Source organism: Photorhabdus sp. RM322S (genome assembly GCF_042879395.1).
In the GTDB taxonomy this organism is placed as follows: domain Bacteria; phylum Pseudomonadota; class Gammaproteobacteria; order Enterobacterales; family Enterobacteriaceae; genus Photorhabdus; species Photorhabdus khanii.
On record NZ_JBHFKW010000004.1, the window covers coordinates 115343 to 173013 of the forward strand.

Here is a 57671-nt window from a genome sequence, read left to right on the forward strand (position 1 = left end):
GAGCATGACTATGAAATTTAGTCAATTTTATATGCCCTATAAACTGAATCGCCCTTTGACTCAGCAAGAGAAAGATTATCAACTTTATCAGGGGAAACCAACCCGGTTAACGGGTAAAACAGGCGAATATATGATTGAGTACGATACGGTGATCCGTATGAATTCGACTTATATGGAGACTGTGGATAAATATTACCGAAATAAAGGATTTGTGAGTTCACTATTTGCGACGTCATTTTTTTGTTGCTTAGGAATGGACTTATTTTTTATGGTTGATACGATTCTCCGGTGTTTCAATGGAGATTATAAGAGTTTACTTGGTTTTTTTATTTTTCAACCGGGTGGCATGGTTATCTTATATTTCAGTGGTAAACTTATTCTAAAAGAGTGGTTTGCTACGACACACTACCCAATTCGTTTTAACCGTAAAACCCAGATGATCCATGTTTACCGTTTTAATGGCACGGTATTATCGGTTCCCTGGAAGGATGTGTTTTTTACCCTGACCGAGAGCAGGGGCAGGATGAAGGAATGGTGTATTGACGGTCATATTCTAGCAGACGATCAAACGGTATTGGATACGTTTAGTCTGGGGTTTTCTGAAGTATTTCGGGAGCTGATGCCGGGTTACTGGGAATTTATCCGTTGCTATATGGAGGAAGACGGTTTACAGGAACAGGCTGATATTATCTTATTGTGTCCACCTATTGAGCAGAAGAAAGAAGGTTATATTTTTGGATTACAGTATCTAATGCGGATGAATTCTCGCTTGGACTGGTTTGTTGAACTGATAAATTTTCCATTTGATCTAATTACAAGTATTGCCCGTTATATTGCGATGCAGACCAGCAAAATACCGAAATGGCCTCAGGAAGTGGAAGATGCCTGTCAGGTTGATCCTAATGACCTAATTAACGTTAGTGCCGCTAATAATCCCGTGCATTTATGGCGCCATATTCTGGCAAACCAGACGCTGGAGGAATATCAGGCGATAAATGATCGTCTGTCATTAGCACATGCGCGTTTGAAAGAGAAAATCGCAATGGCTCACTCTACGGATAAATAAAGGCAAGTATATGAACGAAATTATTGTTCCCAACTTTATTTCCTGTGTGGCTATTCGTCCTGATAAAATTCCGGCTGAGGCATAAGTTAAAACAATGACTTTTAATAACAGTTTAAAGCCATATATGAAAGGGTACTTAGAACAGTTGAATAACGAGATTCAATAAACAACCTGAAAACCAAATGTCACTAATGTATACAGAAAAACAACGAAAAGGGAGAAAGGCTATTTCTCAACTTCTTATAGAAATCCACCCTCAGGAAATCAAAGTACTGAATCAATCAGTCACCTTATGGTACGAAACTCCAGCGGTTGGTAATGAATACAATGATAACTAATAGGGAAAAAATCCCCAAGAAGACTGAGCACACCACGATTGAAACACTCGGTAGATTGAAGTGTACTGGCAACAAAAACGGCCCCTGTAAAAAGGAGCCGTTTTATCATTCAAATATCAGTTAATTACTGCGCGTTGCTGTTGTTATAACGACGGCGTGGGGCAGATGAACCATTCTCATCGCTACGACCACGGAAATTGCTACGGTTTTGGCCTTCACCGCGACTTTCACCACCGCGACCTTCTCCACTACGGCGTTCACCGCTGAAACGACGGCCACCACCGTTGAAATTCTCACGATCACGGCGAGGAGCATTACCATTACTATTACCGTTACGTGGGCCACCACGGCGTTCACGACGTTCAAATGGTTGCGCATCACCCATTAACTGCATATTCATTGGCTTATTCAGAATACGAGTACGGGTAAAATGAGACAATATTTCGCCTGGCATACCTTTTGGCAGCTCAATTGTTGAATGAGTTGCAAACAGTTTGATGTTACCAATATAACGGCTGCTAATATCGCCTTCGTTAGCAATCGCACCAACGATATGACGAACTTCAACACCATCGTCACGACCCACTTCAATACGGTACAGCTCCATGTCACCAACATCACGGCGCTCACGGCGAGGACGATCACCACGTTGTTCACCCCGCTCACCACGATCATCGGAACCATTGCGACGACGATCATCACGCTCGTTGAACTCACGACGAGGACGGCGAACCGGATCGGGTGGCAGAATCAACGGACGCTCACCTTGTGCCATTTTCAACAACGCCGCTGCCAGAGTTTCTATATCCAAATCTTCCGCAGGTTGCAATTTGGACAACAGAGCACGGTACTGCTCCAAATCGCTGCTTTCCAGTTGTTGTTGCACATTGGCTGCGAATTTTTCCAGACGGCGCTGACTCAGCAACTCGGCATTCGGCAGTTCAACTTCAGGGATAGTCAACTTCATTGTACGTTCAACGTTACGTAACAGGCGGCGCTCACGGTTTTCTACAAACAGTAATGCACGTCCCGCACGTCCCGCACGACCTGTACGACCAATACGGTGAACATAAGATTCCGCATCCATTGGAATATCATAGTTAACAACCAAACTGATACGTTCAACATCCAGACCACGCGCTGCAACATCCGTTGCGATCAGAATATCCAAACGACCATCTTTCAGACGTTCCAGTGTCTGCTCACGCAGTGCCTGGTTCATATCACCGTTCAGGGCCGCACTATTGTAACCACTACGCTCCAGTGCTTCTGCCACTTCCAGTGTTGCATTTTTGGTGCGCACGAAAATAATCGCAGCATCAAAATCTTCAGCTTCCAGGAAACGCACCAGCGCTTCATTTTTACGCATACCGTAAACAGACCAGTAACTCTGGCTGATGTCAGGACGGGTAGTTACACTCGCCTGGATACGTACTTCCTGGGGATCATTCATGAAACGACGAGTGATGCGGCGGATAGCTTCCGGCATCGTTGCAGAGAACAGCGCAGTTTGGTGCTCTGCTGGGATCTGGCTCATAATGTTTTCAACATCTTCGATGAAGCCCATGCGCAGCATTTCGTCTGCTTCATCCAAAACCAAACCGCTCAGGTTAGAAAGATCCAAAGTACCACGCTTCAGGTGATCCAGAAGACGCCCAGGTGTACCTACAACAATTTGTGGACCTTGGCGCAAAGCACGTAACTGAACGTCATAACGTTGCCCACCGTACAGTGCAACAACATTCACGTTACGCATATGTTTAGAAAAATCCGCGCACGCTTCGGCTACCTGTACCGCCAGTTCACGGGTCGGTGCCAACACAAGGATCTGCGGAGCTTTCAGCTCAGCATTGATGTTATGCAATAAAGGCAGGCTGAATGCCGCCGTTTTACCACTGCCGGTCTGTGCCATACCCAGCACATCACGACCATTTAATAAATGGGGGATACATTGTTGCTGGATTGGAGATGGCTTTTCATAGCCAAGATCTTCCAGTGCAGAAAGAATAGGTGCTGATAAACCCAGATCAGCAAAGGAGATTTCAGTTTCAGTGGTCATGTAATGGTGCCTCATTAGTTATGGCGGCCAGTCTACATAACGCATTGAAAAAAATTTCGGTCATTTTCATTTAAAATGTGAACTGGCTCAAAGTATATAATTAAACGAACAAACAAGCCCTCATCGGTCAAGATGATGGACTTTGCAAATCGATCTCGAAATGTTCGTCAGCTATTGCTGGTCCGATTCTGATAGGTCGTCTTGTTCCTGGCCTAACAGCGCCAATTCCAACAATGCATAGCGGTGCTCAACAAAGTTATGTGCATTGTTAGCCACCGTCAGCTTGAATAACGCAGATGCGCTATCCTTGTCCCCCAGACTTAGGTAATGTTTACCTAAATAGAAGTCAGTTTCACTGAGATGCTCAGCGAGCGAAGTGTTATCCGTTGCATTCTCTTTCAGGCGATCCATCAATGTATATTCACTGATTTTGCCTAAATAGAATTCAACTATATTCCAGCCCCATTGCCCCCGGTTCGCTCTTTCGTAATGTTGCGACAAGTTTACCATCGCTCCTTTAGGATAAAATTCTTTTTCCACCAGGTATAACCACAACGAACGGAAGGGATCATTTGGATCGTCTTGATAAAACGCCTGCAGATCATCCTGCGCTAACTTATACCGGCCACCGTAATACAACGCGATGCCGCGGTTCAGACGCGCGTAATTGTAAGTTGGATCAAGCTCTAATACAGAATCAAACGCTTCATAGGCGGCATCAAAATTGCCAGCCTGCGTAAAGTAAATTCCCAGATAATTAAAAATCTCTGGAATATTAGGCCGAATAGACAAGGCAATAGAAAAATCATTCCGTGCCAAGGCTCTCAGCCCGAGACTATCATACAGCACACCCCTCTCATATAAAAGCTGTGCGTACTCATCTTCTGTCAATGATCGACTCGCAAGAATCTGTTCCATACGGGCCAGAATAACTTCCTGCTGCAATGAAGGTTGTAATGGAATAGCAAAGACTTCGTTTTTACGCCAATCCTTGCTGCTGCATCCTGCCAAGATAAGTATTGCTACAGCATAACACCAGCGCAGAAAAAAATTCATTTCCTACTCCCAAAGTCAGACATTGATTAAGAATGCCCTATCACCTATTGCATTTATTGGGCCTCCTGCCCTGAGTCTGTTAAACGGCGCTTTTTTACAAGACACCGTTTATGACATCAAATTTATTCTACTGATTGTGGTGCTGGTGGTGCTTCCTCAACAGCTGTGCCGGCTGTCGCTTCTTTGATGCTCAGGCGAACACGACCCTGGCGATCAATTTCTAGTACTTTAACTGGTACTTCCTGACCAACCTGCAAATAGTCAGCCACTTTCTCAACGCGCTTATCAGCAATCTGCGAAATATGTACCAGACCTTCTTTACCACCACCGATAGCAACAAATGCGCCGAAATCAACGATACGGGTTACCTTACCGGCGTAAATACGGCCAACTTCGATCTCGGCGGTAATTTCTTCAATACGCCTGATTGCATGTTTTGCTTTTTCGCCATCAGTTGCAGCAATTTTCACTGTGCCATCATCTTCGATCTCAATGGTAGTGCCGGTCTCTTCAGTCAGTGCACGGATAACCGAACCACCTTTACCGATAACATCTTTGATCTTGTCCGGGTTGATCTTGATAGTATGAATGCGTGGTGCAAATTGAGAAATATCATCACGTGGAGTGGTAATTGCCTGCTCCATCACGCTCAGAATATGCAAACGCGCACCTTTTGCCTGATTCAACGCAACTTGCATAATTTCACGGGTGATACCTTCAATTTTGATATCCATTTGCAGCGCACTGATACCTTCACAGCTACCCGCTACTTTAAAGTCCATGTCACCCAGATGATCTTCGTCACCCAGAATATCAGACAGAACAACAAAGTTATCACCTTCTTTCACCAGACCCATTGCAATACCAGCAACAGCGGCCTTAATTGGCACACCTGCATCCATCAACGCAAGAGATGCTCCACAGACAGATGCCATTGAAGATGAACCGTTAGATTCTGTAATTTCAGAAACTACACGAACTGTGTATGGGAACTCGTTAGCTTTTGGCATAACTGCCAATACACCACGTTTAGCCAAACGGCCATGACCAATTTCACGACGCTTTGGTGAACCCATCATACCTGTTTCGCCAACAGAATATGGAGGGAAATTATAGTGCAGCAAGAAGCGATCTGTACGCTCGCCCATCAGCTCATCAATGATCTGTGCATCACGTTCTGTACCCAGAGTCGCAGTAACCAGAGCCTGAGTTTCACCGCGGGTAAACAGTGCAGAACCGTGAGTACGGGGCAGAACACCAGTACGTACGTCCAACGCACGAACCATATCTTTTTCGCGGCCATCAATACGTGGTTCACCGCGCAGGACACGGCTACGAACAACATTTTTCTCTAAGCTACCCAGAATTTCATAGATTTCCGCTTCTTCCAAAGTTTCATCCTGTCCCAACAGCGCAGCTGTAACTTCATCTTTGATAGCATCAACCTGAGCATAACGCTCCTGTTTCTCAGTGATACGGTAAGCATCACCCAGACGGCTTTCTGCCAATTCAGCTACATGATCATGCAACGCCTGGTTAACAGGTTCTGGCACCCAATCCCATTTCTCTTTGCCTGCTTCCGCAGCCAACGCATTAATGTTATCAATAACCACTTGTTGTTGATCATGGCCGAACACTACCGCACCCAGCATTTGCTCTTCAGTCAGCAGATCTGCTTCAGATTCCACCATCAAAACAGCACCGGCAGTACCTGAAACCACCAGATCCAAACTGCTGTTTTTCAGTTCATCGCTGGTTGGGTTCAGCACGTATTGATCATTAATATAACCAACGCGGGCAGCGCCAATCGGGCCATTGAATGGAATACCAGACAATGCCAGCGCAGCAGAAGCGCCAATCATTGCAACGATATCCGGGTTAATTTGTGGATTGACAGAAACCACAGTCGCTACAATCTGAACTTCGTTCAGGAAACCTTCCGGAAACAGAGGACGCAGAGGGCGATCAATCAAACGTGCTACCAATGTTTCGCCTTCTCCTGGGCGACCTTCACGACGGAAGAAGCTGCCTGGGATACGGCCTGCGGCGTAAGTACGCTCCTGATAGTTAACAGTCAGCGGGAAGAAATCCTGACCAGCTTTTACTTTTTTCTGACCAACAACAGTTACGAATACAGCAGTGTCATCCATATTGACCATGACAGCAGCCGTGGCCTGACGAGCCATCATACCCGTTTCGATAGTAACGGTATGTTGACCATATTGAAATTTACGAACAATCGGATTCAGCAAAATAATATCCTTTCGTTAACGTTGTCTTTTATATTCAGCAGACAACAATGAATGATCTCTTCATGCCACATCCTCGCGACTAATGACAGCTCTCACTCCTTTAAGCACTCTCATTAGCCGCGCGAACCTCTGTAACCGAAGAGCCTTACCCAAAAATCATCATCAGCATTCTTATGCTGTTACGTATGATGACTTCTCAGAAGAAAAGGGGCCATATATGGCCCCTTTCCACTGAAACTTGCTTGATTAGCGACGTAAGCCAAGACGCCCAATCAGCCCAGTGTAACTTGTTACATTTTTACGCTTCAGATAGTCCAGCAATTTACGACGCTGAGAAACCATGCGCAGCAGACCACGACGGCTATGGTGATCTTTTTTGTGCTCTGAAAAATGGCCTTGCAGGTGGTTAATCTGTGCGGTCAGCAAAGCAATCTGCACTTCACTAGAACCACTGTCATTCGCATCACGACCAAATTCAGCAATAATTTGCGCTTTTGCTTCAGTACTTAGAGACATATTACAACTCCAAAAATACATAAATTAAAATTACGGGTGCCAATCTCTAATTCAGCCACCCAACATATAGCTGCGCCATTCTACGCTGCAAATAAGTTAAGCGCAAGATAGCCCCAAATACCCTAATCCCGGCTTTCAACAACTAAACGGCGAGGAGCAACAAGCCCATCGTCATTGATAACAGCAATGCCAATGAATTTTCGTTCATTACCTTCAGTTACGCGCACCATACTCTCAACCAGAGCCAGAGATTTGGCACTTCGTACCGCCTGACCTTGTTTAAAATAAGCCGCAACTACCGGAAGTAAATTAACCTCTGGGAAATGAGCAACTGCACTATCCATTGGTAATAACAACGGATCAATTAATTTGTCCACAGGTATTTCCCGATCTTCGGCCTGCTTTTGCAATTCATATAATTGCTCAAGCGTAACCATTCGATCATTTGGATAATTCGCTACCTGTAAACGACGTAAATAAATAACGTGAGCACCACAACCTAATAATTCGCCTAAATCATCAATAATAGTGCGAATATAAGTTCCTTTCGAACAGTGTATTTCCAACTCCAGTTCATCATCTTCCCAACGGATAAACTGTAATTCATAGACTGTGATTAGCCGTGCTTCCCGTTCTACTTCAATACCTTGACGGGCATATTCATACAGTGGTTTCCCCTGATGTTTCAGTGCAGAATACATGGAAGGGATTTGCATAGTATTACCACGGAATTTAGCCAAAGCTTCATTAAGCTGAGCCTGATTTATCCGGATTGCTCTTTCACTGATGATCTGCCCGTGTGAATCAGATGTGTCAGTACGCTGACCAAGACGGGCTATCACCCGATAACGCTTATCAGAATCAAGTAAGAACTGGGAAAACTTCGTAGCTTCACCGAGACAAACCGGCAGCATACCCGTTGCCAGCGGATCCAACGCACCAGTGTGACCAGCTTTGTTGGCGTTGAAAATACGTTTTACTTTTTGCAACGCATCATTAGAAGAAATATCCTGCGGCTTATCCAGTAACAACACGCCATGTATATCACGACCGCGACGACGACGCCCCATTACTTCTCCTCTTTGTGATCCACAGAAGCCCGTCGCTGCTCATCATTCTTCACGACATTAGTGACCAGATTGGACATCCGCATCCCCTCGACCAGGGAATTATCATAGGAGAAAGTCAGTTCTGGTACGACACGCAAACGCATTGCTTTACCCAGCAGAGAACGAATAAAACCAGAAGCTTCATTCAATGCCTTAATACCTTTTTTCACCACATCGGAATCATGTTCTTCAGTCAACACATTCAGAAAGGTAACAAATACTTTGGCATAAGCCAAATCACGGGAAACTTCAACACCAGAAACAGTTGCCATACCAATCCGAGGATCTTTTACTTCTCTCTGTAAAATGATGGCAATCTCTTTTTGCATTTCCTGTGCAACGCGCTGAGTACGGCTGAATTCTCTTGCCATTGCTATATCTCCTGACATTTGGGGGGCATAAGCCCCCCAACAATGAAATTAACCAGCGGTAGGAATTAAGCGATAGAACGTTTAATTTCAATAATTTCAAATACTTCTATCATATCTCCGACGCGAACATCGTTGTAGTTCTTAACGCCGATACCACATTCCATACCATTACGGACTTCGTTAACGTCATCTTTAAAGCGGCGCAGGGATTCCAGCTCACCTTCGTAAATCACTACGTTATCACGCAGTACACGGATTGGGTTATTTCGCTTAATGGTCCCTTCAGTCACCATACAACCTGCAATCGCACCGAATTTCGGTGACTTAAACACATCACGAACTTCTGCAAGGCCCATGATCTGCTGTTTATATTCAGGTGCCAGCATACCACTCATTGCCTGTTTAACTTCATCAATCAGGCTATAGATAACGGAGTAATAACGCAGATCCAGGCTTTCATTTTCAACGACACGGCGTGCAGAAGCATCGGCACGAACGTTGAAACCCAGAATAATTGCATTAGAAGCAGCAGCCAATGTAGCGTCAGTTTCAGTAATACCACCTACACCAGAGCCAATGATTTTCACCTTCACTTCATTGGTAGACAGTTGTTCCAGTGCTTCACGGATTGCTTCACATGACCCTTGAACGTCAGATTTCAGAACGATATTCAGTTCAGAAACTTCACCTTCTTCCATATTAGCAAACATGTTTTCCAGTTTAGATTTCTGCTGACGAGCCAGTTTGACTTCACGGAATTTACCCTGACGATACAGAGCCACTTCACGGGCTTTCTTCTCGTCACGTACAACCGTTGCTTCATCACCCGCTGCCGGCACGTTGGACAGGCCAAGGATTTCCACTGGAATAGATGGGCCTGCGGAAAACACTTCACGACCCAGTTCGTCACGCATCGCACGAACGCGGCCATATTCAAAGCCACAAAGTACGATATCGCCTTTGTTCAAAGTACCTTCCTGAACCAGTACTGTCGCAACCGGACCACGACCTTTATCTAGGAACGATTCGATAACAACGCCGCTTGCCATACCAGAATAGACAGCATTCAGTTCAAGGACTTCAGCCTGTAGCAAGATTGCGTCCAGTAGTTCATCAATTCCGATACCAGCTTTAGCAGACACATTGATAAACTGAGTTTCACCACCCCACTCTTCAGGCTGAACGCCGTGCTGCGAAAGCTCAGTTTTCACGCGATCCGGATCGGCTTCTGGTTTATCGATTTTGTTAACTGCAACAACCACAGGAACATTCGCTGCTTTTGCGTGCTGGATAGCTTCGATAGTCTGGGGCATTACGCCATCATCGGCAGCAACAACCAGAACCACGATGTCAGTAGCTTTCGCCCCACGCGCACGCATTGAAGTAAATGCAGCGTGTCCTGGAGTATCCAGGAAGGTAATCATGCCACTTTCAGTTTCAACATGGTAAGCACCGATATGCTGGGTAATACCACCCGCCTCACCAGAAGCCACCTTAGTAGAACGAATGTAATCCAGCAGAGAAGTTTTACCGTGGTCAACGTGACCCATGATAGTAACAACCGGCGCACGAGATTCGGCTACAGCTTCACCGGTATCGCGGTCACTCATCAGCGCTTCTTCCAGTTCGTTCTCACGACGCAGGATGACTTTATGACCCATTTCTTCAGCAACCAGCTGTGCAGTTTCCTGATCAATCACCTGGTTGATGGTTGCCATTGCGCCCATTTTCATCATGGCCTTAATGACTTGGGAGCCTTTAACCGCCATCTTATTAGCCAGCTCAGCAACAGTAATAGTTTCACCAATTACAACATCACGGTTAACTGCGGCTACAGGCTTATTGAAGCTCTGTTGCAATGTACTGGTTTTACGTTGTTTACCTTTTGTACGGCCAACTGCACGGGCTTCTTCACGATCCGCTTTGGATTCAGAATGTTTATTATTTTTCTTCTGACGAGTAGTTTTACCACTGCGGCTACGAGCACGGCGATCACCTTCAACTTTAGCATCATTTTCGTCTTCCGCAGCACGGGCGTGGCGAGAGGTAGTGACATGATAATCTTCATTATTATCGCTGGAATCTGAATCATTTGACCATTTATCCTGATTCTCCTCAGCCATACGGCGAGCCTCTTCAGCAACGCGTTTAGCTTCCTCTTCTACCTTACGGCGCATTTCTTCTTCGGCTTTGCGCTTAAGATCAGCAGCTTCTGCTTCTCGACGCGCTTTCTCATTTTGAGCTGGTTTTTGTTTATGTTCGGTATGTTGATTGGTCACTTTTTCATTTTCCGCTGCCTGGCGCTTAGCTTTTTCAGCTGCCTCACGTTTGGCTATTTCTTCTGCCTCACGTTTAGCCTGCTCTTCAGCGAGTTTCTTCGCTGCTGCTTCGGCTTCGCGTTGCGTTTTTTCTTCTGCTTCGCGCCGTGCTTGCTCTTCCGCTTCACGCTTCGCCTGTTCTTCCGCTTTAACCTGTTCAACGGCATCGCGGTTTACATATGTGCGCTTTTTGCGGACCTCGACGGCTACCGGTTTGCTTTTTCCATCGGTGCCTGAAACACTCAATGTACTACGTGTTTTACGCTGTAATGTTAATTTATCTGGTTTACCAGCTGAACCGCCTTGTTCACGGTTCAAATGCGCCAGTAAAGCTTCTTTTTCTTTCTGGGAGACAAAATCAGCTTCGGTTTTTTTAATCCCTGCATCAGCAAATTGCTGTACCAGGCGATCAACCGAAGTCTGGATCTCTTCTGCCAGTGATTTTACGGTTACATCTGTCATGCTGTTCCTTCCTGCTACAGTTTATTACGCATCATCACCAAACCAACAGATATTGCGAGCCGCCATGATGAACTCTCCTGCTTGCTCATCACTCAAACCTTCAATATCCGATAGGTCGTCGATACCCTGCTCGGCAAGATCTTCCAGCGTACAGATGCCACGGGCAGCCAGGTCAAATGCCAGAGTGCGGTTCATACCAGTCAGATTTAACAACTCTTCAGTTGGTTGCTTATCACTGAGACTCTCTTTCTGAGCCAGTTCCAAAGTAGTTAAAGCAGCTTTTGCACGTTCACGCAGGACTTCGATAGTTTCCTCATCAAGGCCGTCAATTTCCAGCAGCTCCTTAATTGGCACATAAGCCAGTTCTTCCAGAGTTGAGAAACCTTCTTCGACCAGAACAGTAGCAAACCCTTCATCAATATCGAGATGCTTAGTGAATGTATCAATAGAAGCGTGAGCTTCCGCCTGATGTTTTGCTTGCAGCTCCTCAGCAGTCATGACATTTAATTCCCATTTGTCATCACCACGGTGTTTTTTCAGCAACTGCGCAGCCAGACGAACATTTTGACCATTACGGCCGATAGCCTGAGCCAAGTTGTTGCTTTCAACGGCAACATCCATCGTGCATTTGTCTTCGTCAACAACAATGGATGCAACATCAGCCGGAGCCATAGCATTAATTACGAATTGAGCTGGGTTATCATCCCACAATACGATATCAATTCGTTCACCGCCCAGTTCACTGGAAACGGCCTGTACTCGCGCGCCACGCATACCAACACAAGCACCAACCGGATCGATACGCTTATCATTAGTTTTTACTGCGATTTTAGCGCGGGACCCCGGATCACGGGCAGCAGCTTTAATCTCGATAAGCTCCTCACCAATTTCCGGAACCTCAATACGGAACAGTTCAACCAGCATTTCCGGACGGGAACGGCTGACAAACAGTTGCGCACCTCGTGCTTCAGGGCGAACATCATACAGTACACCACGCACGCGGTCACCTGGGCGGAAATTTTCCCTCGGTAACATGTCTTCGCGAAGGATAACTGCTTCAGCATTATTGCCCAGATCAAGAGTGATATTTTCACGATTTACTTTTTTAACAACACTGGTGATGATCTCACCTTGTTGTTCGCGAAACTGGTCAACAACCATGGCGCGTTCAGCTTCACGTACTTTCTGTACGATAACCTGTTTAGCAGTCTGCGTTGTAATCCGGTCAAATGTGACTGATTCAATTTGATCTTCGGTATAACCACCCAAATCAATTTCAGGCTCTTCGAATCTCGCCGCTTCCAACGTAATTTCACGAGTCGGCTGAGTCACTTCTTCAACAACTAACCAACGGCGAAAGGTGTCAAAATCGCCAGATTTACGATCTATACTGACACGAACATCAATATCTTGTTCATATTTTTTCTTGGTGGCTGTGGCCAGTGCTGTTTCCAGCGCCTCGAAGATCTTTTCGCGTGGAAGGGATTTTTCATTAGAAACCGCTTCCACAACAGCCAGAATTTCTTTATTCATCCTAGTTGCCTCATCCGAACTTTAAAAGTGGGGTACCAGGTTCGCTTTCTGGATGTTGCTCAGTGCGAACACTTCATCTTTTCCATCCACCGTAACCGTGATCATTTCGCCGTCGACAGTTTTGATAATACCCAGCCATTTCCGACGGTTTTGCATTGCTATACGTAAAACCAGACTGACTTCTTCACCAATAAAACGCTGGTAATGTTCAGCAGTGAACAATGGACGTTCTAGGCCAGGTGAAGAAATTTCCAGGTTATAAAGTACCGAGATAGGATCTTCGACATCCAATACCGCACTGACCTGGTGGCTAACATCAGCACAATCATCAACAGTGATACCATTCTCACTATCAATATAGATCCGCAGTGTAGAAACACGCGCACGAATAAACTCCAGGCCGACTAATTCAAAGCCTAACGCTTCAACTGGTGCTGAAATCATCGCTGTTAATTTTTGTTCTAATGTGGACAAACCCACCCCCAAGACATAAAAAAAGGGCTCATTAGCCCAGTAGTTCTGTTGTCAAATAACAAAAAACCCCGAAATTCGGGGCTTCATGCAACTGGACCCTATTTGCTGCCAGTGACTTAAACCACTCACTTCGCGCACCTTTCAAATCAGGATCAATACGTTAAATATTGCTGAATTATTTCATTCGAAAAAGGTACATCTTATTAAGAAGTGGTTGCGGGAGCCGGATTTGAACCGACGACCTTCGGGTTATGAGCCCGACGAGCTACCATGCTGCTCCATCCCGCGTTCGAAAACGTGGCAAATATTACGCTGATAACTGCCAAAACGCAAGCTATCTAAATAATGGTACCGAGGACGGGACTTGAACCCGTAAGCCCTAGTGTGGGCACTACCACCTCAAGGTAGCGTGTCTACCAATTTCACCACCTCGGCACTGACATAAGGCTATCTACTTAACCAATAACCTTATCTTAATTCTTTTTCGTGACGATTATTGCGGAATGTCACTATTCGGTGCTGCTGGCATTGCCGGGATTTCTGTGGACTTCTCGACTTTAGCCGGTTCACCAATATTCTCCCACTTACTGCCTATACCCGTTTGGTTACTGGTCATGTTCCCAAGCACCAAACTAATAATAAAAAACAGAGTGGCAAAAAGCGCAGTCATACGGGTCATAAAGTTACCAGAACCCGATGAACCAAATAGTGTTGCAGACGCACCCGCACCAAAGGAAGCACCCATATCAGCACCTTTACCCTGCTGTAGCATAACCAAGGCAATCAGCCCGATAGCGACCAGCAAGAAAACAACTAAAAGAGCTTCATACATATGTTGTACCTGTATCCTCGTGGGGTTTACCACGATTTACGTGGTTACCTTATACCGCATCACCCACCCAAACAGATTAATCGCCTGTTGAGTGGGTGTGAATACTAACCAAACAACATCTGATACGCAAGGTTAATTTCAATAATCAGAATCACTTGAGGAAAAAAACAACAAATTAACCAGCGTGTTTCACTGCATCAGCAATGCGATGCGCCAAAGCCGTTACCTGAACATTATCTTCACCTTCCACCATGACACGAATCAATGGCTCAGTGCCTGATTTGCGTAACAATACCCGTCCACGGCCATTTAATTCAGCTTCAACAGATTTGGCGACACTGATTACATTTTCTGATTGAAGTGGATCGTGTGAACCAGAAAAACGAACATTTACCAGCACCTGCGGCAAAAGTTTCATACCACTGCATAAATCATGCAGGCTCATATGGTTACGCACCATTGCACTCAGTATCTGAAGGCCAGCAACAATACCATCACCTGTAGTTGTTTTATCAAGCAGGATAACATGACCGGAATTTTCAGCACCTAAACGCCAGCCCTCTTCCTGCAATTTTTCCAGCACATAACGGTCACCCACCTTAGCACGCAAGAATGGGATACCAAGCTGCTTCAATGCCAACTCCAATCCCATATTACTCATCAGCGTACCCACAACACCACCACGCAGTTGCCCCTGTCTCAAGGCTTCGCGGGCAATAATATAAAGGATCTGATCGCCATCAACTTTCTGCCCCAAGTGGTCAACCATAATCACGCGGTCACCATCACCATCGAATGCCAAGCCAACATCGGCTTTCTCTTCTACAACACGTTGCTGCAACAACCGAACATCGGTAGCACCACATTTTTCGTTGATATTAATCCCGTTCGGCTCACAGCCAATCGTCACAACATTAGCCCCTAGCTCTCTGAGTACATTTGGAGCAATGTGATAAGTCGCACCGTTAGCGCAGTCAAGAACAATTTTCAACCCATTGAGACTTTGTTCGCTTGGAAATGTACCTTTACAGAACTCAATATAACGACCAGCCGCATCAACAATACGGTTTGCACGTCCTAACTCTGCGGATTCCACGCAAGTCAGTGGTTTTTCCATTTCAGCTTCAATCGCTTCTTCCACATCATCCGGCAATTTCTTCCCGTCAATAGAGAAGAATTTAATACCATTATCATAATAAGGATTATGAGAAGCAGAAATAACAATTCCAGCTTCAGCACGGAAAGTACGGGTCAGATAAGCAACAGCTGGTGTTGGCATAGGACCAGTAAATGAAGCAGACAAACCAGCCGCTGCCAAACCTGCTTCTAAAGAAGACTCCAGCATATAGCCAGAAATGCGAGTATCCTTACCGATAATTATCTTACGAGAACCATGACGGGCCAGTACCTTACCCGCAGCCCAACCGAGCTTTAACACAAAATCCGGCGTGATTGGGCTATCGCCCACTTTGCCACGGATGCCATCAGTACCAAAGTATTTGCGGTTACTCATAATTTCTTTTCTTCCTTTACTGAAAGTGTTTCTTCAACAATTCGCATTGCCTGAACGGTCTCTTTAACGTCATGTACCCGGATAATTTGTGCTCCTTGCATAGCGGCAATAACAGCGCAGGCCACACTACCGGCAACCCTTTCTTGTGGTGGGACATAAAGCAGTTGACCTATCATGGACTTACGTGACATTCCTGCCAACACAGGCAAACCAAATTGATGAAGTTCGTTTAAATGCGCCAGTAACTGATAATTATGCGTCAAATCTTTGCCAAAACCGAAGCCCGGATCAAGAATAAGTTTATCTTTTGCTATCCCTGCAGCCATACAACGTTCAATTTGCTCAGTAAAAAATTGTTTCATTTCACCCAACAAATTTTCATAATATGGAGCATCCTGCATAGTCCTCGGCTGACCTTTCATATGCATCAAACAAACAGGCAAGCCAGATTGAGCAGCACTTTCCAAAGCACCAGACTCTTGCAATGAACGAATATCGTTAATCAAATGAGCACCAGCTTTTGCCGATTCACTCATAACCAATGCTTTTGAGGTATCAACAGAAATCCAAATATTAAATCGTTGAACTAAAGCTTCAATAACCGGAACAACCCGATCTACTTCTTCCTGTTCACTGACCTCATCGGCACCGGGACGGGTAGATTCTCCACCGACATCAATGATTGCAGCGCCTTCAATAACCATTTTTTCAGCATGCCGTAAGGCCATATCCAGAGTATTATGAATGCCGCCATCTGAAAATGAATCTGGAGTAACATTCAAAATACCCATTACTTGCGGGCGGGAGAGATCGAGAACATTATCTCTAACTATGAGTTTCATGTTGGTCTACCTTTAATATCAAAACCCCAGGGCTTGCCTGGGGTTTAATACATATATCTATCGGGCTAAGGAACAATTACTGATCTTTATTTCCTGATTGTTCACCATCTTGTACCGACGTATTGATATCATCAGTTGGTTTTGCAGGCTGTGGAGGTGACGTATTACTTGCTGGTCGGCTGTTATTGTTGCTACCGTTACCATTTTCCCATCCTGCCGGCGGGCGCACATTCGTACGATTCATTAAGTCATCGATCTGAGGTGCATCAATAGTTTCGTACTTCATCAATGCATCTTTCATCGAATGCAGGATATCAAGGTTATCCATCAGAATATGACGGGTACGTTGATAGTTATGGTCAATAATTGCCTTAACTTCCTGATCGATAAGACGAGCAGTTTCATCAGACATATGTTTAGCTTTCGCAACTGAACGCCCGAGGAACACTTCCCCTTCTTCCTCCGCATAAAGCAATGGGCCGAGTTTTTCCGAGAAACCCCACTGCGTTACCATGTTACGAGCAATCGATGTTGCAACCTTGATATCGTTAGATGCACCAGTAGAAACACTGTCTGGACCATAAATAATCTCTTCTGCCAGACGGCCTCCATATAAGGTTGAAATCTGGCTTTCCAGCTTCTGGCGGCTAGCACTGATCTGATCCCCTTCCGGCAGGAAGAAAGTCACACCCAAAGCGCGACCACGAGGAATAATGGTAACTTTATGAACAGGATCATGCTCAGGAACCAAACGACCAATAATGGCATGGCCTGCTTCATGATAAGCAGTTGATTCTTTTTGCTCTTCCGTCATCACCATGGAACGGCGCTCCGCACCCATCATGATTTTGTCTTTCGCTTTTTCGAATTCAACCATAGAAACCACACGTCTGTTGCCACGGGCAGCAAACAAAGCAGCTTCATTCACCAAATTCGCCAGATCAGCACCAGAGAATCCCGGAGTACCGCGCGCAATGACAGAAGCATCGACATCAGTATCCAGAGGAACCCGGCGCATATGAACTTTCAGAATCTGCTCACGACCACGTACGTCTGGCAGACCGACAACAACCTGGCGGTCAAAACGCCCAGGGCGCAGTAACGCCGGATCAAGTACGTCAGGGCGGTTAGTTGCGGCAATGACGATAATACCTTCGTTACCTTCAAAGCCATCCATCTCAACCAGCATCTGGTTCAAAGTCTGCTCACGTTCATCGTGACCACCACCCAAACCGGCACCACGCTGACGGCCTACTGCATCAATCTCATCAATAAAAATGATACAAGGTGCCGCTTTCTTCGCCTGTTCGAACATATCACGAACACGGGATGCACCAACGCCGACAAACATTTCAACAAAGTCAGAGCCGGAAATAGTAAAGAATGGCACTTTTGCCTCACCGGCAATTGCTTTTGCCAGCAAAGTCTTACCAGTACCTGGAGGCCCGACCATCAGAATGCCTTTTGGGATTTTTCCACCCAATTTCTGGAAACGGCCTGGCTCACGCAGATATTCCACCAGTTCACCGACTTCTTCTTTCGCTTCGTCACAACCAGCAACATCAGCAAAAGTGGTTTTAATCTGATCTTCTGTCAGCATACGAGCTTTGCTTTTACCAAAAGACATTGCCCCTTTACCGCCACCGCCCTGCATCTGGCGCATAAAGAAAATCCAGACTCCGATAAGCAATAACATCGGGAACCAGGAAATGAAAATAGAAGTTAGCAGGCTGGGTTCTTCCGGCGGTTCACCAACCACTTTCACGTTCTTATTCAGTAACGTATCAAGTAGTTTTTCATCCTGTATTGGTAGGTAAGTGGTGTATCTGCTGTTATCTTTCTTACTAACATTAATTTCACGACCTGTGATACGAACTTCGCGCACCTGATCCTGGGCTAACTCATTGATGAAGGTAGAGTAATCCACCCTACGACTATTGGAATCGCTGGGACCAAAACTCTGGAATAACGACATCAGCACAACTGCGATAACTAACCAGAGAATCAGGTTTTTCGCCATGTCACTCAAGGGATTAACCTCATATTACAACTGTGTTAACAAATAGCATTCAGGGTACTATAGTTTCCGCCCTGTCGCTACAATGTATACTTCACGCGATCGTGCCCGCGAAGCGTCTGGCTTACGAATTTTCACGTTCGTAAACAGGGAGCGAATTTCCCTCAGGTATTCATCAAAGCCCTCTCCCTGAAACACTTTGACAATGAAACTCCCCCCGGGGGCCAGCACATCACGACACATATCCAACGCCAATTCAACCAGATACATGGATCGAGGAATATCGACCGCAGGTGTTCCGCTCATATTGGGTGCCATATCCGACATGACAACCTGGACTTTGTTATCACCAACTCGCTCAAGCAATGTTTTCAATACAAGTTCATCACGAAAATCGCCCTGAAGGAAATCGACTCCGACAATTGGATCCATCGGTAAAAGATCACAGGCAATCACCCGCCCATTCTCATTAATTTGACTCACTGCATACTGAGACCATCCACCAGGGGCGGCGCCTAAATCGACAACGGTCATGCCGGGCTTAAAAATTTTGTCACTTTGTTGAATTTCATCAAGTTTAAACCAAGCGCGAGAGCGAAGCCCTTTTTTCTGTGCCTGAAGAACATATTTATCACTAAAGTGTTCTTGTAACCAGCGGCTGGAGCTTGCCGAACGTTTTTTATTGGCCATTGTCCTTTCCAACTATACTAATAAAGAGCCAGATATCTATTGCTCCGCACACCAAAACCACAACACACTATTTATGGTGATAGATATGAGATGGCGGTAGAATGTCCCGTTTTCAATCCTAACTAAGCAAAAAAACAATGACTCTTAACAAAAAACAAGTGCAACACCTGAAAAGTTTAGCTCATCCGTTAAAACCTGTCGTCATGATTGGTAACAACGGTTTGACTGAGGGCGTGTTGGCTGAAATTGAACAAACGCTGGCACACCATGAGCTTATCAAAGTCAAAATCGCAGGCGAAGATCGTGAAATCAAAAATTTGATCGCCGATGCAATTGTCCGCGAAACTGGTGCATATAATGTGCAAATTATCGGAAAAATACTGGTTCTTTACCGCCAATCGGAAGAACGCAGAATTATTTTACCTAAATAATCAAACCACATTTATATAAAAATGCCATGCGCATGATTATGGTAAAAAAGGCCATATCCGGCCTTTTTTACCTTCTCTAGGTTTTTTATGTAGCTTTACCTAATAGGAATCAATAGCAACAGGCTGATTCTGAAGTTTACATATATTCAACTTTCAGGATTTCATATTCAACTTCACCGCCTGGTGTTTTGATAATAACAACGTCATCAGCTTCTTTACCAATCAGACCACGGGCAATCGGTGAATTCACTGAGATTAAATTTTCTTTAATATCAGCTTCATCATCACCCACAATCCGGTAAGTCTGCTCTTCATCCGTATTTATATTCAAAGCTGTCACTGTAGCGCCAAAAATAACGCGCCCAGTTTTGGGCATTTTTGTGACATCAATCACTTGTGCATTAGAAAGCTTAGCTTCGATTTCCTGAATACGGCCTTCGCAGAAACCTTGCTGTTCACGGGCTGCATGATACTCAGCGTTTTCTTTCAGATCACCATGTTCACGCGCTTCAGCAATGTCTGAAATAATTTTTGGACGGCGTACGTTCTTTAGATAATCTAACTCTTCGCGCAACTTATCCGCGCCACGTACCGTCATTGGAATCTGTTTCATTTATTAATCCTCTAAATCTTTCCTGAGCAAAAAACAAGCATCATCCTGATGTTTTCAGATAACAGCACAATGAGCACGCCTTGTCGGGCGGGCTTCCAGACAATAAACAATAATGTGAACCACCGGGCTACCCAGAGTTCACAGTCATATTCTACATATTAATATATCATTCTAACGTAGACTTGATGATGGGTCATCGTTTACTTTCCCCCACGTTGCGCCTTAGTATTGTGGCATGTCCACATCCATATGCGAAATTTATGTCCTTCTTTAAAATTGCCAGCAAATTAGTTTGCGTTGTCTGTCTGTACTTGACTACCCCCAACGCAAACGCCACATCTGTTGAGGAATATACGCAATATCTGCCTGATGGCACTAATCTTGCGTTAATCGCTCAGAAAGTTGGTGCCAATACCCCGTTAATTGATTATCACGGGCAGCAAATGGCTCTGCCAGCAAGCACTCTGAAAGTTGTCACCGCGCTTGCAGCATTATTACAACTGGGAAAAGACTATCGCTTTATCACCACATTGGAAAGTAATGGCAAAATTTCAAACGGTATTTTAAAAGGGAATTTGATCGCTCGTTTTGTCGGAGATCCAACGCTGACCCGCCAACAACTTCGCAATATGGTTACAGTTTTGAATCAAGCCGGCGTGAAAAAAATTGACGGTGATCTTTTAATAGATGTTTCCGCTTTTTCCAGCCACGATAAGGCTCCCGGTTGGGTATGGAATGATATGACCCAATGTTTTAGTGCGCCGCCTGCTGCCGCAATCGTGGATCGAAATTGTTTTTCCGTTTCACTATATAGCGCAGAACGTCCCGGTGATACTGCATTCATCCGTGTCGCATCCTTTTATCCAGTGAATATGTTCAGTGAAGTCAAAACATTGGCAAAAGGCGCTCCTGAAAGCCAATACTGTGAATTAGATGTCGTTCCAGGAGAACTCAACCGTTTTACACTTACCGGATGCCTTACTCAGCGCAGTGAACCGTTGCCACTGGCTTTCGCTATTCAGAACGGAACCAGCTATGCGGGGGCAATTCTCAAAAACGAACTGCAAATTGCTGGAATTGAAATCACAGGTAACCTCAAACGCCAAAGCTTACCAACTGAGCCGAGTAAAATTTTGGTTCAGAATCAATCCGCACCATTACATGATCTGCTGAAAGTCATGCTGAAAAAATCTGACAATATGATCGCGGATACCGTATTCAGGACAATAGGCCGACAGCTCTTTGATATACCAGGAACCTGGCGTTCAGGCTCTGATGCGGTACGGCAAGTATTGAAACAAAAAGCAGGTATCGATCTGGGAAATACCGTGATGGTAGATGGCTCAGGATTATCCCGCCATAATCTGATTGCCCCAGCAACCATGATGGAAGTATTACAATTTATTGCTCAACATGATCAAGAATTAGATTTCATTTCCATGCTGCCATTAGCTGGTCATGACGGTACTCTAAGATACCGGGGAGGATTGGATGAAGCAGGAGTAAACGGGAAAGTTTCGGCTAAAACCGGTGCCCTGCAAGGAGTGTATAATCTGGCTGGCTTTATAACCACTGCTAGCGGTCAGCGAGTTGCCTTCGTGCAGTTTATTTCTGCTTATGCCGTACCGCCAAAAGAGCACCGCAGCCGGCGGGTTCCTCTGGTGCGATTCGAAAGTCGGCTATATAAAGATTTATATCAACAAAACTAATAAAATCGGCGCCACAAATAGGTGGCGCCCTTAACTGCAATGAAAGAGACAGAAGAATCAGCGTTTATAAATTACTTCAATACCTTCGTCGTCATCTTCATCCCAATCGTCATCCCAGTCATCGTCTGCTTCCGAAACCTGTTCTAGTTGCTCTTTATGGTAATCATCCCACATGAATTCAACTTTCTCAGGTTGAGCGCCATCTTCTGTTGTACTCATATTACGAGGTTTGGTTTTCATAAACTCCATAATATCCCAACAAAGCTCTTTAACACCCAGACGATTTATCGCTGAGATCATGTAAAAATCGCCTTCCCAACCTAATTCATCAGCAATAGCTTGTGCACGCTGTTTGGCTTCTTCTGGCTCTAACAGATCAACTTTATTGAATACCAACCAACGTGGTTTTTCTGCCAATTTTTCGCTGTATTGCTGTAACTCATTGACAATAATCCGGGCATTTTCGACAGGATCTGATTCATCAACAGGACAGATATCAATTAAATGCAGCAGCACCCGACAACGTTCCAAATGTTTCAAGAAACGAATACCCAAGCCAGCACCGTCGGAAGCACCTTCAATAAGACCCGGAATATCAGCGACCACGAAACTCTGCTCGTTATCCATCCTTACAACACCCAAGCTGGGTACCAGAGTTGTGAATGGATAATCTGCAACTTTTGGTTTAGCAGCAGAAACAGCACGGATAAATGTAGATTTCCCTGCATTTGGCATCCCCAGCATACCAACATCTGCCAACAACATCAGTTCCAGCATCAATTCGCGGGTTTCACCTGAAGTCCCCATTGTTTTTTGACGAGGAGCCCGGTTAACAGAAGATTTAAAGCGGGTATTACCCAGTCCATGAAATCCACCTTTCGCTACCATCAGACGCTGTTCATGACGAGTCATGTCGCCCAGAATTTCACCGGTTGCCACATCACGGACACGCGTACCAACAGGCACTTTAATCGTAATATCCTGACCACGCTTACCTGTACAATCACGGCTCTGACCATTTTGTCCACGTTCCGCCCGAAAAGACTTTTCAAAACGATAGTCAATCAGTGTGTTGAGATTTTCATCTGCCAGCAGATAAACATCTCCACCGTCTCCACCGTCCCCACCGTCTGGCCCACCTTTCGGAATATATTTTTCACGACGGAAGCTGACACAACCATTGCCACCATCCCCCGCAACAACCAGTATTCTGGCTTCATCTACAAATTTCATATTTTTTCTCCGTATGATAGCCATTACAGTGCTGGACGGCTGTTTTACCCAGAGATGGCGTATTCAGAATAATAAAAAGCCCCGCAACACATTGCGGGGCTTCTGATTCGGTTTGTAACTCGAAAAACTTATTCAGCTTCGATGCTGATAAATTTGCGGTTTTTCGGGCCTTTAACTTCGAACTTAACTTTCCCGTCAGCTAATGCGAACAGGGTGTGGTCACGACCACAACCAACGTTGCTGCCAGCGTGGAATTTAGTACCACGTTGACGGACAATGATGCTGCCTGCTAATACAGACTCGCCACCAAAACGTTTTACACCCAGACGTTTACTTTCAGAATCGCGGCCATTACGAGTTGAGCCGCCAGCCTTTTTGTGTGCCATTAATCTGCTCTCCTAAATCTTAAGCGATGCCAGTGATTTTAACATCAGTGAACCACTGACGGTGGCCTTGCTGCTTACGGCTGTGTTTACGACGACGAAACTTAACGATTTTAATTTTCTCGCCGCGACCATGAGCAACCACTTCAGCTTTGACTTTAACGCCTTCAACTACAGGAGCGCCGATTTTGATGTCATCACCATTAGCGACCATCAGAACCTGGTCAAACTCAACAGTTTCACCTGTTGCGATGTCCAGCTTTTCCAGGCGAATTGTTTGACCTTCGCTGACTCGGTGTTGTTTACCACCACTTTGGAAAACCGCGTACATATAAACTCCGCTTTCCGCACGCCCCCTAAATATCATTCCAGAGCGCGCTATAAATATTCATAATAGGGCGCGAATTCTACGCAAAAAAGCCTAAGAAGACAAGAGCAGAATTAGAGCAGATGATAAAAAAACATAGTTTCTGAATTGTCATTTATTTGAACTGTTTTTCGAGTACAATCAAGACACAGCGATAACTATTATAATGTTAATATGAACACTGCTCTGCATTAGAACCTATAGCCGAAAAAACATGAATTTAGAATCTATTATCAAGCTAACCGCTGATGATATGGCAGCGGTAAATGAAGCCATTCTTAGTCAGTTGAATTCTGACGTTACTCTTATAAATCAACTGGGCTACTACATAATCAGTGGCGGTGGAAAACGCATCCGCCCAATCATTGCCATTCTCGCTGGCAGAGCATTAGGTTGTCAGGGTGATAAGCATATTACTGTTGCTGCTTTAATTGAATTTATCCACACAGCGACCTTGCTACATGATGATGTTGTGGATGAATCGGATATGCGACGTGGCAAAGCCACCGCCAATGCCACTTTTGGTAATGCAGCCAGTGTACTGGTTGGTGATTTTATATACACCCGATCGTTTCAGATGATGACTACACTTAACTCTATGCAGGTTCTTAAACTGATGTCAGAAGCAACTAATGTTATCGCTGAAGGCGAGGTTTTACAGTTAATGAACTGCAATGACCCAGATATCTCTGAAGACGATTATATGCGTGTGATTTACAGTAAAACAGCACGGCTGTTTGAAGTCGCCGCCCACTCTTCTGCGATTCTTTCCAACGCGACACAAGAACAAGAAGCTGCTTTACAAGATTACGGACGTTATTTAGGCACTGCATTCCAGCTAATTGATGATTTGCTGGACTATGATGCTGATAGCGACACTCTGGGCAAAAACACCGGTGATGACCTCAATGAAGGTAAACCAACATTACCACTGCTGCACGCTATGAATCATGGTAGTCCAGAACAATCAGCACTTATCCGTGAAGCAATTGAAAAAGGTAATGGCCGCCATTTACTCGAAACCGTACTGACAACAATGAAACAGTGCGGCTCGCTGGAATATACCCGTAAGCGAGCAGAAGAAGAAGCAGATAAAGCCATTGCTGCTTTACAGGTGCTGGGAAGCTCCCCATACAAGCAAGCACTTGTGGGGTTAGCACATATCGCCGTACAACGTATCTCTTAATTAATAGCAGCAAAACCTGGGGTTAATCTGCCTCCAGGTTTTTCTCTACGTCTTCAACACCAACATCAATATAACCAATAAGTTTTGCCAACCCTTCCCGAAGAATGAATTTCACAATTTTTTCCCGCTCAACTTTAGTCAGTTGATAGTAAGCTTCAACCCAGATTAAGAATGGGTCCTGCCGTTTGTTCGCGTAATCAACCGTGTTTTCCCCTACGGATAACATATTAAGTACATCTTCAGGCAAACTGTTTATATGGTATTCAAGAGCCTTGCCCTGAACACCCAGTTTACGTCTATATTCCCATTCTTCCCGCCTTGCCATCAGATTTATTCCCTGTGGCGAAGAAGGAAGTCCGGCAATACCAACCAGCTCTTTAGCTGAGTACCATTCTTTTTTCATACTTTTCTTCTCACTTTGCACCGGGATAATGAAGAAGAAGCCAAGTTAATTGGCATTTTTAATTTCCAAAAAAGAGTCAAATAACAGAAATATTTTCCAAAAAACTTCTGATACCGTCTCGTAAAATCATGGCTGTCACAGCCTGTTTCTCAGATTCTGACAACTGGTGGAAAGCTCCAACCCAAATCGATAAAGGATCTTGTTTCTGCACCTGATACTCAGAAGATGATTCATGAAGCTCCAGCGCTGCAATGGTCGTCTCTGGAAAACAGGAATAGTGATATTCGACTGCTTTGCCTTGTACCCCTTGCTTTTTCTGACATAACCACTCCTCACGTTTTGCTCTGGCATTAACCCCTTGTGGTGATCCAGGTAACTCACCCACGCCAACCAATTCCTTGGCCGAAAACCACTCTTTTTTCATCACGTTTCTCTATTTTTGTAACCAAGTTCAAAAAAGAAGTTTTTAAGAAAAAATTTGGAAATATTTTTAGAAAAATAATGCTATTTTATTTCTCAATAACAGGTTTCAGTTCGTTATTGCTCTCATGCAGACCTGTTATTTATACCACTAACATAGCATCAAATTTAACAAAAAAAGGATTAAAAATGATTTCAAGGAAATCTGATTGGCATCCAGCCGACATAATTGCAGCTTTACGCAAGCGGGGAACAACCTTAGCTGAGGTATCACGCAAAGCGGGACTGAGCTCATCTACACTCGCTAATGCACTGTCTCGCCCATGGCCAAAGGGAGAATGGATAATTGCGAATTATCTGGAAATACACCCTTCAGAGATTTGGCCTAGTCGTTATTTTGATCCAAATACTGGAGAATTATTAGAAAGGAAAGTACGCGAACAAATAAATAATTAGCTAACGAATTATTTTCATTAAATAAAAACCGCCGGTAATTCGTTATACCAGCGGTTTTTATTGTTTCATAAGTATATATTTTATATTTATAAAATATACCAATTAGTTATTAATGAATTTTTCACCTAATTCTATATCTTTTCTCAATACGTCCAACATGCCTTCCAATGATTTCTGTTCAAAATCACTCAACTTGCCGATATCCAGACGCTCTTCTACGCCATTTTTACCCAAACGAATCGGTTGAGCGAAAAAACGCGCATATTTGCCATCACCTTCAACATAGGCACATTCCACAACATTGCTTTCACCTTGTAAACCACGGACCAAAGAAAGGCCCAGACGAGCCGCAGCTTGTCCCATAGACAGAGTTGCAGATCCACCACCAGCTTTAGCTTCAACGACTTCAGTACCTGCATTCTGAATACGTTTAGTTAAGGCAGCTAACTCTTCATCAGTAAAACTCACATCAGGGATTTGGGACAACAGAGGCAGGATAGTCACACCAGAGTGACCACCGATAACCGGCACTTCGATTTCCTGCGGTTTTTTACCTTTCAATTCAGCAACAAAAGTATTGGAGCGGATAATATCCAGGGTTGTTACACCAAACAGGCGGTTTTTATCATATACACCCGCTTTTTTCAGCACTTCGGCCGCAATAGCTACAGTTGTGTTGACTGGGTTAGTAATAATCCCAATCAGTGCCTTCGGACACGTTTTAGCCACTTGTTCTACCAGGTTACGAACGATACCCGCGTTAACATTAAACAGATCTGAACGATCCATACCTGGTTTACGGGCAACACCCGCAGAAATCAATACAACGTCCGCTCCTTCCAACGCTGGCGTTGCATCTTCACCAGCAAAGCCCTTAATTCTCACATCCGTTGGGATGTGGCTCAAATCAGCAGCCACCCCAGGTGTCACTGGAGCGATATCATATAAAGAGAGTTCTGAACCTGAAGGAAGCTGGGTTTTTAGTAGAAGAGCAAGCGCCTGACCAATACCACCGGCTGCACCGAGAACTGCAACTTTCATCCTGATACTCCTTAAATCGTTTATACTTTAAAATGCTGTGAATTCATCTGGTTATAAACCATAGATTACTACGTTCTTGAAAACAATCTGTTAACAGCCAAATTGTGGACTTACGCTCTAATAGTGGGACGCAAAAGTCGCCGTATTCTAGGCAAAATGCTTATCTGTTAATGAGATAATGGGCACTATTTTGATAATTACCTTATGATTTTATAAAACAACCCGCTAAATACCTTACACCTAACAACAACACCAAACAACATCATTTGATTAACAATATAATTACATGATAACCAGCCCAAAAAAGCAAATTCTCATATTCATATTTTGTGAATTTCTATATAGCATAAGACTAATTCATGCTTTTAAAATGGTGATAAAATCATTTTTATTGCATAAAAATTCATTTATATGCATAATATAATCTTCATAGCTGATTGAATATGGTGAAATATGCGTACTCCCTCTAAACAGGAAGAGTTAGTAAAAGCTTTCAAGGCGTTACTGAAAGAAGAAAAATTTAGCTCTCAAGGAGAAATCGTCACCGCCTTGCTGGAAGAAGGTTTTGAGAATATTAATCAATCCAAGGTCTCCAGAATGCTGACTAAATTTGGTGCTGTTCGCACCCGTAATGCCAAAATGGAAATGGTCTACTGCCTTCCTGCTGAGCTTGGCGTCCCTACTGCCACTAGTCCACTAAAAAACCTTGTACTGGATGTTGATCACAACCATTCAATTGTTGTAATTCGTACAAGCCCTGGTGCTGCTCAGCTTATTGCTCGCCTGTTGGACTCCCTTGGTAAAGCAGAAGGCATACTTGGCAGTATCGCGGGTGACGACACCATCTTCATCACACTTGCCAGAGGTTTCACAGCAGAACAGCTACGTGAAAAAATTCTTGAATTGTTCGAACAAGAACTTTAAATGAATCGCGCCAGCATGGCGCGATTCATTTTTCCTGCCGCCATCCTCAGGACTGATAAGTTTTTTTATTCAGCTCAGACAATAATTTTTCATGCATACCACCAAACCCACCATTACTCATAACCAAAATATGATCGCCCTTTTGTGCCTTATCAACAATCATATGTACCAGTGAATCGATATCAGCACTCCAATGCGCAGGCTGAACACAGCGATCTGCAATTTCTGATACATGCCATTTAATATTAGCCGGCTGGAATAAGAACACTTTGTCAGCACGCCCCAAAGCTGGCGCGATCTCATTCTTACTAACGCCCATTCTCATAGTATTTGAACGCGGTTCCAACACAGTAATAATACGGGCAGTTCCGCCAACCTTACTGCGCAGAGCTTCCAATGTTGCCAGAATTGCTGTCGGGTGATGCGCAAAATCATCATAAACGGTGATGCCATTCTGCTCACCACGTAGTTCAAGGCGACGACGAGCATTAATAAAATCACTCAAAGCACGGCAGGCATCGGCTGGCTGGACGCCAACATGATGTGCAGCTGCGATCGCAATCAGCCCATTACGCATATTATGTTCACCAACCAGTGACCAGTTCACCTCTCCAACAATTTCACCACCATAAGACACCCGATAATCACTGCTGTCTGTACTTATTTTTTTTGCCTGCCAGCGGCCAGTTTCACCCACCAGTTCCAATTCACTCCAGCAACCCATAGACAAGACATGCTTCAGGTTAATATCGTTATCCGGAACAAAGATCTTGCCACTAGCCGGAATGATCCTGACAAGATGATGGAACTGTCTCTGAATAGCTGCCAGATCGCCAAAAATATCCCCATGATCAAATTCCAGATTATTCATAACCAGCGTACGTGGGCTGTAATGCACAAACTTGGATCGTTTATCAAAGAAAGCACTATCATATTCATCGGCTTCTATCACGAAAAACGGGCTTTCTCCGATCTGAGCTGATGTTTCAAAATTTCCAGGAACACCACCGATCAAGAAACCCGGTTTATAGCCACAAGCTTCCAGAATCCAAGCCAACATGCCGGCGGTTGTTGTTTTGCCATGCGTCCCTGCAACCGCCAGAACCCAACGCTCCGGCAAGACATAATCATGCAGCCATTGAGGACCAGAGGTATAAGGGAGCCCACGCTCCAGCACAGCCTCTACACAAGGATTTCCACGGCTCATGACATTACCGATGATGACCATATCTGGCACAGAATCCAATTGTGCCGGATCATATCCCTGAATCAGGCTAATCCCATGTTTTTCTAGTAAGGTACTCATTGGTGGATAAACATTGGTATCTGAGCCGGTTACCTCATGGCCGAGAGAACGTGCCAAAATTGCCAGTCCACCCATAAAAGTACCGCAGATACCAAGAATATGAATACGCATTGATTTCCCATTCCATAGCATGAAGTTAGCCACTATTCTAACCATCAAAAGCAAGATAAGAAATGGAATAGCCTATGAATCATCCCTTTCTTTGGCTAAACTGCCCGCGTAAGAGTGCAATGGACATTCTAAAACCACTATCAAATCACATTCAGGACTTTCGTCATGAAAACATTAGGCGAATTCATCGTCGAAAAGCAGCAAGATTTTTCTCATGCCACGGGTGAGCTCACCGCATTGCTTTCCGCTATTAAGCTCGGAGCAAAAATCATTCACCGTGATATCAACAAAGCCGGTTTAGTGGATATTTTAGGGACCAGCGGTGCGTCCAATATCCAAGGCGAAGTTCAGATGAAACTGGACCTGTATGCTAATGAAAAACTCAAAGCAGCATTGAAAGCACGCGGTGAAGTTGCCGGTATCGCTTCCGAGGAAGAAGACGACATCGTTATTTTCGAAGGCGACCGCGCTGAAAATGCAAAATATGTTGTTTTGATGGACCCATTAGATGGTTCTTCAAATATTGATGTAAACGTTTCCGTTGGTACTATCTTCTCTATCTACCGTCGTATTACACCTATCGGCAAACCCGTCACTGAAGAAGATTTCCTGCAACCGGGTAACCGCCAAGTCGCAGCCGGATATGTTGTCTACGGTTCTTCAACTATGTTGGTTTATACCACTGGCTGTGGTGTACATGCCTTTACTTATGATCCTTCACTCGGCGTATTCTGTCTTTCTCATGAGAAAGTCCAGTTTCCCCCTAAAGGCAATATGTATTCCATCAACGAAGGGAATTACATCAAATTCCCTATGGGAGTGAAGAAATACATTAAATATTGCCAGGAACAGGATGAGGAGACTCAGCGTCCTTACACCACACGTTATATCGGCTCGTTGGTTGCTGATTTCCACCGCAACCTGCTGAAAGGCGGAATCTACATTTACCCAAGCACCGCCAGCCATCCATCAGGAAAATTGCGCTTGCTGTATGAATGTAACCCAATGGCATTCTTGGCCGAACAAGCCGGCGGTAAAGCCAGTGATGGTGCCAACCGCATTCTGGATATCATCCCATCCAAACTGCATCAGCGCGTGCCTTTCTTTGTTGGTAGTAAATCAATGGTAGAGAAAGCCGAAAGTTTTATGGCTGAATTTCCGGATGAGTAATTTCATCGATTAATGACGAATTAAGAGGTGGTATTCCGCCTCTTAATCCTATGCCAGTATCTTGAAAAGGAACTTCTACTTACAAAACCCAAACGAGAGTTTTTCTTCGGTAGCTCTTCTCGCGAGAATTAGAAAACAGCTAACCATGAAGTATTCATTTACTATCAATATTGACATTATCGACAAGGAAGTCTAAAAAAGCACGTACACGTAAAGGCATATAACCACCATGCCCGACAAAAACAGCATGAATGTCTTCCATATCATCCATGTTAAACTCATCCAACACTGTGCATAATTTGTTGCGATTAATATCATCCTTCACTCTGAATTTTGCCAACCGAGCTAATCCGCCGTGTTCAATGGCCAGATAACGAAGTGCCTCACCATCACTGGCCTGAATTGTCCCTTTCGTGCTTATTTGACGGCGTACTCCATCAACAACAAACGGCCAGCCATTGATCGAACGCATATAGTTTGCACTTAGCAAATTATGGTTTCCCAAATCATCAGGGTGTTGTGGTATTCCTCTTTTCTGTAAATAAAGGGGAGAGCCAACAATAACCATTTTAGCCTGCCCAAGTTTACGTGCTATTAGGCTTGAATCCTTAAGTGGACCGGCTCTCACTGCGATATCTGAGCGCTGCCCAAGAATATCTACCACAGTATCAGTCAATACAATATCAAGTGTAATATCAGGGTATAGCGATGAAAAAATAGGGATCAACGGTAAGAGAAAATGATGGCCAAACGTGACGTTAGCATTCACACGTAAACGACCCCGAGGTACATGACACTCACTGACACTACGTTCAGCTTCGTTCAGTTCAGCAAGAATCCCTACCCCACGCTCATAAAACAACTGCCCTTCTAGTGTAAATTGCAACTGCCGGGTTGAACGATTAAACAAACGAGAACCAAGCCGCGACTCCAAACGAGATATCAACTTACTAATAGCTGAAGGTGTCATCCCACAAGTTCTAGCTGCCGCAGAAAAGCTGCCATTTTCAACAACACATATGAATACTTCTAACTCTCTAAAGCGATTAATATCCATACCAATCCTATGAATTTATTTCACAAGTGTTTTTCCGTTATCCAGTCTAGTCCGTTAGATACCTTTAGTCCAAAATTTGGACAAATCAAAAGGATTAAAAATCCCTCTGAAAATATATCTAAATAACTTTTCAAAATAGTGATACACCTTGCCAACGCCTTACACAACAAGGGTTGTGGTATGCATAGTACAAAGCAGTTCATCAGACGTCAGAGTGGCCCTTTTCAGATATCAATCGAATAGACCAACTGTATCGGTATTATGAAATTCTATTTAGTCCCATTTCACAGCCGTGATAAAAAGGTTGAACTGCTGGGCCAAGACCGAAGTAATTAGCAATAGCACCAATAACACGTTGTGTCGCTTGACCATCTCCATAATGTTTAGTCTGAATATTAGCGCTTTTGAACACATCAAGATTATCCAAGATATGATTGACGCGTCGAATAATCAGATCACCAGAATTACCAACCAAAATTGCTGAACCAGTATGTATGGCTTCTGGCCTCTCGGTCAATGAACGCAATATCAATGTAGGTTTGCCAAGTGTTGGGCCTTCCTCTTCTGCTCCACTACTATCGGAAAGAATAATATCCGCACGACTCATCAACTGACAGAAATCCAGATAATTTAACGGTTCGATCAAATCAACGTTTATCATATTAGCCAGAATATTTTGAAGAGTTTGACAAACAACAGGATTTTTATGCATTGGAATTATAATCCGTACAGCTTGCCGTGCGGCGATTTGTTTAATTGCATTAGCAATTTCAGGAATTTTTTCCCATGCTTCACGACGATGAACAGAAGCCAAAATAATCTTTCGTGTATCATGTTGCAAATCTTCAAAGATAGCATGTCGGCAAGACTGTTCTCTCTTAATTGCCCAATACAATGCATCGATTACTGTATTACCGGTAATAACAATACGGTCTTCCTTGATACCTCCACGGATTAGGTTAGCTGCGTTACCAGGTGTTGGTGCTAAATGCAAAGAGGCGATTTGTGCTACCAATTTCCTATTACCTTCCTCGGGGAAAGGAGAACTGATGTTTCCGCTACGTAGCCCTGCTTCAATGTGGATCACTGGGGATATGATGATGGAAACCGGACAATGCAGCTGCCAACGTCGTACCAGTATCTCCATGCACAGTAATAGCATCAGGGGATATTTTCGGCAGGAGTTTCGCCAAACCATCAGTAATACGGGAGGTGATCTGTGCCAACGTTTGTCCAAGCTGCATCACTTGCAAGTTATAATCCGGTCGGATATCAAACACAGCAAGAGCGTCATCCAACATTTCCTTGTGTTGACCAGTGGAAATCACAATAACTTTAAAACGAAAATCTTTTTTCAATGCATTTATTACCGGTCCATATTTAATAGCTTCCGGACGAGTGCCTAAAATTACAGAAATTTTCTTCATTGTCAGATCCCGAATAATTGATTATAAATATTAAAATGATACTACTGAGATAACTCAGACTATTACTTACATGATCTCGTATAAAATTTTTTTTACTTCTGAACCAGGTTGTTATTTAATACGAAGCTAAATGATATGAAAAGCGATTTATTGGAAAAAAATTTTTCCAAAAAGGAAAATATAGAATGAAGAACCTTGATGACCTTGAGGTTTTTATACAAATGATAGATTGCAAGAATTTTTCAAATGCAGCACAGACGTTAAATGTTACAACCAGCACAATTAATTTCAATGAGTGATAATAGTTAATTGGAAATCTTTACCCCACGAGCAATAATATTATTTTGGAGATTATTACTGCCATAATATATTCATTATTCGGTAATATAATGTGCTGTTCACTTTACTGGAATTAGTAATTATAACCGAATTCGTGATAATCAGATGGCTACCAAAAACCTGATAATATCCTTCCATAAAACAGTTATTCCCCTTAGCTATAACTCCTATCTTTTCTACACAAATTCCCTATCGAAAGATAGGGAATTAGATTGCTGGCAAGAAATTGATTAAAAAACAATCAACCGGTCAGCAATCTACTACGAGCTCCCCTCACCTTTCTTATTTTGAAGATTTTTACAGATTAAGGTTATAGAGATAGTGAGATTTCATCATCATTCTGGCTATAATACCCCCCACTCCATTTTGGTTTGAAACAAAGGAAACGTTCATGAGCCTGAACTCAGTACCGGCAGGGAAAGACCTGCCAGAAGACATCTACGTCATTATCGAAATCCCTGCGAACGCAGATCCAATCAAATATGAAGTTGATAAAGAATCCGGTGCGCTGTTTGTAGACCGTTTTATGTCTACCGCAATGTTCTATCCATGCAACTATGGTTACATCAACAATACTCTGTCTTTGGATGGTGACCCGGTTGATGTTCTGGTTCCAACGCCATACCCATTGCAACCAGGTGCTGTGATCCGCTGCCGTCCGGTTGGCGTTCTGAAAATGACTGATGAATCAGGTGAAGATGCCAAACTGGTTGCAGTTCCGCACAGCAAATTGACCAAAGAATATGATCACATTAAAGATGTGAACGATCTGCCAGAATTGCTGCGCGCTCAGATCACTCACTTCTTTGAGCACTACAAAGATCTGGAAAAAGGTAAGTGGGTTAAAGTTGATGGTTGGGATAATGCCGAAGCGGCTAAAGCAGAAATTGTCTCCTCTTTCGAACGTGCTGCTAAGAAATAATCCATCTTTATGTGCATAATTAAAAAACCTCTGTGGACCATCACCGGCAGAGGTTTTTTAATGTCATAATCCCTTTTTATCATGATAAAAAGGGATTTTTATTTACTCTTCTGCGTGGCGCTTTAACCAGTCACCGCTTTTTATCCGCCGTAAACTGGTTACCGGAAACTGATAAAGATATATCCATGCACTACCATACGGTGTTTGAATCAACTCCCTTACATACTCCCGAGAATTATCTTTCAAATCGTCTAATTCTGTCAGGATAGTTGAGTTGATGCGATATACCTCACATTCAATACTCCCGTCACCACGGATTACCGCAGGATAATACCCAAGGTCATACAGCTCATAGCCTTCCAGCTTATGATCCCCTAACCATTGAGCATCGGTCATCCAGTGATGATTGCCCTGTTTGCGCCGTAAGCTGCCATAAACAATAATTCGCATTTTTAAAACTCAAACTGATAGAGCAAATCCAATGTCTGATCAATACCAGACACTGCTTCCAGATACAATCTAGGCATTAACCTATAGCGTAAAGTTAATGTTGCCAGTGAATCAAATATACCAACACCATACTTAACTTGCAGATCTTTTGTGATCTTTCCGCTAACAACTACTTGTGATTTATCACCAACCCCTTGAGTATCCAGCGCTAAATCGGAAACACCAAATATTTCACCGATTTTACCTACCAACTGACCACTCTGCGCAACCCCCAAACCTATCAACATTGCCGTCATCTGGGAATTGTCTGAGCCACTGCTCTCCAACCCTTCACCACGCAACAAGTAAGAAAGCGCTTCTTGTTGTGATTTAGCAGGTTCTGAGAAAATTTCCACTTTTGGCTGATCCGCCAAACCGGTAACTCTCACCCCAGCAATAACACGACCATCAGTTGATTCCGGATTCCGGATAGCCTCAATATTAAGCAATGGTTGATCCGGTGGACCTGAAAACACAATCATCCCTTTACGGACAATCAGATCCTGTCCATAAGCATGGAAACGGCCATCGAGAATATCAACTTGACCATTCAAACCCAGGCCTTGCTCACCCTGAACAGCTTTCAGAACACCTCTAAGTTTCGCTTTGAGGCCAAATGCACTGAGTCGAACATCATCGCCTATATGAATCGTCAAATTACTTTGAATCGGGATTGACGCTTTTTTCACTTCTAACGGCTGAAGATTCTCACCCAATATAATCTCATCCGATGAAGCCTCAACAGCCGATTCAGGTAGTTCTTTAACTGTAATACGCGCCCAGGGAATATCAACGTTACCATCCAATTTCAGTAACTGGGGAGAAGCCTCAAACACCAGAGCAGGGCTGACATCAATTTTCACCATTGGTGGAAAAGTTACCCTCAACTTATCACCGTTAGCGGCAATTCTTGTATGCCACGCATCCAAATTACGCCAGTCAGCATCACCATTCAGGTTAAGTTGCCCCTTCGGGGTTTTGATAACACCATCAAGATCGGAACGTATTCCATCAAAATTTACACCAAGTTGCCCTTGAGTAATATCAAATGGAATCCAATGACCCGAAGCTTGCAGTGCGCTCAGGCTCAACCGACCAAACAGTAATGGATTTTTAGCATTTCCGCCCAGACGCAGGTTAGCGTTCAAATGACCTTCTGCCTTATCACCTTTTCCAAGAATCGGTTCGATCAACGCCAGTGAAATATCCTGAATACCGATATTGCCTGATAGTTTGCGAGGCCCTTCAAGATCAGCAACCTGTACCGCACCGTTAAACTGACCATTTCCCATAATTTTAAACAGCCAATTCAGCTCTGCGGCTCCATTCTTCAAGCCTGCATTGAGTGTCAGGGTTTGAAAATCTACAGGTAATGCGATGCCATCAATCACTTGCTTAACCTGCACCGCATCACCACGCAAATTAACGTTGGCCTGAGTCAATCCACCTCCAGCACTCCATTTAACATCAGCATTACCACTGAATACACCTTTCAAATGTGTTTCAGGCCCCAGTAATGGTTGAATCATAGCAAGATCAAAACGATCAAGAACAATAGATGCACTACCGCTGGCACCCGCTTCAATGGGTTTCGGTACACAGAGCTGTGCATGTGGATTCAACCAACAATGAGTACCCACAGTGACTTTCTGCTGCTGATTGAGATAATCAATAGTAATAGCTTTGGTTAAACGCCATTCGCCAACCGGCGTATCAAAACGGGTATTATTAATACTGCCTTTCCATCGTTGTTGCTTGCGATCAAAACTACCATTAAGCGCAAGTTGACCGGCAACCGGCTCACCATCGACCTTCAGTTGCAAATTATGTTGTTTTTCATTGCCCTTAGCATTCAGCGTCAAACTACGAACGATTAAATCAGCCTGTTTCAACTGGCCGACTTTGATAGCCAGATCGCCCTGGATCTGCGCAGCAGAACGTACATCTCCCTTCACATTAACACTATCAATGCGCAAATCCTGCCATTTCAACCCATTAGCATTCAGATCAGCCAGAATTTGAGGCGCTTGCATATTACCACGCAGTTTCAACGTCCCATTAACGACACCGCCAAGCCCCGGTAATAAGCCATCCAACCTCGGTGCTCTGATATCGCCATCAAGTTGCCACTGTTTGAACAACTGTCCCTGGAGATTGATTTTATTACGCCCCAAAGCCAGCTCAAATTGAGGAATATTCCACTGACCAGCTGCATTACCCGAAATCTTACCCCTCGCTTTTATCAAGTTCTGTTTTACATTACCATCAAGCGTGATTTCCGGGATTCGGAGCTGCCAGCTACCACCGTGCAAACTGCCACGAGTCACTATTTTCCCCTCTATTTCAGCTGGCCATTCCGGCCACTGTTTAACAGTATTGATTCCAGAGAGTGTCAACACCGCATTCCAACTTACCGCCTTACTCCAATCTGCCACACCGACCAGTTCAGTCCTTCCCTGCAAAGCAGACAAGCGCAAGCGGGTCAACTTAAAGCGTTCTTCATTACCTTTAGCATCCAGCACCAATAATGCCGGTGGAATTTCATTACCTTTAATGCCCGAACGCAATGACAAATCATAACCACTCGCTTTACCATTCAAGCGCATTTTTACGTTATCAAGCTGATATTCAGGCTCCCCCGTCAAAGGCCAGCTCAGTTGCTGGCTCTCAAGCGTCATACGCACTGGCAAACCTGTCTTAGCCAATTCCGCCTGGGCATCAATTTTAGCTCTGACAGGGCCAGACAAATTCAGAATTAAGTTGAGTTGCTCCAGCAAGGCTCCATTAAGCTTCAAGTCAACTTTTTGCCCTTGAATCTCTTGCTGATCTATCTCACCTTTTATTGACAGCTTTACCGGCCATTGCTGTGCCAACGTCGCGGAACCATGAACGGCTAAAGAACCTTCCGGTGCCTTTACATTCAATTTATCAAGCTGAATCTGCTGCCCCTGATTACTCAGTTGCAGTAATAAGTCATTGATTATGATATTGGTATCACCGGTTAGCCGTAATTGCTTCCCACTGATCTCTTCGACAGTAATATCCAGTGGAATAGGCACTTCCGGTAACGTTGCCAATAGCGGCTGAGAGAACAATGTCTTGAGGATTTCTCCCAACGACTTTTCCGGCTCAACTTCCCGCTTTGCTTTCGCTGTTTTCAATTGCTCAGGAGTTGTTTTTGGCAATCCCACCAGCAATCCAGTGATTTTTGTTGGCTTAAGAATTAATGCCTTTTGCTGCCACTCAGCTGCGGTCCTGAATTCATCAAGGGCAAATACCTTATCATCTACGGTGACTGCGGCATTTTTAATGGATAGCAAATTAAGTGAAATCGGATACGGCGTTTTCAGTTCAGTCAGAGGCTCTGATTCTGGCGACGGCTCCCCCGCAGGTGGCAATTGTTTAGTGTTAATCGCGACTTTTACGCCTTCTGTCGTCAATGCATTAATACATAACTGACTATTTTTCAGACAGGAAAGACGCAGCGAAAGGTGGAGTTGATTCACATTAACATCAACACCGGGCATCTGATACCTGATACCTTTCAAGGTCAAATCACGCCAGCCACCACTAACATCGGCAATATCCAGCCCCGGTACCCAACGGACGGCACTGTTAATCATAGTATGCAGGCCAGATTGCGTTCCTACCAATCCGGCAACAGCAATAACCAACAATGTAATAATCAGCAAAAAAGCAATACTGATCTTCTTAATCCATTTCATAATTCAGATCCTAACCCGATGTAAAACTGGATATTACGGGATTCTGAATCCCCTATTGGCCTGGCAAGATCAAACTTAATGGGTCCGACAGGAGAAGCCCAACGCACACCAACACCTGCGCCGGTTTTAAAATTGCTCCTTCTAACATCATTAATTGCTTCACCGGTATCGACAAAAACAGCACTCCACCAATCACCCGTTACGTTATATTGATACTCAAGTGAACCCACGATCAGCATGGATGCACCGGTCAATTTTCCTTTATCGTCTTTAGGAGAAATTTTCTGATACCTGTAACCACGAACACTGCGATCACCACCGGCAAAGAAACGTAAATCAGGAGGGACTTTCTGGAACTCATTGGTTTCTATCCAACCCAAATTACCCCGGGCAACAAAACGATGGTTATCCCAGTAAGTTCTGATCCAAACGTTTTGCGCCTGTAATACCAGAAAATCCACATCAGAACCCCAAAGGGTATCAGAAATATCAATGGAATAACGCTGGCTATCGCCCCAATAAGGCATCGTACCCCCACGTTGGCGGATACGACTCACGTTCGCTCCCGGATACAACAACATAGCCGTATTCGTGACATTAGCTTGAGTAAAGTGGCTGAGGCTCCAGCGCATATTGATCCCATACTGCCAACCAGTTGAAAGATCCCAATTACGGGAAAGGTTCACCGTCGCAGTATCTGATACGGTATCGTTGACATCCTTACGTTTATAACCCGTCTGCAACGCATAATATTGCTCCAGCGGGTTCGCTTTCAGCGGCATTTTATAGGTAGCATCAATCACCTGTTCAGGTGCAGAAAGGTTGATACTCGTGCCAAGGCTATGTCCACGAGAATTTAGCCACGGTTTTGTCCACTTAGCTTTTACCCGTGGCCCAACATCTGTTCCATAACCCCCACCCAGTTCAACATAGTTTTTGGAACGTGGTGTTAATACCGCATCAAGAGGGAGAATCTTATTACCACTTTTTCTGGCAGCATTAAAATCAGGTGTCACAAGCGCTGAATTAAACCAACCAGTTTCTGCCAGCCGCCGGTTGAATTCTGCCAATTGTTCCGAGGTATAAAAATCCCCTTCTTTGAACGGCACCAAGTGACTCAGATAATCTTCACGAATTTGTGAGCCACGATAATGTATCTGACCAAAGTGATAACGCTCACCACTGTTAAAATTAAAATCCCAGAATGCCTCATGCCGCTCTTTGGCAACACCTAATTGGCTCTTTTTCATGATGGCGTCAAAATAACCTTTTCTAATAGCAAGCCCGGTCAGAGAACCTTTAAAGCTTTCATATTCACCATGATTAAGAATTGTCCCTTTTTTCGGACTTTTGCTTTTAACCAGTTTGGCATAATCTCCATCTGTCTTAGCCCCACCGTCCAAAACAACATTAACACCGGCAATCCTTACAGGTTCACCTGCGGTGACTTTTGCTGTTAATACCGAGCGAGCAGGGGGTTTATTTTCCTGATAGGTAAATTCGATAATGGGTTCATAATAACCAAGGGGACGCAGACCTTCACGAATCGCTTTATCTACACGAGAACGGAAACGACCATCTGCCGCAACTTCGTCAGTACTGATGGTAGAAAGATGAACCCGGGCATTTTTTTCTAAACTGCCTGTTAATCCTTCTATTTTCAGACGAAGACTAGCACTATGAACGATGGGAGTTGCGATAGACACACAAAGAAAACATAAAATGGGGTATCTCGACACGCGAACTCCTAACCTAATTGGAATAATTTGACTATAATAAAATTAATCTTGAGTAAAGTTTATAATATATACAATCTATCAATATCTGAAAACTTAATAATTACAGGAGGGAATTGTGCCAACTTCAGCTAGTGAAACCCCATCTATTGATCCTCAAAGTACATTACCAGGAAGAGCTGAACCACTTAAGATTTCACCTAACCATACTGTCACCAATCATACAATAGAGCCTGTTCCAGCCAATATGGAATTTGCCTATTTTGGTATGGGATGTTTCTGGGGCGTAGAACGGCTGTTCTGGCAACAATCTGATATTTACACGACTTCTGCGGGTTACAGCGGTGGTACAACACCCAATCCAACTTATGAAGAAGTCTGTAGCGGACTGACCGGTCACGCCGAGGTTGTCAGAATTGTTTATGATCCGGCAAAGAATAGTTACGAAAACCTGTTAAAACTTTTCTGGGAAAACCACGACCCGGCTCAAGGAATGCGTCAGGGAGGGGATATTGGTACTCAGTATCGTTCCGCGATTTATACTGTGTCACCTCAGCAACATGAACTGGCATTAGCCAGCCGTGAACGCTTCCAAAAAGCCATGCAACAACAAGAAGATAACCGACCTGTTACAACCGAGATCACAGAAGCCGGGCCATTCTATTTTGCTGAAGACTATCACCAGCAGTATCTGTTTAAAAATCCTGAGGGGTATTGCGGATTAGGCGGTATTGGCATTTGCCTGCCACAAATGAGCAAAAACTAGCCGGCTCATCTAAACTGATGTTATAATTAATACACTAATCAATAGCTTTCTAAGCATTTATTGCAACTTTTTATTTTATATGATTTTTATTGTTTCCTCCGGTGTTCTTTCAACGATAACCTACCCTATCACCGGAGGTAAAACACGGATACCTTATGCTAAATAGTTTACTAGTGGTGCTTTTACTGTGCGCAATCAGCGCCTTTTTTTCGTTATCTGAAATCTCTCTCGCCGCCTCAAGGCGAATCAAATTAAAACTGATGGCAGACGAAGGTAATATCAACGCAGCTCATGTCCTCAAATTACAAGAATCTCCAGGGATGTTTTTTACCGTTGTGCAAATCGGCCTGAACGCAGTCGCCATTTTGGCAGGTATTGTCGGCGAATCGGCATTTTCTCCTTCACTGAAAGCTTTTTTCATTAAATTTATGAGTTCTGAATGGGCAGAACAATTCGGCTTTATCTGTTCATTTATCATTGTGACCAGTCTATTTATTTTACTTGCTGACCTGACACCAAAGCGTATCGGTATGATCAAACCAGAAGCTGTCGCGGTAAAAATCGTTAATCCAATGCGTTTCTGTCTGGCAATTTTCCGCCCATTAGTTTGGTTATTTAATGGGCTGGCTGATCTTATCTTTAAGATCTTTAAAATTCCGATGGCGCGTAATGAAGACATCACATCTGATGATATTTTCGCGGTTGTGGAAGCAGGGGCTGTTGCGGGTATCCTGCGTAAACAAGAGCATGAGCTGATTGAAAACGTGTTCGAACTCGAATCCCGTACCGTTCCTTCTGCCATGACCTCACGGGAAAGTGTCGTCTACTTTGATAAGCATGAAAGTGAAGAAAGTATCAAACAACAGGTCTCCACCCAACCACACTCCAAGTATCTGATATGTGACGGAGATATTGATCATGTTATCGGTTATGTAGATTCCAAAGACCTGCTTAACCAAGTCCTGAGTGGTCAGAGCCTGAACTTCAATAAAGGTGTCCAGATCCGCAACGCGCTGATCATTCCAGATACCTTAACGCTTTCAGATGCCCTGGAAAGTTTTAAAGCTGCCGGTGAAGATTTCGCTATTATCCTGAATGAATATGCGCTGGTCATGGGGGTGATTACCCTCAATGATGTGATGACTACCCTGATGGGTGATTTGGTTGGTCAGGGGCAAGAAGAACAGATTGTTGTCCGGGACGAAAATTCATGGCTGGTTGAAGGCGGAACACCGATTGATGATGTACAGCGGGTACTGGATATTGATGATTTTCCTGATTCCAGTAACTACGAAACCATTGCAGGCTTTATGATGTTCCGGTTGCGGAAAATTCCAAAACGTACTGATTCAGTCAAGTTTGCTGGTTATAAGTTCGAAGTTGTCGATATTGATAACTACAAAATCGATCAGCTATTAGTCACAAAAATCACTGACACCCCCACCACGGCTTCGGCTCACAATCCAACCATCAATGATGATAAATAAAAACGGCCTATTCCTAAACTGAGGCCGTTTAATATTCTGTGTTAAGCGCCACTTATTGTGGCGCAGATTATTCAGTATGCTGCTCGCGGCTATTCTCGTTATCTATCCTATTTCAGCCTGCAAACGTAGCACCTGCTGATTAACTTCACTCATCACACTAAAATGGCGTTTGTCTCTCACCTTCGGCGGTAAAATTTTGCCGCAGTCGAATTCAAAAGCCCCCATATCTTTAATGTATAAACGTCCACGGAATAAAGTTTTAACGTAGAGAGCAATTTTCAGTGGGTTATATCGGTGAAAAATTTTCATCTCTGCTTTTTTCCTCCTATGCTTCTTACGGTTACGTTTGGTGAACCAGCTCCATGCACCACACCGTTATGTAGAATAGTAGACTTAATTTATCGGATTTTGTTCCCCCCATTTTCAGTTTTATGTACTAACTTTACATAAAATGACAGATATCTAGATATGCATAATTATGTAAATTTATCTCTTATTTAATGTTAAAAAATTGATCTTCTTTAAAGAGATAAATCAACTGATAACCGCTATGCTAAAGACCCGTGCATCGTCACATTCACTTACAAAGGAAAAATTATGATCAAGAATTTTATGTTATATGCTGCGCTACTTTGTTCTCCTGCTCTGGCATTCGCTCACAACATTAACCTGGAACAAAAGGTTCCTGCGGCCAGTGTTTCTGATAAAGGTGAGTTGTTACTCAACAATAATAAGTTTAGCTACCAAAATTGGGATAGTGGAAAACTGATCGGAAAAGTGAGAGTCATACAACATATTGCAGGTCGTAGTGCAGCAAAAGAACTGAATGCTCCGCTGATAGAAGAAATAAAACGTGCTGATTTTTCAAAAGAAAAATACCAAACAACCACCATCATCAATGTTAGTGATGCCATATTTGGTACTGGACCATTTGTCCGCAGCAGTATTGAAGACAGTAAAAAAGAGTTTCCTTGGTCGCAGTTTATTGCTGACAGCAATGGTGTAGTCAAGAAAACCTGGCAGTTGGAACCCAAAAATTCTGCCATTATTGTCCTGGATAAAAACGGCGTCGCGAAGTTTGCCAAAGAAGGTAAGCTAAACAGCAACGAAATCAAACAGGTAATTGAATTGGTTCGTCAAGAATTACAGTAAAAACATCAGTGGTGATAACGACTTGCGGATATGTTTCGGTTTGCCCTTATCACCACCGCCCTACTGAGAAGCAACTTATTTAACGTCAGCTTTGCTTAAGAGCAGCAATTTTCAGCATCACGTAAACAGTGTTTACACTCCAACATCTTAAGAAACCGCGACAAGTCTCGCGACCACACTTACTCGACACCACGTTAACATGAAATAAAAACCTTCAAGAATAATTGTAATGATTACCATTCTCACATTAAGATGATACCGTGATTATTAACTTTTGATATTATAAAGCTATGTCTGACTACATTGTTGTTTCCGCTGAGCTGACGCTTGAATCGTTTTACGGCGCGCATCACGGCTGGCTGAAAAACTGGCTCACGCGCAAACTGCAATCGTCCTTTGAGGCCGACGACGTAGCGCAGGATACCTTCCTCCGCGTGATAACTAATGACTCGCTACAGACAATTCGCGACCCAAAATCCTTCCTCTGCACTATCGCCAAAAGGGTGATGATCGATCTATTTCGCCGCAACGCTCTGGAAAAAGCCTATCTGGAACTGCTTGCGCAACAGCCTGAGGAGCTTATACCCTCGCCAGAAATTCGCCAGTGTCAACTTGAAACGCTCCAACAAATCGACCAGATGATCGATGGCCTGAGCAGCAAAATGCGCCAAACCTTTTTACTGTCTCAGCTTGAAAGTCTGACCTACAGCGACATCGCTTCACGTCTTAATGTGTCTGTCAGTTCCGTGAAAAAATATATGGCCAAAGCCACCGAGCATTGCTTACTGTTTCGCCTGGAGCATGGATTCTGATATGAATACCATGTTGACCAATTCTCGTCTCCAGGCCCTAAAATCAGCATCACACTGGTATGCAGTACTGAGCAGCGATCAAACAAGCCCACGGCAAACCGAAAAATGGCAGCGTTGGTACGAGCAGCATCAGGATAATCAGTGGGCGTGGCAACAGGTGGAAAATCTGCGTAACCAAATGTTTATGGTGCCAGACAATGTGGCAAGCCGCACACTGCAGGAAGCGCACCTGTCACGCCGCAGAATGATGAAAAGCATGCTGTTGCTACTAGGGGTTGGCGGTATCTGGCAACTGTGGTACTCAGAAGCGGGAGAAGGTCTGCGAGCCGATTACCGTACTGCTAAAGGGGATATTCAGCATCATCGACTGAACGATGGCACATTGCTTACACTCAATACTGACAGCGCAGTAGATGTCCGTTTTGACTCTCAGCAACGTCTGGTGCATCTCTGGTATGGCGAAATTGCCATCACTACCGGGCACGATGCTGGAACAAGGTTATTGCGCGTACAAACCCACCAGGCACAACTGACCGCGCTGGGTACCCAATTTACGGTTCGTCAGGAAGGCAACACCACGCTAGTTAGCGTGCAGCAGCATGCCGTAGAGGTGATGCTGACCGGTGCTGACCGCAAATATATTGTACGTCAGGGTGAAAGCTTAAAATTCAGCGCCACCGACTTTAGCGAACTGACAACGGCAATCGCCGAAGACAACGCGTGGACGCAGGGTATATTAAGCTTCAGCGACAAACCACTGAGTGAAGTGATAGCGACCCTCGCCCGTTATCGCAACGGCGTATTACGCTGCGACCCAACTGTCGCCTCACTACGGTTAAGCGGCACTTTCCCGATAAAAAATACCGATACAGCATTAACCGTCATAGAAAAAACACTTCCCGTTAAGATTCAATACATTACCCGTTACTGGGTGAATGTTCTGCCCGCATAAAAATCATTAACGTAAAAATAATCATTTTCGATTATCCCTTTTTACCTCTTCATTCGACTTATAAGTGAATACAGCAACAAAATGATTATGGAGACATGTATGATGCCTTTACGTGCACGGCCACTGCGCGCGCTTCACAAAACAACACCGCTGGTAATAGCGATTCGTTTGAGCCTGTTACCGGTGGCTTGCCTAACCTCAGGGATAGCGTATGCTTCGGTGGCGCCAGCTAGCGCACATTATGACATTAATGCAGGCGAACTGGATAAAGTTATCAACCAATATTCCACCCGCGCGGGTATTACCCTTTTGGTAGATGCCAGCTTAACGCGCGGCAAACAGAGTAGCGACCTACACGGCGATTATTCCATCACCGATGGACTGAACACCTTACTGGCCGGTACTGATTTACAGGCGAAAACGTTGGGTGATAACACGTTCACGCTCGAACCCGCTTCTGTCACGCAGAAAGACTCGATGACCGTGATAGGCGACTGGCTAGGCGATGCTCGTGAAACTGACGTGTTTGAACATGCAGGCGCACGCGATGTCATCCGCCGTGAAGATTTTGCCAAAACAGGCGCAACAACAATGCGTGAAGTGCTAAACCGCATTCCTGGCGTCAGCGCACCGGAAAACAACGGTACCGGCAGCCACGACCTGGCGATGAACTTCGGCATTCGTGGCCTGAACCCGCGTCTTGCCAGCCGCTCTACGGTTCTGATGGATGGCGTTCCGGTACCCTTCGCGCCTTACGGCCAGCCACAGCTATCGTTGGCACCAGTATCTCTCGGCAACATGGACGCCGTAGACGTAGTACGCGGTGGCGGCGCTGTGCGTTACGGACCACAAAGCGTAGGTGGTGTGGTGAATTTCGTGACTCGTGCTATCCCGCAGGATTTTGGTATTGATGCAAGTGTGGAAGGCCAGCTTAGCCCCACATCTTCACAAAACAATCCAAAAGAAACCCATAATCTGATGATTGGAGGTACGGCAGATAACGGTTTCGGCACAGCGCTTCTCTACTCCGGTACACGTGGCAGCGACTGGCGCGAGCACAGCGCCACGCACATTGACGACGTGATGCTCAAAAACCGCTATGTACCCAATGAAGCGCACACCTTCAACAGCCTGCTGCAATATTATGATGGCAGTGCGGATATGCCCGGAGGTCTTTCACGCACCGATTACGATGCCAATCGCTGGCAATCCACTCGCCCATATGATCGCTTCTGGGGCCGCCGTCAGCTCGCAAGCCTCAGCTATCAGTATCAACCCGACCAGCAGCACAAATTCAATATTCAGAGCTTATATACCCATACCTTGCGCAGCGGTTATCTCGAGCAGGGCAAACGCATTACCCTTTCCCCACGGGAATACTGGGTGCGCAGCATCGAACCGCGCTATAGCCAGCTCTTCAATTTAGGGCCTTCAGCCCATGAAGTAGGAATTGGCTACCGCTACGTGAATGAATCCAGTCACGAAATGCGTTACTACACCGCCACCCGCAGCGGCGAATTACCCAGCACGTCGAGTCCTTATGACCGTAATACCCGCTCTGGCACCGAGGCTCATGCCTGGTACATTGACGACCGCATTGATATCGGCAACTGGACCATCACGCCAGGGATACGATTCGAACATATCAAATCCATCCAAAACAACAACCTGAAAGGCACCCGCCAAGAAGTAAGCTACAATGCGCCGCTGCCTGCACTCAACGTTCTTTATCACGTTACTGACAGCTGGAATCTTTATGCCAATACGGAAAGCTCATTCGGTACCGTACAGTACAGCCAGATTGGTAAGGCGGTGCGGAGCGGCAATGTAGAACCGGAAAAAGCGCGAACCTGGGAAGTCGGAACCCGCTACGACGATGGCGCTCTGACGGCGGAAATGGGGCTGTTCCTGATTAACTTCAACAATCAATACGACTCCAACCAGACCAACGATACTGTTACAGCACGTGGGAAAACCCGACACACTGGGCTGGAAACTCAGGCACGTTACAATCTTTCCGAGCTTACGCCTAAACTGGAGAACGTTTCGGTTTACGCCAACTACACGTATGTGAACGCAGAAATTCGTGAAAAAGGCGATACCTACGGGAATCAAGTGCCGTTCTCACCAAAGCATAAAGGTACACTTGGTATGGATTACAAACCTGGCAACTGGACCTTCAACCTCAACAGCGAATTCCAGTCTGGTCAGTTTGCTGATAACGCTAACACCGTACAGGAAAGTGTCGATGGCAGCACCGGCCGCATTCCGGGCTTTATGCTGTGGGATGCACGTATGGCGTATGACTTCGGCCCACAAATGGCTAATCTCACTCTAGCCTTTGGGGTAAAAAACATTTTCGGCCGCGAGTATTACACCCGTTCCTATGATGATAACAATAAAGGCATCTACGCCGGGCAGCCGCGCATACTCTATATGCAAGGCTCGCTGAAGTTCTGATGCTATGTTAACCCTTTCGCCGGGCCATTGCCCGGCTTTGCGATTTCTGGAGTTCAGCTATATCTGCACTGATTCGCGTTATGTTTATCGCTTTGCTCTTCTCCACCAACCTGACCCGTGCCCTCGCAGTCACGGTGCAGGATGAGAAAGGTAGTTTTACCCTCATTTACTAAAAAATTGTTACTCTAAATCCCGGATTCAGGAATGATTCACGAGGCGTATAATCCAGAGTCTGGCCTTTCCAGTTTGTTACATGAGCACCGGCCGCAATTGCCACAGCATGGCCTGCTGCGGTATCCCAGATATTAGTTGGTCCAAAACGGGGATAAAGTTGCGCCTTTCCTTCGGCCACCAGGCAGAACTTTAATGAAGAACCCACAGAAACCGTCTGATGTTCACCTAACTGATTGAGATAATCCTCCAATTCTGTATCCATATGAGAGCGGCTGACTACCACCATTGGGGGATTAGCATCACGAATTTTAATCGGCAAACATTGACCACCACAGGTTTTTTTCCATGCCTGTCGTCCTTGCCCAAAATAAAGCGTATCCTGCGCAGGAGCGTACACCACCCCCATTACAGGAATTCCCCCATCAATCAGAGCGATATTAACCGTAAATTCACCGTTACGATTAATAAACTCCTTGGTTCCATCCAAAGGATCAACTAACCAATAGCGCTTCCAATCACGCCTCTCCTCCCAGGCAGGAGGCTCTTCTTCCGACAACAATGGAATATCCGGTACGATACGGGATAATCCGGCTTTAATGATTTTATGAGCCGCAATATCAGCAATAGTAATCGGTGAATCATCCTGTTTATGATCAACTTTCAGGGGATGCTCATCCTGATAAATCGTCATAATAGCTGCGCCAGCTTCCCGGGCCAGTTGGCAGACTTGTTCTAGCATCATACACCTCTACGGTTAGTTATCTGTTATCATTTTAGACTATATTATCAATCGATCTTCTGCCGGAATTGTAAGAATTTTATTGCCATCACCAAAACAAAAACAGCCGGATATACCGGCTATTTTTAATCATATTTCTGGATAAAATTATAGAATATCCAGTAATTCCACTTCAAAAATCAGTGCGCTATATGGAGGAATCGATGCGCCGGCACCACGCTCACCATAAGCCAAATCATATGGGATATAAAGTTCCCATTTAGAACCGACAGGCATCAGGGTTAATGCTTCGATCCATCCGGCAATCACACCATTCACTGGGAATTCGGCAGGTTCACCACGTTCTACTGAACTGTCAAACACAGTGCCATCAATCAGGCGACCTGTATAATGAACACTCACCCGGTCAGTACGGGACGGAATTGCTCCATCACCCTGTTTTAGTACTGAGAACTGTAAACCAGATTCTGTCGTACTGATACCATCGCGCTGGGCGTTTTCTGCCAGAAACTTCTGACCCTCTTCTGCCATAGCCTGCTGGCGTTCACGACGCACACCGTCTGCACGCTCATGCATCTCACGTAAAGCACGATGCAGTATATCAACCGGCACCGCTGGAGAACGACTTTCCAGCGCATCACATAACCCTGCCAGCAAGGCTTCAGGCTCCAGACCTTGCAGACCCGATTCCAGTAATTGCTGACCGACTTGTAAGCCAACCCCATAACTTGCTTGCGCTTCGATAGAGTCAAAAGAAAGTTTTGCCATGAAAATACCTGTGATCAAATTAAATTAGGCCTGCAAGCATAACAGTGCTATGTAACAGGGTAAACCGAAGATATCACTGGAGGATACGTCTCACCGAAATATATAAAACTCAATATTCGGTATAACTCTAAGTGGCATATCCATTTCTTAAAGGTTATAATACAAGTAAATTCTTTTAAAATATTTTTACTTCCAATTGATTATATAAATAAAATATTATTGATATAGAATTAATTCTACTGCTAATATTATATAATGAGGAAAATCTTATGAATACGTCATTTAATGAGATTTTATCAGAAATTCAGAAATCCAAGACCATGCCGGAATTAGAAAAGAAATTGTTAAACGCGATAAATTATCTGGATTTTGAATTTTACTCAATTTATCAGGAAGAAAAATACCCATTCACGACAAAAAAATATGTTTTAATAACCAATTTAAATATAGAAACCGCAAACAATTATAATCAAAATAATAATCACGACAGCGATCAATTAATGAACGGTGATTATACTTTCTCCATACCTTCCATTTGCAATGAAAAAATATCAAAAAATGCTGATTTTATGATTAAAAAATCAAATATAGATGAAGTTAAAAATAGTCTCTCAATTAAAATAAAAGGCTCTCATGGAGAAAGATCAATTTTTTCAGTCGCCAGAAAAGAAGGCGCCATTTCTCACAATGAGATACTTAATAAAGCAGGCATGTTAGGCATATTAGCAAATGAATGCGTGGAAACATTCAATAACTTAAAGAATAAAGAGGATAAAATAATCGTGCCAACACTGTCCACAAGAGAAGTCGAAGTAATAAGATGGACTTGTGAAGGAAAAACCTCTGCTGAAGTAGCCAATATACTGGAAATTTCAACAAGAACAGTTAATTTCCATATCAATAATATTATGGAGAAATTAGTTGTTCCCAATAAAGTCGCTGCGGTTGCTAAAGCAATAGCATACAACCTGATCATATAACAATTAGAGCCAAAATGAGGCTCTAATCATATGAAATTATAAAATATAATTTTTCAAAATATCTCTCCAGGCATCATTAATTTCATTCATCAGGGATTCACATTTGATATGCTCGTCATTAATATGCACACAAACATAACCACAGAAATCATTATTGCTCTTTGGTGTTTCGTAAACCAACGAATTTTTGTCTAAATTAATCCCTATTGAAATAATATCATAATGTAATTTCATCAAGATATTATCAATAGATACTAACAATAATTTATTTACTACTGTTTTACTAAATTTATCATCAATTTTTCCGTCTTTACCCGCCAGTAAATTAATCAAAAATGCTCTACCCTTCGCTTCGGGTAATATCATTCGATCACTAAATCCTTTAACTAAGTGATCAACCCAAATCTCCTGCAAACTTATACCATATACCCGATTAGCCATATCCCAAATACGCATACCTGCCGGTCTACGGTTAGTTTCAACCAGGAAGGTTTCTCCCGTTTTACTATCTTGCTTAATCTCATTATGGAATGCGCCGAGAGTCTGCCCTGAAATCAGGTTAATTGCTTGCCCTGCTTTATGTAATGCAATAGCATTTCTTCCATCACATTGCGCGGGAACTATTTGCCCTATTTCAACAGGATATTCACCTTTCTGAGAGACTTTTTGCGTTAAAAAAGCCATACAACCAATACCATCGTACGAATATTCTGTATCGAAAATAATCAATTCTTCTGCAAGAATTGGGTTGCCACCAGACTGCGCAACAGATTGAGCAAAAGCCGTTGGGATTTTATTCCTATCTTTAATCGCCACTACACCGAAATTTGCCCGGCCACAATTAGGTTTAATAACCACACCATACGGAACAGAATCATAAAATGCTTCCAATTCTTTAATATCATTAATGAAACTGTATCGCGGGGTTTTAATATGTTGGGCTGCAAGCAGTGGCGATATACGGGTTTCTTGTTGACGGAACTGAGATTTCTCAATACCCGCGAAACTTAATTCAGGATCATCACCATAAACATTCAGTTTCTTCGCTATAACAGCAGCATACCCGGACACCGCATCCATAAAGGGAAGAATACCGGCACATGCCATATCAAGTTCAGAAAGAACACCTATTACTTTATCAACATAATTTTCTATCCGTACAGGTATATGATAAACAAATGGGGTAATATCTTTCTCTTCACCGGACAACATATCACTAATAATCACTAACTCAAGGGAATAATTATACTGAATGTAGTCACGGATATTAACGATTTCACTCAGTCTTGCCGGAAGATAATCAAGTACTAACAAGTATTTTTTCGAACTCATATTCCCTCCATTATTAACTATTATGCAAATTGAATTTAAGCGAACGATAAGGATTAATAATGACGAACATCAATAAAACAAATACAGAGAATATCAAATAGATACTATTGTAGGAAAAATAGTTCAGTAAATTAGCACAAATGAAACTGGTTAAAGGTGTCGCTACTTGATTCAAAACAAGCACAACACCGAGATACTGAGAAAAATTCTTCTTCGGAATAAGACTTGCCCGGTAAGAGCGGGAAAAAAGATTAAAACAACCTTCCGAACCAATGACCAGCAAGAAACCCAATGTATAAATAACGAATAACGGACCGGTAGCGAATAATGTCAGACCACATAACGCAATAAGAAAAGCCGTCACACCAACGATACGCACATCAAAAATACGGCATAATTTCGGAGCAACAAAAAATACACAACAATTCACCACCCCTGCATAAGCCAAAAGCCGGGCATAACTCTCTTCCGGCTGCGAAAAAATACTGGTGATAACATAAACAGCCGTTGATAAGATAGCCCCTTGCATCACATTCATCAGAAATGTCAGGCTAATAACCCGTAGCAGCAACGGGTTTCCCATCAGGAATTTAAATATCGCAGGCAGATTATAACCTTCTCTATTAGCATGCTCTGCAATCTGATTTTTCCGTTGTAGCTGAAACCATATGAAACTGCTAATCAGGAAAGGAAAAAAAGCAAATGCAAATACGGCGTAAACGCTGAATTTATAAACCAGTACACCAACCACCGCCGGTGCTGCAATATAAGTAAACTGTTCAACAAATTGCAAACGAGAGTTAACAGAAGGTAACTCTATTGCATTAATGTTTTTAGAGACAAAACCTTCGAGGTTGACATAACCCGCTCCACTAAAAAAGGATAAAACACATGAGAGAGGAATAATGATATATACAATATTATTATCAGAATATATAAATGAAAGAATAAAAAGGAATAAACAAACCAATGAACGTAGAATATCACTCAGGAATAACATAACTAGTGTATGCATCCTGTCACCCATCCAGCCAGAAATAGGAAGTGATATGACTCTGAATAACCGTTCAAGCCCAAAAGCAAAAGATGAAAGTGAAGCGCTATTAGTTGAGGTATACACTAATACAGGCACAGCAAACATCACGAATGCTTCTGAAAAAACAGAGAAAAAGCGAGCCAGTATGATCCTGTGTATCATTAGTATTACCTCAACCTTATTGTCTATCCCATTAGGCTATTTTATTTATCAATTCGAGTCTGGGCAATACTCAAATTACTTAATCAATTACGCCTACTGGGATAGACTTTTACTACGCAAATTTTAATGAATCGATTTAATCAAATAATTCCCCAAAACTAAATAATCAATATTTGTTTTCATGAAAGTTTTAATAGCATCATCAGGTGAACAAACAATCGGTTCACTATCGTTATAAGAGGTATTTAGCAACAAAGGCACACCTGTTTTCCGATAAAATTCCTCAATCAACCGAGCATAACCTGAATTTGATTCACTATCTACAACCTGAACTCTGGCAGTGCCATCTGCGTGAACAACGGCTGGAATTTGCGATGCTTTATCGACTTTAGCATCCATCGCCAACAGCATATATTTTGCAGCTTCAGGTAATTCTTTCCGAACGTGGAACCAATCAGCGACATGCTGACGTAATACACTCGGCGCAAATGGCCTGAACATTTCGCGATGCTTAATTTTACGATTCATTAAATCCCGGATATCTTTATTTCTCGGGTCTGCCAGCAAACTACGATTACCCAGAGCTCGCGGCCCAAATTCCATCCGCCCCTGGAACCAACCAACCACATTATTTTCAGCCAGCAAGCCTGCGACGACCTCATGAATATTTTCTTCATATGTCCAATCCAAACCATGAGCTCTCAAACTACGCTGGTAATCATCGTCACTATATTCAAGCCCCCAATAAGTGTGAGGCAGAGGATAGCGTTGCTCATTTCCAAGAATCTGATGCCAAATAAATAACGCAGCGCCTGTAGCAGTACCCGCATCATGCGCAGCAGGTTGTACAAAGATATCTTCAATATCCAATTCTTCATACAACCGTTTATTTGTGATGCAATTTAATGCAACACCACCGGCAAGGCAGAGCTTATTCGTTGCTGTTTCCTGTAAATGATAACGAGCCATATTTAAAACTATCTCATCAGTTATTTCCTGAAGAGAGGCGGCAATATCATAATATTCCTGTGCAACTTCTCCACCAGGAACTCTTTTCTCAATGCCAAATAAAGATTCTAATTTAGAAAAATCTTCACTGCGGAAATTGAGAATAGTATTATCGATAGTAAACTCCCCTTTCTCATAAATCTTGACTAATTGTTTGAATGCCGGCATAAAACCTTCATGCGTTCCATAAGCAGACATTCCCATCACTTTGCAAGCATCGTATACAGAGAAACCCAAGAATTCTGCCAACTTCTCCCACATAAACCCGATTGAATTAGGATATTCAATAGTTTTAATTTTCTCAATGCTATTGCCATCGCCCAGATATACGCCAGCGGTATTATCCTCTCCGATACCATCAAGCGATAACGTTAACGCTTTATCAAATGACGAGACAAAATAAGCAGATGCCGCATGAGCTGTGTGATGAGGTACCCAATGAAACTGACCACGAAATCCCATCGACTGCAAAATTTCGGGTACTGAAGTCGTTTTACGATAGAAAACTGACTCACCCGAAACACTTCCCCAACTGCCTTCATTCGTTATTTCATCAATAAAGACTGATTTTCTTCGTTCTATCGGATCAATAGAAAATCCTATATGACTCACGTCTTCCAATTTAATGCCAGCAAAATCTAATGCAGCTTCAATTGCAGCCAATGGCAGTTCATCAGAATTATCGATATTTGCTGGTTTCCCATGTTTCCTTCTATTTAACCGCTCTTCTTCAATGGCAAAAATAGTTTCTCCATCCTTTAATAAACAAACTGCTGATTCATGATAAACAGAATTTATACCTAAAATATACATGACTTATTATCCTCTCATTATGGTTAGTTTATTTTTAATACCAGGCAGCGCAAGCTACCACCACTCTTTAAGAATTCACCCATATCACATTTGACAACATGATAACCATAATCATTTAATTGGCGTTCAACCTCAATAGAACAATCATGCATTAAAATATCTTTTCCTATTGGAATATTATTGCAGACAAATAATTCTTTGGCATCATGCTCTGATATTGGGATCCTTCGTTCAAAGGTTTCAGAAATATAATCTTGACTTTCTTTAGTAAATGCCTCCGGATAATAAATAACAGTATCTTTGTCAATAAATGAAAATGCCAGGGCCACATGGAAGAAAGTGTTATCCTGAATATGCAATTCACCTTTGACTTTAAGTTCTGGATATACTTTCTGAATTGTCTTTATTGCTTCTTTATCTGAGCGAGGACCATAACCAAATATGATGTCATTACCCCAATAGATAACATCTCCAAGCCCTTCAAAATAGATATCTTCATCAACACGATGTATCTCATAACCCAAATCTTCCAGATAATCTATATAATACTGGCTTTCTCCCTGACGTTCAGCGTGTCGGAAATTACTGGCAAGAAACTTATTATTATGCACCATGCCACAATCTCCTGAAAAAGTCATATCAGGCAAACCATTCACAGGTTCGATAGTGCGAATACTAATTCCTCGTTCGGTCAGTCGTTCATAAAGAAAGTCCCACTGCTGTTGAGCTAATTTTTTATTAACTTTATTATTAGGATCCATCCAGTCATTAATAACGTATTCAATATCGTAAAAATCAGGTTTACACATTAATAATTCTTTAATCATAATATTTTCCTCACTCTGGATTTAACACTTTGATTAGTATGAATATTAAATATTTTTGCGAATCCTTCTACATCACTTTGACTATATAAATGCCCACAGTTATATATCGCCAAATTATGATCATAAATGCTGCTCTTTGAAGAACGGGAGCAAACATTAATATATTTATAACCTAATTCAAGTTTGACCTCACCATTGACATGCTGATTCATACTATCAATAAATTGGTTCAAATGAGTAAATAAGGGATCATACCAAAGCCCGGAATAAACCAGTTCAGCCCATTTTTTATCAATTATTTCTTTAAACCAGTTTTCATTACGATTACTACAGTAGAGCTCCAAATCACGATGAGCGGTAATTAAGATATGTGCAGCAGGTGATTGATAAATTGCTCGCGTTTTCAAACCTACAATGCCATCTTCAACAATATCAAAAATACCAATTGATAGATTTTTACCAATTTCATTTAATATTTCAATGATTTCATTTAATGATTTCTTCTCGCCGTCAAGCAATAGAGGTATACCATTTTCAAAACCTAATGACAAAGATATTGGCTCAGTAGCCAATAGCGCCCGCTCAAATAATTTCTCTTTGACATCCTCAGGAACCAATGTTTCTGGTTCTTCCAATGGGCCACATTCGATACTCAATCCCCATATATTTTCACTGGTAGAATAGGGATTATTACAACCAAATTCTTGAGGGATACCATATTGGGCAGCATAATTATTTACGATATTTTCATCGTATTTAAAATCTCTCAACGAAGAAATAGGAATTTTGTTCAGAATTTCTATATTCATATCCATTCTGGCTTGATCATTACCTCTGAATTGATGTGCAATATAATCAATATTGAGCTCATTGGCTACTTCAACGGCGGCTTCAGCAATTGCAGGCCGGGAAAGTGCGGCACTGAGATAATAACCATTTTGATAAATAGCGTTGGCTTTTATTGCTTTTGAAAGAAAATTTTCAGCAAACTGCATTCGATAATCTTTATAAATAAATTTATCGGCACCGGCAACCATGCATTCCAATTCAATATCTTCAATGTCTCTTACTTGTCCTTCATCAATATAAAGAGTAATAACCTCTTTAAACTCAGATTTAAGACTTCTTATTATAAGAGGATTATAGCGGCGATTATAGTAAATCACCAAAACACTATCAGAATTCATTTAGCGTGCACCCCATGCTTATAATAATTTCTTCTAACCCAGATTCTGTCGTACTTTCTTCAATGAGCTCTGAGAAATTATTTTCAAATAGCCAGGTATTGTTATAAATCGTATCTATAT

Annotated in this window: 55 protein-coding genes and 2 tRNA genes (2 of these 57 running past the window's edge); 17 read left to right on the forward strand and 40 right to left on the reverse strand. The window is 43.4% G+C overall.

Annotated features, from left to right (window positions below):
* Both ACGF63_RS03890 and ACGF63_RS03895 read left to right on the forward strand, forming a co-directional pair.
* On the forward strand, positions 1 to 8 hold the final stretch of the coding sequence (locus ACGF63_RS03890; RefSeq protein ID WP_387628926.1) for a T6SS effector BTH_I2691 family protein. Its footprint begins 2551 nt before the window's first position; only the last 8 of its 2559 coding nucleotides appear in the window; its start codon lies off the left edge, out of view; it ends in the stop codon at positions 6 to 8.
* Positions 5 to 1066, forward strand: coding sequence for a DUF6708 domain-containing protein (locus ACGF63_RS03895; protein ID WP_387628928.1), 1062 nt, complete (start codon positions 5 to 7; stop codon positions 1064 to 1066). Before ACGF63_RS03890 ends, ACGF63_RS03895 begins: the two co-directional genes overlap by 4 nt.
* A 462-nt stretch (positions 1067 to 1528) precedes the next feature.
* On the opposite strand, the gene ACGF63_RS03900 is transcribed toward ACGF63_RS03895, so the two are convergent.
* The 17 genes from ACGF63_RS03900 to rlmE all read right to left on the reverse strand — a co-directional run bounded on the left by ACGF63_RS03900 (position 1529) and on the right by rlmE (position 19448).
* Positions 1529 to 3463, reverse strand: a complete 1935-nt coding sequence (locus ACGF63_RS03900) for a DEAD/DEAH family ATP-dependent RNA helicase (RefSeq protein WP_387628930.1) — start codon at positions 3461 to 3463, stop codon at positions 1529 to 1531.
* A complete protein-coding gene (gene yrbN / locus ACGF63_RS03905; protein WP_110742800.1) occupies positions 3453 to 3533 on the reverse strand; it encodes a protein YrbN in 81 nt (26 codons plus the stop codon). Before yrbN ends, ACGF63_RS03900 begins: the two co-directional genes overlap by 11 nt.
* Positions 3534 to 3634: 101 nt before the next feature.
* Entirely contained in the window at positions 3635 to 4519 is an 885-nt protein-coding gene (gene nlpI, locus ACGF63_RS03910) for a lipoprotein NlpI (RefSeq protein WP_021323312.1), read from the reverse strand.
* Positions 4520 to 4641: 122 nt separating this feature from the next.
* The gene (gene pnp / locus ACGF63_RS03915) at positions 4642 to 6771 is read right to left on the reverse strand and encodes a polyribonucleotide nucleotidyltransferase (RefSeq protein ID WP_387628932.1); all 2130 of its coding nucleotides are present in this window, start codon (positions 6769 to 6771) and stop codon (positions 4642 to 4644) included.
* A 246-nt stretch (positions 6772 to 7017) separates the two neighbouring features.
* Entirely contained in the window at positions 7018 to 7287 is a 270-nt protein-coding gene (gene rpsO / locus ACGF63_RS03920) for a 30S ribosomal protein S15 (protein WP_036844072.1), read from the reverse strand.
* Positions 7288 to 7409: 122 nt separating this feature from the next.
* On the reverse strand, positions 7410 to 8357 hold the full coding sequence (truB, locus tag ACGF63_RS03925; protein WP_036844073.1) for a tRNA pseudouridine(55) synthase TruB: 948 nt from the start codon (positions 8355 to 8357) through the stop codon (positions 7410 to 7412).
* On the reverse strand, positions 8357 to 8767 hold the full coding sequence (gene rbfA, locus ACGF63_RS03930) for a 30S ribosome-binding factor RbfA (protein WP_036844074.1): 411 nt from the start codon (positions 8765 to 8767) through the stop codon (positions 8357 to 8359). The genes truB and rbfA overlap by 1 nt, the downstream gene beginning before the upstream one ends.
* A 65-nt stretch (positions 8768 to 8832) precedes the next feature.
* Complete coding sequence (infB, locus tag ACGF63_RS03935) at positions 8833 to 11547, reverse strand: translation initiation factor IF-2 (protein WP_036844075.1); 2715 nt, start codon at positions 11545 to 11547, stop codon at positions 8833 to 8835.
* Positions 11548 to 11571: 24 nt separating this feature from the next.
* A complete protein-coding gene (gene nusA / locus ACGF63_RS03940; protein ID WP_036844076.1) occupies positions 11572 to 13080 on the reverse strand; it encodes a transcription termination factor NusA in 1509 nt (502 codons plus the stop codon).
* 21 nt (positions 13081 to 13101) lie between these two features.
* The gene (gene rimP / locus ACGF63_RS03945) at positions 13102 to 13554 is read right to left on the reverse strand and encodes a ribosome maturation factor RimP (protein WP_023043415.1); all 453 of its coding nucleotides are present in this window, start codon (positions 13552 to 13554) and stop codon (positions 13102 to 13104) included.
* Between the two features lie 211 nt (positions 13555 to 13765).
* A tRNA-Met gene (locus ACGF63_RS03950) sits at positions 13766 to 13842 on the reverse strand.
* A 58-nt stretch (positions 13843 to 13900) separates the two neighbouring features.
* Positions 13901 to 13989 (reverse strand) — tRNA-Leu (locus ACGF63_RS03955).
* 58 nt (positions 13990 to 14047) lie between these two features.
* Positions 14048 to 14386, reverse strand: a complete 339-nt coding sequence (gene secG, locus ACGF63_RS03960; RefSeq protein WP_036844077.1) for a preprotein translocase subunit SecG — start codon at positions 14384 to 14386, stop codon at positions 14048 to 14050.
* A 175-nt stretch (positions 14387 to 14561) separates the two neighbouring features.
* Positions 14562 to 15899, reverse strand: a complete 1338-nt coding sequence (gene glmM, locus ACGF63_RS03965) for a phosphoglucosamine mutase (RefSeq protein WP_036844078.1) — start codon at positions 15897 to 15899, stop codon at positions 14562 to 14564.
* Entirely contained in the window at positions 15896 to 16741 is an 846-nt protein-coding gene (folP, locus tag ACGF63_RS03970) for a dihydropteroate synthase (RefSeq protein WP_387628940.1), read from the reverse strand. The genes glmM and folP overlap by 4 nt, the downstream gene beginning before the upstream one ends.
* Positions 16742 to 16817: 76 nt before the next feature.
* Positions 16818 to 18761 (reverse strand): ATP-dependent zinc metalloprotease FtsH, encoded by a 1944-nt coding sequence (gene ftsH, locus ACGF63_RS03975; protein WP_110742802.1) that lies wholly within the window; start codon positions 18759 to 18761, stop codon positions 16818 to 16820.
* Positions 18762 to 18818: 57 nt separating this feature from the next.
* Complete coding sequence (gene rlmE, locus ACGF63_RS03980; RefSeq protein ID WP_015836112.1) at positions 18819 to 19448, reverse strand: 23S rRNA (uridine(2552)-2'-O)-methyltransferase RlmE; 630 nt, start codon at positions 19446 to 19448, stop codon at positions 18819 to 18821.
* A 137-nt stretch (positions 19449 to 19585) separates the two neighbouring features.
* On the opposite strand from rlmE, the gene yhbY reads away from it, so the two are divergent.
* Complete coding sequence (yhbY, locus tag ACGF63_RS03985) at positions 19586 to 19879, forward strand: ribosome assembly RNA-binding protein YhbY (protein WP_021323300.1); 294 nt, start codon at positions 19586 to 19588, stop codon at positions 19877 to 19879.
* Between the two features lie 136 nt (positions 19880 to 20015).
* On the opposite strand, the gene greA is transcribed toward yhbY, so the two are convergent.
* On the reverse strand, positions 20016 to 20492 hold the full coding sequence (greA, locus tag ACGF63_RS03990) for a transcription elongation factor GreA (RefSeq protein ID WP_387628942.1): 477 nt from the start codon (positions 20490 to 20492) through the stop codon (positions 20016 to 20018).
* Between the two features lie 260 nt (positions 20493 to 20752).
* Between greA and dacB the strand changes: the two genes are divergently transcribed.
* Positions 20753 to 22201 (forward strand): serine-type D-Ala-D-Ala carboxypeptidase, encoded by a 1449-nt coding sequence (gene dacB / locus ACGF63_RS03995; protein ID WP_387628945.1) that lies wholly within the window; start codon positions 20753 to 20755, stop codon positions 22199 to 22201.
* A 57-nt stretch (positions 22202 to 22258) separates the two neighbouring features.
* Here the strand turns inward: dacB and cgtA are convergent, their stop codons facing one another.
* The 3 genes from cgtA to rplU all read right to left on the reverse strand — a co-directional run bounded on the left by cgtA (position 22259) and on the right by rplU (position 24148).
* Positions 22259 to 23434: an Obg family GTPase CgtA gene (cgtA, locus tag ACGF63_RS04000; protein WP_036844083.1), complete on the reverse strand. Its 1176-nt coding sequence runs from the start codon at positions 23432 to 23434 to the stop codon at positions 22259 to 22261.
* 128 nt (positions 23435 to 23562) lie between these two features.
* Positions 23563 to 23820 (reverse strand): 50S ribosomal protein L27, encoded by a 258-nt coding sequence (rpmA, locus tag ACGF63_RS04005; protein ID WP_015836118.1) that lies wholly within the window; start codon positions 23818 to 23820, stop codon positions 23563 to 23565.
* 19 nt (positions 23821 to 23839) lie between these two features.
* Positions 23840 to 24148 carry a 50S ribosomal protein L21 gene (rplU, locus tag ACGF63_RS04010; protein WP_015836119.1) on the reverse strand — a complete coding sequence of 103 codons (309 nt, stop codon included), beginning with the start codon at positions 24146 to 24148 and terminating at the stop codon, positions 23840 to 23842.
* A gap of 250 nt (positions 24149 to 24398) precedes the next feature.
* On the opposite strand from rplU, the gene ispB reads away from it, so the two are divergent.
* A complete protein-coding gene (gene ispB / locus ACGF63_RS04015; RefSeq protein WP_036844085.1) occupies positions 24399 to 25370 on the forward strand; it encodes an octaprenyl diphosphate synthase in 972 nt (323 codons plus the stop codon).
* Between the two features lie 22 nt (positions 25371 to 25392).
* Here the strand turns inward: ispB and ACGF63_RS04020 are convergent, their stop codons facing one another.
* Positions 25393 to 25773 carry a DNA-binding protein gene (locus tag ACGF63_RS04020; RefSeq protein WP_036844086.1) on the reverse strand — a complete coding sequence of 127 codons (381 nt, stop codon included), beginning with the start codon at positions 25771 to 25773 and terminating at the stop codon, positions 25393 to 25395.
* Positions 25774 to 25849: 76 nt separating this feature from the next.
* On the reverse strand, positions 25850 to 26158 hold the full coding sequence (locus ACGF63_RS04025) for a DNA-binding protein (protein ID WP_274534097.1): 309 nt from the start codon (positions 26156 to 26158) through the stop codon (positions 25850 to 25852).
* A 224-nt stretch (positions 26159 to 26382) separates the two neighbouring features.
* On the opposite strand from ACGF63_RS04025, the gene ACGF63_RS04030 reads away from it, so the two are divergent.
* Positions 26383 to 26649 carry a helix-turn-helix transcriptional regulator gene (locus tag ACGF63_RS04030; RefSeq protein WP_036844088.1) on the forward strand — a complete coding sequence of 89 codons (267 nt, stop codon included), beginning with the start codon at positions 26383 to 26385 and terminating at the stop codon, positions 26647 to 26649.
* A gap of 102 nt (positions 26650 to 26751) precedes the next feature.
* Here the strand turns inward: ACGF63_RS04030 and mdh are convergent, their stop codons facing one another.
* Positions 26752 to 27690 (reverse strand): malate dehydrogenase, encoded by a 939-nt coding sequence (mdh, locus tag ACGF63_RS04035; RefSeq protein WP_152963407.1) that lies wholly within the window; start codon positions 27688 to 27690, stop codon positions 26752 to 26754.
* A 453-nt stretch (positions 27691 to 28143) separates the two neighbouring features.
* On the opposite strand from mdh, the gene argR reads away from it, so the two are divergent.
* Entirely contained in the window at positions 28144 to 28614 is a 471-nt protein-coding gene (gene argR / locus ACGF63_RS04040; RefSeq protein ID WP_021323292.1) for a transcriptional regulator ArgR, read from the forward strand.
* A gap of 46 nt (positions 28615 to 28660) precedes the next feature.
* Here the strand turns inward: argR and mpl are convergent, their stop codons facing one another.
* On the reverse strand, positions 28661 to 30031 hold the full coding sequence (mpl, locus tag ACGF63_RS04045) for a UDP-N-acetylmuramate:L-alanyl-gamma-D-glutamyl-meso-diaminopimelate ligase (RefSeq protein WP_152963408.1): 1371 nt from the start codon (positions 30029 to 30031) through the stop codon (positions 28661 to 28663).
* Positions 30032 to 30196: 165 nt separating this feature from the next.
* Between mpl and fbp the strand changes: the two genes are divergently transcribed.
* Positions 30197 to 31201: a class 1 fructose-bisphosphatase gene (fbp, locus tag ACGF63_RS04050; protein WP_036844091.1), complete on the forward strand. Its 1005-nt coding sequence runs from the start codon at positions 30197 to 30199 to the stop codon at positions 31199 to 31201.
* A gap of 154 nt (positions 31202 to 31355) precedes the next feature.
* Here fbp and ACGF63_RS04055 read toward each other — a convergent pair whose 3' ends face one another.
* The 3 genes from ACGF63_RS04055 to ACGF63_RS04065 form a co-directional block, all read right to left on the reverse strand.
* Complete coding sequence (locus ACGF63_RS04055; RefSeq protein WP_387628952.1) at positions 31356 to 32258, reverse strand: LysR substrate-binding domain-containing protein; 903 nt, start codon at positions 32256 to 32258, stop codon at positions 31356 to 31358.
* A gap of 259 nt (positions 32259 to 32517) precedes the next feature.
* Positions 32518 to 33405, reverse strand: coding sequence for a non-hydrolyzing UDP-N-acetylglucosamine 2-epimerase (wecB, locus tag ACGF63_RS04060; RefSeq protein ID WP_203448961.1), 888 nt, complete (start codon positions 33403 to 33405; stop codon positions 32518 to 32520).
* Positions 33332 to 33685 (reverse strand): UDP-N-acetylglucosamine 2-epimerase, encoded by a 354-nt coding sequence (locus ACGF63_RS04065; protein ID WP_203448962.1) that lies wholly within the window; start codon positions 33683 to 33685, stop codon positions 33332 to 33334. Before ACGF63_RS04065 ends, wecB begins: the two co-directional genes overlap by 74 nt.
* A 185-nt stretch (positions 33686 to 33870) precedes the next feature.
* Here ACGF63_RS04065 and ACGF63_RS04070 point away from each other — a divergent pair, with 185 nt between their 5' ends.
* Together ACGF63_RS04070 and ppa are read left to right on the forward strand one after the other, a co-directional pair.
* Complete coding sequence (locus tag ACGF63_RS04070) at positions 33871 to 33984, forward strand: LysR family transcriptional regulator (protein ID WP_387628956.1); 114 nt, start codon at positions 33871 to 33873, stop codon at positions 33982 to 33984.
* Positions 33985 to 34415: 431 nt separating this feature from the next.
* Positions 34416 to 34946: an inorganic diphosphatase gene (gene ppa / locus ACGF63_RS04075; protein ID WP_036844093.1), complete on the forward strand. Its 531-nt coding sequence runs from the start codon at positions 34416 to 34418 to the stop codon at positions 34944 to 34946.
* Between the two features lie 102 nt (positions 34947 to 35048).
* Here the strand turns inward: ppa and ACGF63_RS04080 are convergent, their stop codons facing one another.
* Genes ACGF63_RS04080 through ACGF63_RS04090 form a run of 3 tightly spaced genes read right to left on the reverse strand, consistent with a single transcriptional unit; the run spans position 35049 to position 40899 of the window.
* Positions 35049 to 35396 (reverse strand): gamma-glutamylcyclotransferase, encoded by a 348-nt coding sequence (locus tag ACGF63_RS04080; RefSeq protein ID WP_036844094.1) that lies wholly within the window; start codon positions 35394 to 35396, stop codon positions 35049 to 35051.
* Positions 35397 to 35398: 2 nt separating this feature from the next.
* Complete coding sequence (locus tag ACGF63_RS04085; RefSeq protein ID WP_387628961.1) at positions 35399 to 39160, reverse strand: translocation/assembly module TamB domain-containing protein; 3762 nt, start codon at positions 39158 to 39160, stop codon at positions 35399 to 35401.
* Entirely contained in the window at positions 39157 to 40899 is a 1743-nt protein-coding gene (locus ACGF63_RS04090) for an autotransporter assembly complex family protein (RefSeq protein WP_387628963.1), read from the reverse strand. Before ACGF63_RS04090 ends, ACGF63_RS04085 begins: the two co-directional genes overlap by 4 nt.
* 115 nt (positions 40900 to 41014) lie before the next feature.
* Between ACGF63_RS04090 and msrA the strand changes: the two genes are divergently transcribed.
* Both msrA and ACGF63_RS04100 read left to right on the forward strand, forming a co-directional pair.
* A complete protein-coding gene (gene msrA, locus ACGF63_RS04095) occupies positions 41015 to 41662 on the forward strand; it encodes a peptide-methionine (S)-S-oxide reductase MsrA (protein WP_387628966.1) in 648 nt (215 codons plus the stop codon).
* Between the two features lie 155 nt (positions 41663 to 41817).
* Complete coding sequence (locus ACGF63_RS04100) at positions 41818 to 43149, forward strand: hemolysin family protein (protein ID WP_387628969.1); 1332 nt, start codon at positions 41818 to 41820, stop codon at positions 43147 to 43149.
* 102 nt (positions 43150 to 43251) lie between these two features.
* On the opposite strand, the gene ACGF63_RS04105 is transcribed toward ACGF63_RS04100, so the two are convergent.
* A complete protein-coding gene (locus ACGF63_RS04105; RefSeq protein ID WP_011148633.1) occupies positions 43252 to 43458 on the reverse strand; it encodes a DUF1107 domain-containing protein in 207 nt (68 codons plus the stop codon).
* Positions 43459 to 43746: 288 nt separating this feature from the next.
* On the opposite strand from ACGF63_RS04105, the gene ACGF63_RS04110 reads away from it, so the two are divergent.
* The 4 genes from ACGF63_RS04110 to fecA all read left to right on the forward strand — a co-directional run bounded on the left by ACGF63_RS04110 (position 43747) and on the right by fecA (position 48525).
* Positions 43747 to 44301: a YtfJ family protein gene (locus ACGF63_RS04110; protein WP_152963412.1), complete on the forward strand. Its 555-nt coding sequence runs from the start codon at positions 43747 to 43749 to the stop codon at positions 44299 to 44301.
* Positions 44302 to 44591: 290 nt separating this feature from the next.
* Positions 44592 to 45113: a ferric citrate uptake sigma factor FecI gene (gene fecI / locus ACGF63_RS04115; protein WP_387628972.1), complete on the forward strand. Its 522-nt coding sequence runs from the start codon at positions 44592 to 44594 to the stop codon at positions 45111 to 45113.
* 1 nt (position 45114) lies between these two features.
* Positions 45115 to 46065 carry a ferric citrate uptake sigma factor regulator FecR gene (gene fecR / locus ACGF63_RS04120; RefSeq protein WP_387628975.1) on the forward strand — a complete coding sequence of 317 codons (951 nt, stop codon included), beginning with the start codon at positions 45115 to 45117 and terminating at the stop codon, positions 46063 to 46065.
* A 99-nt stretch (positions 46066 to 46164) separates the two neighbouring features.
* A complete protein-coding gene (gene fecA / locus ACGF63_RS04125; RefSeq protein ID WP_387628978.1) occupies positions 46165 to 48525 on the forward strand; it encodes a TonB-dependent Fe(3+) dicitrate receptor FecA in 2361 nt (786 codons plus the stop codon).
* 169 nt (positions 48526 to 48694) lie between these two features.
* On the opposite strand, the gene cysQ is transcribed toward fecA, so the two are convergent.
* Entirely contained in the window at positions 48695 to 49438 is a 744-nt protein-coding gene (gene cysQ, locus ACGF63_RS04130; RefSeq protein WP_387629018.1) for a 3'(2'),5'-bisphosphate nucleotidase CysQ, read from the reverse strand.
* A gap of 147 nt (positions 49439 to 49585) precedes the next feature.
* A complete protein-coding gene (locus ACGF63_RS04135) occupies positions 49586 to 50206 on the reverse strand; it encodes a peptidylprolyl isomerase (protein ID WP_036844103.1) in 621 nt (206 codons plus the stop codon).
* A gap of 269 nt (positions 50207 to 50475) precedes the next feature.
* Between ACGF63_RS04135 and ACGF63_RS04140 the strand changes: the two genes are divergently transcribed.
* Positions 50476 to 51186, forward strand: coding sequence for a LuxR C-terminal-related transcriptional regulator (locus ACGF63_RS04140; RefSeq protein ID WP_132352862.1), 711 nt, complete (start codon positions 50476 to 50478; stop codon positions 51184 to 51186).
* 36 nt (positions 51187 to 51222) lie between these two features.
* Here ACGF63_RS04140 and ACGF63_RS04145 read toward each other — a convergent pair whose 3' ends face one another.
* The 6 genes from ACGF63_RS04145 to ACGF63_RS04170 form a co-directional block, all read right to left on the reverse strand.
* Entirely contained in the window at positions 51223 to 52518 is a 1296-nt protein-coding gene (locus ACGF63_RS04145; RefSeq protein WP_387628982.1) for an acetyl-CoA carboxylase biotin carboxylase subunit family protein, read from the reverse strand.
* A 13-nt stretch (positions 52519 to 52531) separates the two neighbouring features.
* Complete coding sequence (locus tag ACGF63_RS04150; protein ID WP_036844106.1) at positions 52532 to 53716, reverse strand: MFS transporter; 1185 nt, start codon at positions 53714 to 53716, stop codon at positions 52532 to 52534.
* Positions 53717 to 53839: 123 nt separating this feature from the next.
* Positions 53840 to 55537 (reverse strand): carbamoyltransferase C-terminal domain-containing protein, encoded by a 1698-nt coding sequence (locus ACGF63_RS04155; protein WP_152963419.1) that lies wholly within the window; start codon positions 55535 to 55537, stop codon positions 53840 to 53842.
* Between the two features lie 23 nt (positions 55538 to 55560).
* A complete protein-coding gene (locus ACGF63_RS04160) occupies positions 55561 to 56364 on the reverse strand; it encodes a dimethylarginine dimethylaminohydrolase family protein (RefSeq protein WP_132352856.1) in 804 nt (267 codons plus the stop codon).
* On the reverse strand, positions 56361 to 57551 hold the full coding sequence (argG, locus tag ACGF63_RS04165) for an argininosuccinate synthase (RefSeq protein WP_152963420.1): 1191 nt from the start codon (positions 57549 to 57551) through the stop codon (positions 56361 to 56363). The genes ACGF63_RS04160 and argG overlap by 4 nt, the downstream gene beginning before the upstream one ends.
* Positions 57541 to 57671: the final stretch of a PLP-dependent cysteine synthase family protein gene (locus ACGF63_RS04170; protein ID WP_239002505.1), read on the reverse strand. The gene runs 1078 nt beyond the window's last position; only the last 131 of its 1209 coding nucleotides appear in the window; the start codon falls outside the window, past its right edge; the stop codon is at positions 57541 to 57543. Before ACGF63_RS04170 ends, argG begins: the two co-directional genes overlap by 11 nt.

What these genes read in the sequence shown, in the direction of transcription:
- argG (WP_152963420.1), bottom strand. Translation starts at nt 57,551, where the DNA reads ATGAATTCTGATAGTGTTTTGGTGATTTACTATAATCGCCGCTATAAT.
- fecR (WP_387628975.1), top strand. Translation starts at nt 45,115, where the DNA reads ATGAATACCATGTTGACCAATTCTCGTCTCCAGGCCCTAAAATCAGCA.
- ACGF63_RS04145 (WP_387628982.1), bottom strand. Translation starts at nt 52,518, where the DNA reads ATGAGTTCGAAAAAATACTTGTTAGTACTTGATTATCTTCCGGCAAGA.
- ACGF63_RS04020 (WP_036844086.1), bottom strand. Translation starts at nt 25,773, where the DNA reads ATGAAAAAAGAATGGTACTCAGCTAAAGAGCTGGTTGGTATTGCCGGA.
- ACGF63_RS03895 (WP_387628928.1), top strand. Translation starts at nt 5, where the DNA reads ATGACTATGAAATTTAGTCAATTTTATATGCCCTATAAACTGAATCGC.
- nusA (WP_036844076.1), bottom strand. Translation starts at nt 13,080, where the DNA reads ATGAATAAAGAAATTCTGGCTGTTGTGGAAGCGGTTTCTAATGAAAAA.
- ACGF63_RS04110 (WP_152963412.1), top strand. Translation starts at nt 43,747, where the DNA reads ATGATCAAGAATTTTATGTTATATGCTGCGCTACTTTGTTCTCCTGCT.
- truB (WP_036844073.1), bottom strand. Translation starts at nt 8,357, where the DNA reads ATGGGGCGTCGTCGTCGCGGTCGTGATATACATGGCGTGTTGTTACTG.
- ACGF63_RS04150 (WP_036844106.1), bottom strand. Translation starts at nt 53,716, where the DNA reads ATGATACACAGGATCATACTGGCTCGCTTTTTCTCTGTTTTTTCAGAA.
- ACGF63_RS04100 (WP_387628969.1), top strand. Translation starts at nt 41,818, where the DNA reads ATGCTAAATAGTTTACTAGTGGTGCTTTTACTGTGCGCAATCAGCGCC.
- ACGF63_RS04055 (WP_387628952.1), bottom strand. Translation starts at nt 32,258, where the DNA reads ATGGATATTAATCGCTTTAGAGAGTTAGAAGTATTCATATGTGTTGTT.
- ftsH (WP_110742802.1), bottom strand. Translation starts at nt 18,761, where the DNA reads ATGGCGAAAAACCTGATTCTCTGGTTAGTTATCGCAGTTGTGCTGATG.
- nlpI (WP_021323312.1), bottom strand. Translation starts at nt 4,519, where the DNA reads ATGAATTTTTTTCTGCGCTGGTGTTATGCTGTAGCAATACTTATCTTG.
- yrbN (WP_110742800.1), bottom strand. Translation starts at nt 3,533, where the DNA reads ATGAAAATGACCGAAATTTTTTTCAATGCGTTATGTAGACTGGCCGCC.
- greA (WP_387628942.1), bottom strand. Translation starts at nt 20,492, where the DNA reads ATGAAACAGATTCCAATGACGGTACGTGGCGCGGATAAGTTGCGCGAA.
- mdh (WP_152963407.1), bottom strand. Translation starts at nt 27,690, where the DNA reads ATGAAAGTTGCAGTTCTCGGTGCAGCCGGTGGTATTGGTCAGGCGCTT.
- ACGF63_RS04160 (WP_132352856.1), bottom strand. Translation starts at nt 56,364, where the DNA reads ATGATTAAAGAATTATTAATGTGTAAACCTGATTTTTACGATATTGAA.
- rlmE (WP_015836112.1), bottom strand. Translation starts at nt 19,448, where the DNA reads ATGGCCAATAAAAAACGTTCGGCAAGCTCCAGCCGCTGGTTACAAGAA.
- yhbY (WP_021323300.1), top strand. Translation starts at nt 19,586, where the DNA reads ATGACTCTTAACAAAAAACAAGTGCAACACCTGAAAAGTTTAGCTCAT.
- dacB (WP_387628945.1), top strand. Translation starts at nt 20,753, where the DNA reads ATGTCCTTCTTTAAAATTGCCAGCAAATTAGTTTGCGTTGTCTGTCTG.
- cgtA (WP_036844083.1), bottom strand. Translation starts at nt 23,434, where the DNA reads ATGAAATTTGTAGATGAAGCCAGAATACTGGTTGTTGCGGGGGATGGT.
- fecA (WP_387628978.1), top strand. Translation starts at nt 46,165, where the DNA reads ATGATGCCTTTACGTGCACGGCCACTGCGCGCGCTTCACAAAACAACA.
- infB (WP_036844075.1), bottom strand. Translation starts at nt 11,547, where the DNA reads ATGACAGATGTAACCGTAAAATCACTGGCAGAAGAGATCCAGACTTCG.
- ACGF63_RS04085 (WP_387628961.1), bottom strand. Translation starts at nt 39,160, where the DNA reads ATGAAATGGATTAAGAAGATCAGTATTGCTTTTTTGCTGATTATTACA.
- ACGF63_RS04135 (WP_036844103.1), bottom strand. Translation starts at nt 50,206, where the DNA reads ATGGCAAAACTTTCTTTTGACTCTATCGAAGCGCAAGCAAGTTATGGG.
- folP (WP_387628940.1), bottom strand. Translation starts at nt 16,741, where the DNA reads ATGAAACTCATAGTTAGAGATAATGTTCTCGATCTCTCCCGCCCGCAA.
- ACGF63_RS03900 (WP_387628930.1), bottom strand. Translation starts at nt 3,463, where the DNA reads ATGACCACTGAAACTGAAATCTCCTTTGCTGATCTGGGTTTATCAGCA.
- ACGF63_RS04080 (WP_036844094.1), bottom strand. Translation starts at nt 35,396, where the DNA reads ATGCGAATTATTGTTTATGGCAGCTTACGGCGCAAACAGGGCAATCAT.
- fbp (WP_036844091.1), top strand. Translation starts at nt 30,197, where the DNA reads ATGAAAACATTAGGCGAATTCATCGTCGAAAAGCAGCAAGATTTTTCT.
- fecI (WP_387628972.1), top strand. Translation starts at nt 44,592, where the DNA reads ATGTCTGACTACATTGTTGTTTCCGCTGAGCTGACGCTTGAATCGTTT.
- ppa (WP_036844093.1), top strand. Translation starts at nt 34,416, where the DNA reads ATGAGCCTGAACTCAGTACCGGCAGGGAAAGACCTGCCAGAAGACATC.
- ACGF63_RS04105 (WP_011148633.1), bottom strand. Translation starts at nt 43,458, where the DNA reads ATGAAAATTTTTCACCGATATAACCCACTGAAAATTGCTCTCTACGTT.
- ACGF63_RS04155 (WP_152963419.1), bottom strand. Translation starts at nt 55,537, where the DNA reads ATGTATATTTTAGGTATAAATTCTGTTTATCATGAATCAGCAGTTTGT.
- glmM (WP_036844078.1), bottom strand. Translation starts at nt 15,899, where the DNA reads ATGAGTAACCGCAAATACTTTGGTACTGATGGCATCCGTGGCAAAGTG.
- wecB (WP_203448961.1), bottom strand. Translation starts at nt 33,405, where the DNA reads ATGGAGATACTGGTACGACGTTGGCAGCTGCATTGTCCGGTTTCCATC.
- ACGF63_RS04065 (WP_203448962.1), bottom strand. Translation starts at nt 33,685, where the DNA reads ATGAAGAAAATTTCTGTAATTTTAGGCACTCGTCCGGAAGCTATTAAA.
- ACGF63_RS04030 (WP_036844088.1), top strand. Translation starts at nt 26,383, where the DNA reads ATGATTTCAAGGAAATCTGATTGGCATCCAGCCGACATAATTGCAGCT.
- ACGF63_RS04070 (WP_387628956.1), top strand. Translation starts at nt 33,871, where the DNA reads ATGAAGAACCTTGATGACCTTGAGGTTTTTATACAAATGATAGATTGC.
- cysQ (WP_387629018.1), bottom strand. Translation starts at nt 49,438, where the DNA reads ATGCTAGAACAAGTCTGCCAACTGGCCCGGGAAGCTGGCGCAGCTATT.
- ACGF63_RS04140 (WP_132352862.1), top strand. Translation starts at nt 50,476, where the DNA reads ATGAATACGTCATTTAATGAGATTTTATCAGAAATTCAGAAATCCAAG.
- rpmA (WP_015836118.1), bottom strand. Translation starts at nt 23,820, where the DNA reads ATGGCACACAAAAAGGCTGGCGGCTCAACTCGTAATGGCCGCGATTCT.
- rpsO (WP_036844072.1), bottom strand. Translation starts at nt 7,287, where the DNA reads ATGTCTCTAAGTACTGAAGCAAAAGCGCAAATTATTGCTGAATTTGGT.
- mpl (WP_152963408.1), bottom strand. Translation starts at nt 30,031, where the DNA reads ATGCGTATTCATATTCTTGGTATCTGCGGTACTTTTATGGGTGGACTG.
- secG (WP_036844077.1), bottom strand. Translation starts at nt 14,386, where the DNA reads ATGTATGAAGCTCTTTTAGTTGTTTTCTTGCTGGTCGCTATCGGGCTG.
- rbfA (WP_036844074.1), bottom strand. Translation starts at nt 8,767, where the DNA reads ATGGCAAGAGAATTCAGCCGTACTCAGCGCGTTGCACAGGAAATGCAA.
- ispB (WP_036844085.1), top strand. Translation starts at nt 24,399, where the DNA reads ATGAATTTAGAATCTATTATCAAGCTAACCGCTGATGATATGGCAGCG.
- argR (WP_021323292.1), top strand. Translation starts at nt 28,144, where the DNA reads ATGCGTACTCCCTCTAAACAGGAAGAGTTAGTAAAAGCTTTCAAGGCG.
- rplU (WP_015836119.1), bottom strand. Translation starts at nt 24,148, where the DNA reads ATGTACGCGGTTTTCCAAAGTGGTGGTAAACAACACCGAGTCAGCGAA.